This window comes from Paraburkholderia caffeinilytica, from assembly GCF_046030355.1.
GTDB classification, from domain to species: domain Bacteria; phylum Pseudomonadota; class Gammaproteobacteria; order Burkholderiales; family Burkholderiaceae; genus Paraburkholderia; species Paraburkholderia caffeinilytica_B.
On record NZ_JAQQCQ010000018.1, the window covers coordinates 55,972 to 111,354 of the forward strand.

General features: G+C 62.7%; 58 protein-coding genes, 1 tRNA gene, 1 pseudogene and 1 riboswitch (1 of these 61 only partly in view). Of the genes and pseudogenes, 48 read left to right on the forward strand and 12 right to left on the reverse strand.

The genetic code is table 11. The features are described 5' to 3' along the window. From PQQ95_RS24805 to PQQ95_RS24820, 4 genes and pseudogenes are all read left to right on the forward strand, one after another. Nucleotides 1–149, forward strand: the 3' end of a protein-coding gene (locus PQQ95_RS24805; RefSeq protein WP_408441817.1) for a type IV pilus secretin PilQ. 1,474 nt of this gene lie to the left of the window's left edge; only the last 149 of its 1,623 coding nucleotides appear in the window; the start codon falls outside the window, past its left edge; its stop codon occupies nt 147–149. 107 nt (nt 150–256) lie between these two features. After that, entirely contained in the window at nt 257–808 is a 552-nt protein-coding gene (locus PQQ95_RS24810; protein WP_408441820.1) for a shikimate kinase, read from the forward strand. 8 nt (nt 809–816) lie between these two features. Continuing rightward, nucleotides 817–1,893 carry a 3-dehydroquinate synthase gene (aroB, locus tag PQQ95_RS24815; RefSeq protein WP_459251994.1) on the forward strand — a complete coding sequence of 359 codons (1,077 nt, stop codon included), beginning with the start codon at nt 817–819 and terminating at the stop codon, nt 1,891–1,893. 139 nt (nt 1,894–2,032) lie between these two features. Next, nucleotides 2,033–3,172, forward strand: a pseudogene (locus PQQ95_RS24820) (deoxyguanosinetriphosphate triphosphohydrolase); the annotation flags it as partial. Between the two features lie 246 nt (nt 3,173–3,418). Here the strand turns inward: PQQ95_RS24820 and PQQ95_RS24825 are convergent. After that, a complete protein-coding gene (locus tag PQQ95_RS24825; protein ID WP_408441826.1) occupies nt 3,419–3,799 on the reverse strand; it encodes an ElaB/YgaM/YqjD family protein in 381 nt (126 codons plus the stop codon). Between the two features lie 328 nt (nt 3,800–4,127). Then, entirely contained in the window at nt 4,128–4,853 is a 726-nt protein-coding gene (locus tag PQQ95_RS24830) for an OmpW/AlkL family protein (RefSeq protein WP_408441829.1), read from the reverse strand. Between the two features lie 186 nt (nt 4,854–5,039). Here PQQ95_RS24830 and PQQ95_RS24835 point away from each other — a divergent pair, with 186 nt between their 5' ends. The 3 genes from PQQ95_RS24835 to PQQ95_RS24845 all read left to right on the forward strand — a co-directional run bounded on the left by PQQ95_RS24835 (nt 5,040) and on the right by PQQ95_RS24845 (nt 12,344). Further along, nucleotides 5,040–5,747, forward strand: a complete 708-nt coding sequence (locus PQQ95_RS24835) for a transposase (protein WP_408441832.1) — start codon at nt 5,040–5,042, stop codon at nt 5,745–5,747. Nucleotides 5,748–6,044: 297 nt separating this feature from the next. Beyond that, the gene (locus PQQ95_RS24840) at nt 6,045–10,748 is read left to right on the forward strand and encodes a glutamate synthase-related protein (protein WP_408441835.1); all 4,704 of its coding nucleotides are present in this window, start codon (nt 6,045–6,047) and stop codon (nt 10,746–10,748) included. 126 nt (nt 10,749–10,874) lie between these two features. Then, on the forward strand, nt 10,875–12,344 hold the full coding sequence (locus PQQ95_RS24845) for a glutamate synthase subunit beta (protein WP_408441838.1): 1,470 nt from the start codon (nt 10,875–10,877) through the stop codon (nt 12,342–12,344). Nucleotides 12,345–12,561: 217 nt separating this feature from the next. On the opposite strand, the gene PQQ95_RS24850 is transcribed toward PQQ95_RS24845, so the two are convergent. After that, on the reverse strand, nt 12,562–13,827 hold the full coding sequence (locus tag PQQ95_RS24850; protein ID WP_408441840.1) for a D-amino acid dehydrogenase: 1,266 nt from the start codon (nt 13,825–13,827) through the stop codon (nt 12,562–12,564). Between the two features lie 17 nt (nt 13,828–13,844). Beyond that, nucleotides 13,845–15,104, reverse strand: a complete 1,260-nt coding sequence (locus PQQ95_RS24855) for an MFS transporter (protein WP_408441843.1) — start codon at nt 15,102–15,104, stop codon at nt 13,845–13,847. Between the two features lie 237 nt (nt 15,105–15,341). Between PQQ95_RS24855 and PQQ95_RS24860 the strand changes: the two genes are divergently transcribed. Continuing rightward, the gene (locus tag PQQ95_RS24860) at nt 15,342–16,268 is read left to right on the forward strand and encodes a tyrosine-protein phosphatase (RefSeq protein ID WP_408441845.1); all 927 of its coding nucleotides are present in this window, start codon (nt 15,342–15,344) and stop codon (nt 16,266–16,268) included. Between the two features lie 60 nt (nt 16,269–16,328). On the opposite strand, the gene PQQ95_RS24865 is transcribed toward PQQ95_RS24860, so the two are convergent. Both PQQ95_RS24865 and PQQ95_RS24870 read right to left on the reverse strand, forming a co-directional pair. Further along, nucleotides 16,329–17,600 (reverse strand): ATP-binding protein, encoded by a 1,272-nt coding sequence (locus PQQ95_RS24865; RefSeq protein WP_408441847.1) that lies wholly within the window; start codon nt 17,598–17,600, stop codon nt 16,329–16,331. Next, the gene (locus tag PQQ95_RS24870) at nt 17,597–18,337 is read right to left on the reverse strand and encodes a response regulator (protein WP_115781190.1); all 741 of its coding nucleotides are present in this window, start codon (nt 18,335–18,337) and stop codon (nt 17,597–17,599) included. Before PQQ95_RS24870 ends, PQQ95_RS24865 begins: the two co-directional genes overlap by 4 nt. A gap of 440 nt (nt 18,338–18,777) precedes the next feature. Between PQQ95_RS24870 and PQQ95_RS24875 the strand changes: the two genes are divergently transcribed. The 4 genes from PQQ95_RS24875 (at nt 18,778) to PQQ95_RS24890 (ending at nt 20,689) form a co-directional block, all read left to right on the forward strand. Then, nucleotides 18,778–18,960 (forward strand): hypothetical protein, encoded by a 183-nt coding sequence (locus PQQ95_RS24875; RefSeq protein WP_408441850.1) that lies wholly within the window; start codon nt 18,778–18,780, stop codon nt 18,958–18,960. Nucleotides 18,961–19,005: 45 nt separating this feature from the next. Next, entirely contained in the window at nt 19,006–19,173 is a 168-nt protein-coding gene (locus PQQ95_RS24880; protein WP_408442058.1) for a DUF6726 family protein, read from the forward strand. Between the two features lie 3 nt (nt 19,174–19,176). Continuing rightward, nucleotides 19,177–19,890 (forward strand): hypothetical protein, encoded by a 714-nt coding sequence (locus PQQ95_RS24885; RefSeq protein WP_408441853.1) that lies wholly within the window; start codon nt 19,177–19,179, stop codon nt 19,888–19,890. 127 nt (nt 19,891–20,017) lie between these two features. Continuing rightward, nucleotides 20,018–20,689 carry a flagellar basal body L-ring protein FlgH gene (locus PQQ95_RS24890; protein WP_408441856.1) on the forward strand — a complete coding sequence of 224 codons (672 nt, stop codon included), beginning with the start codon at nt 20,018–20,020 and terminating at the stop codon, nt 20,687–20,689. 99 nt (nt 20,690–20,788) lie between these two features. On the opposite strand, the gene PQQ95_RS24895 is transcribed toward PQQ95_RS24890, so the two are convergent. The 5 genes from PQQ95_RS24895 to PQQ95_RS24915 all read right to left on the reverse strand — a co-directional run bounded on the left by PQQ95_RS24895 (nt 20,789) and on the right by PQQ95_RS24915 (nt 25,693). After that, nucleotides 20,789–21,529, reverse strand: a complete 741-nt coding sequence (locus PQQ95_RS24895) for a response regulator (protein ID WP_408441859.1) — start codon at nt 21,527–21,529, stop codon at nt 20,789–20,791. 92 nt (nt 21,530–21,621) lie between these two features. After that, nucleotides 21,622–22,263: a hypothetical protein gene (locus PQQ95_RS24900; RefSeq protein ID WP_408441862.1), complete on the reverse strand. Its 642-nt coding sequence runs from the start codon at nt 22,261–22,263 to the stop codon at nt 21,622–21,624. An 89-nt stretch (nt 22,264–22,352) separates the two neighbouring features. Then, complete coding sequence (locus PQQ95_RS24905; RefSeq protein WP_408441865.1) at nt 22,353–22,814, reverse strand: hypothetical protein; 462 nt, start codon at nt 22,812–22,814, stop codon at nt 22,353–22,355. Between the two features lie 285 nt (nt 22,815–23,099). Beyond that, nucleotides 23,100–23,909, reverse strand: coding sequence for an SDR family NAD(P)-dependent oxidoreductase (locus PQQ95_RS24910; protein WP_408442060.1), 810 nt, complete (start codon nt 23,907–23,909; stop codon nt 23,100–23,102). Between the two features lie 32 nt (nt 23,910–23,941). Continuing rightward, entirely contained in the window at nt 23,942–25,693 is a 1,752-nt protein-coding gene (locus PQQ95_RS24915; RefSeq protein ID WP_408441867.1) for an ABC transporter ATP-binding protein/permease, read from the reverse strand. A gap of 360 nt (nt 25,694–26,053) precedes the next feature. Beyond that, a riboswitch (TPP riboswitch) is annotated at nt 26,054–26,177 on the forward strand. Between the two features lie 228 nt (nt 26,178–26,405). Between PQQ95_RS24915 and PQQ95_RS24920 the strand changes: the two genes are divergently transcribed. The 29 genes from PQQ95_RS24920 to tatC all read left to right on the forward strand — a co-directional run bounded on the left by PQQ95_RS24920 (nt 26,406) and on the right by tatC (nt 48,772). Then, nucleotides 26,406–27,536, forward strand: a complete 1,131-nt coding sequence (locus tag PQQ95_RS24920; RefSeq protein ID WP_408441870.1) for an FAD-dependent oxidoreductase — start codon at nt 26,406–26,408, stop codon at nt 27,534–27,536. Between the two features lie 91 nt (nt 27,537–27,627). Further along, a complete protein-coding gene (gene thiS, locus PQQ95_RS24925) occupies nt 27,628–27,825 on the forward strand; it encodes a sulfur carrier protein ThiS (protein WP_028199627.1) in 198 nt (65 codons plus the stop codon). A gap of 38 nt (nt 27,826–27,863) precedes the next feature. Beyond that, nucleotides 27,864–28,679 (forward strand): thiazole synthase, encoded by an 816-nt coding sequence (locus PQQ95_RS24930; protein WP_408441873.1) that lies wholly within the window; start codon nt 27,864–27,866, stop codon nt 28,677–28,679. Then, entirely contained in the window at nt 28,676–29,779 is a 1,104-nt protein-coding gene (gene thiE, locus PQQ95_RS24935; RefSeq protein ID WP_408441875.1) for a thiamine phosphate synthase, read from the forward strand. The genes PQQ95_RS24930 and thiE overlap by 4 nt, the downstream gene beginning before the upstream one ends. A 94-nt stretch (nt 29,780–29,873) precedes the next feature. Beyond that, complete coding sequence (locus PQQ95_RS24940) at nt 29,874–30,695, forward strand: ABC transporter ATP-binding protein (protein WP_408441878.1); 822 nt, start codon at nt 29,874–29,876, stop codon at nt 30,693–30,695. Continuing rightward, entirely contained in the window at nt 30,692–31,459 is a 768-nt protein-coding gene (gene mlaE / locus PQQ95_RS24945; RefSeq protein WP_201079580.1) for a lipid asymmetry maintenance ABC transporter permease subunit MlaE, read from the forward strand. Before PQQ95_RS24940 ends, mlaE begins: the two co-directional genes overlap by 4 nt. Before the next feature lie 91 nt (nt 31,460–31,550). Beyond that, nucleotides 31,551–32,108, forward strand: coding sequence for an outer membrane lipid asymmetry maintenance protein MlaD (gene mlaD, locus PQQ95_RS24950; protein ID WP_408441881.1), 558 nt, complete (start codon nt 31,551–31,553; stop codon nt 32,106–32,108). An 11-nt stretch (nt 32,109–32,119) separates the two neighbouring features. After that, nucleotides 32,120–33,130 carry an MlaA family lipoprotein gene (locus PQQ95_RS24955; protein WP_408441884.1) on the forward strand — a complete coding sequence of 337 codons (1,011 nt, stop codon included), beginning with the start codon at nt 32,120–32,122 and terminating at the stop codon, nt 33,128–33,130. 118 nt (nt 33,131–33,248) lie between these two features. Beyond that, nucleotides 33,249–33,881 (forward strand): MlaC/ttg2D family ABC transporter substrate-binding protein, encoded by a 633-nt coding sequence (locus PQQ95_RS24960; protein ID WP_408441885.1) that lies wholly within the window; start codon nt 33,249–33,251, stop codon nt 33,879–33,881. Beyond that, complete coding sequence (locus tag PQQ95_RS24965) at nt 33,878–34,180, forward strand: STAS domain-containing protein (RefSeq protein WP_408441888.1); 303 nt, start codon at nt 33,878–33,880, stop codon at nt 34,178–34,180. Before PQQ95_RS24960 ends, PQQ95_RS24965 begins: the two co-directional genes overlap by 4 nt. A gap of 214 nt (nt 34,181–34,394) precedes the next feature. Beyond that, nucleotides 34,395–35,327 (forward strand): ABC transporter ATP-binding protein, encoded by a 933-nt coding sequence (locus tag PQQ95_RS24970; RefSeq protein WP_408441890.1) that lies wholly within the window; start codon nt 34,395–34,397, stop codon nt 35,325–35,327. Next, complete coding sequence (locus tag PQQ95_RS24975; RefSeq protein WP_115781174.1) at nt 35,324–36,088, forward strand: ABC transporter permease; 765 nt, start codon at nt 35,324–35,326, stop codon at nt 36,086–36,088. Before PQQ95_RS24970 ends, PQQ95_RS24975 begins: the two co-directional genes overlap by 4 nt. A gap of 15 nt (nt 36,089–36,103) precedes the next feature. After that, a complete protein-coding gene (locus tag PQQ95_RS24980) occupies nt 36,104–36,343 on the forward strand; it encodes a BolA family protein (RefSeq protein ID WP_054036615.1) in 240 nt (79 codons plus the stop codon). A 111-nt stretch (nt 36,344–36,454) separates the two neighbouring features. After that, complete coding sequence (gene murA / locus PQQ95_RS24985) at nt 36,455–37,717, forward strand: UDP-N-acetylglucosamine 1-carboxyvinyltransferase (protein ID WP_408442063.1); 1,263 nt, start codon at nt 36,455–36,457, stop codon at nt 37,715–37,717. Continuing rightward, complete coding sequence (hisG, locus tag PQQ95_RS24990) at nt 37,714–38,412, forward strand: ATP phosphoribosyltransferase (protein ID WP_115781172.1); 699 nt, start codon at nt 37,714–37,716, stop codon at nt 38,410–38,412. Before murA ends, hisG begins: the two co-directional genes overlap by 4 nt. 61 nt (nt 38,413–38,473) lie before the next feature. Next, entirely contained in the window at nt 38,474–39,796 is a 1,323-nt protein-coding gene (gene hisD / locus PQQ95_RS24995; protein ID WP_408441893.1) for a histidinol dehydrogenase, read from the forward strand. 192 nt (nt 39,797–39,988) lie between these two features. Further along, nucleotides 39,989–41,059 carry a histidinol-phosphate transaminase gene (gene hisC, locus PQQ95_RS25000; RefSeq protein ID WP_408441896.1) on the forward strand — a complete coding sequence of 357 codons (1,071 nt, stop codon included), beginning with the start codon at nt 39,989–39,991 and terminating at the stop codon, nt 41,057–41,059. A gap of 114 nt (nt 41,060–41,173) precedes the next feature. Next, nucleotides 41,174–41,761: an imidazoleglycerol-phosphate dehydratase HisB gene (hisB, locus tag PQQ95_RS25005; RefSeq protein WP_054036619.1), complete on the forward strand. Its 588-nt coding sequence runs from the start codon at nt 41,174–41,176 to the stop codon at nt 41,759–41,761. A 111-nt stretch (nt 41,762–41,872) separates the two neighbouring features. Beyond that, the gene (locus PQQ95_RS25010) at nt 41,873–42,493 is read left to right on the forward strand and encodes a MarC family protein (protein WP_408441898.1); all 621 of its coding nucleotides are present in this window, start codon (nt 41,873–41,875) and stop codon (nt 42,491–42,493) included. Then, nucleotides 42,490–43,131 (forward strand): imidazole glycerol phosphate synthase subunit HisH, encoded by a 642-nt coding sequence (hisH, locus tag PQQ95_RS25015; RefSeq protein WP_408441900.1) that lies wholly within the window; start codon nt 42,490–42,492, stop codon nt 43,129–43,131. Before PQQ95_RS25010 ends, hisH begins: the two co-directional genes overlap by 4 nt. A gap of 223 nt (nt 43,132–43,354) precedes the next feature. Continuing rightward, the gene (gene hisA, locus PQQ95_RS25020) at nt 43,355–44,107 is read left to right on the forward strand and encodes a 1-(5-phosphoribosyl)-5-[(5-phosphoribosylamino)methylideneamino]imidazole-4-carboxamide isomerase (protein WP_370711585.1); all 753 of its coding nucleotides are present in this window, start codon (nt 43,355–43,357) and stop codon (nt 44,105–44,107) included. A 216-nt stretch (nt 44,108–44,323) separates the two neighbouring features. Beyond that, nucleotides 44,324–45,097, forward strand: coding sequence for an imidazole glycerol phosphate synthase subunit HisF (hisF, locus tag PQQ95_RS25025; RefSeq protein WP_408441903.1), 774 nt, complete (start codon nt 44,324–44,326; stop codon nt 45,095–45,097). A 1-nt stretch (nt 45,098) separates the two neighbouring features. After that, complete coding sequence (gene hisI, locus PQQ95_RS25030; protein WP_408441906.1) at nt 45,099–45,509, forward strand: phosphoribosyl-AMP cyclohydrolase; 411 nt, start codon at nt 45,099–45,101, stop codon at nt 45,507–45,509. Beyond that, on the forward strand, nt 45,506–45,898 hold the full coding sequence (locus PQQ95_RS25035) for a phosphoribosyl-ATP diphosphatase (RefSeq protein ID WP_408441908.1): 393 nt from the start codon (nt 45,506–45,508) through the stop codon (nt 45,896–45,898). Before hisI ends, PQQ95_RS25035 begins: the two co-directional genes overlap by 4 nt. 106 nt (nt 45,899–46,004) lie before the next feature. After that, the gene (locus PQQ95_RS25040) at nt 46,005–46,400 is read left to right on the forward strand and encodes a DUF4870 family protein (protein ID WP_063497496.1); all 396 of its coding nucleotides are present in this window, start codon (nt 46,005–46,007) and stop codon (nt 46,398–46,400) included. A gap of 82 nt (nt 46,401–46,482) precedes the next feature. Then, nucleotides 46,483–46,848: a histidine triad nucleotide-binding protein gene (locus PQQ95_RS25045; protein WP_408441911.1), complete on the forward strand. Its 366-nt coding sequence runs from the start codon at nt 46,483–46,485 to the stop codon at nt 46,846–46,848. Nucleotides 46,849–47,157: 309 nt separating this feature from the next. Continuing rightward, entirely contained in the window at nt 47,158–47,397 is a 240-nt protein-coding gene (gene tatA / locus PQQ95_RS25050) for a Sec-independent protein translocase subunit TatA (protein WP_028199650.1), read from the forward strand. A gap of 39 nt (nt 47,398–47,436) precedes the next feature. After that, entirely contained in the window at nt 47,437–47,955 is a 519-nt protein-coding gene (gene tatB, locus PQQ95_RS25055; RefSeq protein WP_408441914.1) for a Sec-independent protein translocase protein TatB, read from the forward strand. Between the two features lie 34 nt (nt 47,956–47,989). Then, on the forward strand, nt 47,990–48,772 hold the full coding sequence (tatC, locus tag PQQ95_RS25060) for a twin-arginine translocase subunit TatC (protein ID WP_408441916.1): 783 nt from the start codon (nt 47,990–47,992) through the stop codon (nt 48,770–48,772). Between the two features lie 87 nt (nt 48,773–48,859). Here tatC and PQQ95_RS25065 read toward each other — a convergent pair whose 3' ends face one another. After that, entirely contained in the window at nt 48,860–50,083 is a 1,224-nt protein-coding gene (locus PQQ95_RS25065) for a Do family serine endopeptidase (RefSeq protein ID WP_408441919.1), read from the reverse strand. A gap of 19 nt (nt 50,084–50,102) precedes the next feature. On the opposite strand from PQQ95_RS25065, the gene PQQ95_RS25070 reads away from it, so the two are divergent. The 7 genes from PQQ95_RS25070 to PQQ95_RS25100 all read left to right on the forward strand — a co-directional run bounded on the left by PQQ95_RS25070 (nt 50,103) and on the right by PQQ95_RS25100 (nt 55,249). Beyond that, a complete protein-coding gene (locus tag PQQ95_RS25070) occupies nt 50,103–50,849 on the forward strand; it encodes a Nif3-like dinuclear metal center hexameric protein (RefSeq protein WP_408441922.1) in 747 nt (248 codons plus the stop codon). Nucleotides 50,850–51,070: 221 nt separating this feature from the next. Next, complete coding sequence (petA, locus tag PQQ95_RS25075) at nt 51,071–51,691, forward strand: ubiquinol-cytochrome c reductase iron-sulfur subunit (protein WP_120289276.1); 621 nt, start codon at nt 51,071–51,073, stop codon at nt 51,689–51,691. Then, nucleotides 51,691–53,070 carry a cytochrome b gene (locus PQQ95_RS25080; protein WP_408441925.1) on the forward strand — a complete coding sequence of 460 codons (1,380 nt, stop codon included), beginning with the start codon at nt 51,691–51,693 and terminating at the stop codon, nt 53,068–53,070. The genes petA and PQQ95_RS25080 overlap by 1 nt, the downstream gene beginning before the upstream one ends. A 22-nt stretch (nt 53,071–53,092) precedes the next feature. Next, on the forward strand, nt 53,093–53,848 hold the full coding sequence (locus PQQ95_RS25085) for a cytochrome c1 (protein ID WP_408441928.1): 756 nt from the start codon (nt 53,093–53,095) through the stop codon (nt 53,846–53,848). A gap of 95 nt (nt 53,849–53,943) precedes the next feature. Beyond that, nucleotides 53,944–54,555, forward strand: coding sequence for a glutathione S-transferase N-terminal domain-containing protein (locus tag PQQ95_RS25090; protein ID WP_006052302.1), 612 nt, complete (start codon nt 53,944–53,946; stop codon nt 54,553–54,555). A 74-nt stretch (nt 54,556–54,629) separates the two neighbouring features. Further along, on the forward strand, nt 54,630–55,154 hold the full coding sequence (locus tag PQQ95_RS25095) for a ClpXP protease specificity-enhancing factor (protein ID WP_408441931.1): 525 nt from the start codon (nt 54,630–54,632) through the stop codon (nt 55,152–55,154). A gap of 19 nt (nt 55,155–55,173) precedes the next feature. Next, a tRNA-Thr gene (locus PQQ95_RS25100) sits at nt 55,174–55,249 on the forward strand. The last annotated feature ends 134 nt before the right edge of the window (nt 55,250–55,383 follow it).

Sequence of the window (55,383 nt, forward strand, 5' to 3'; positions counted from 1 at the left end):
ACGCGACCGACGACCGGGACGATGTGACGCGAGTGCCAGTCCTGGGCAAAATACCGGTTTTAGGCGCGCTTTTCCGCCATCGGGCCCATCGGGACCAGCGCAGTGAACTGGCAGTTTTCATCACGCCGCGCGTCGTTCAGACAAATTAGGGGCACGCTGCCGTCGCCATCCAGCGGCGGCCTGCAGGCTCGACAAGGCAGCCGCTTTGCCAGTAAGCTGCGGCACGAACCATACCGGATTAGCCAGAGGGACACCGTTGCAAGCGCGGGACGCACACGCCAATGTATTTTTTGTAGGGCTCATGGGGGCAGGCAAAACCACCGTGGGCCGGGCCATTGCACGCCGTCTCGATCGCCCGTTCTTCGATTCCGACCATGAAATCGAGGCGCGTACGGGCGCGCGCATTCCGGTGATCTTCGAGCTGGAAGGTGAAGCGGGCTTTCGCGAGCGCGAGGCGCACGTGATTTCCGACCTGACCGGGCGCGACAATATCGTGCTGGCCACAGGCGGCGGCGCGGTGCTGCGGCCGGAAAACCGCGAAGCGCTGCAAAATCGGGGCGTCGTGATCTATTTGCGCGCCAATCCGCACGATCTGTGGCTGCGCACCCGGCGCGACAAGAATCGCCCGCTTTTGCAGACTGAAGACCCTAAAGCGCGCCTCGAGGCGCTCTACGAAGTACGCGATCCGCTATACCGGGAATGCGCGCACTTCGTGATCGAAACTGGCCGGCCTTCGGTCAACGGACTCGTCAACATGGTTCTGATGCAGCTCGAGATGGCCGGCGTCGCCAAACATCCTGCGTCATAATGGACCGTATGATTACCGTCAATGTCGAACTGGGCGAGCGCGCCTACCCCATCCATATCGGTGCCGATCTGATCGGCCAGACCGCGTTGTTCGCGCCGCATATTGTCGGCAGTTCGGTCACGATCGTCACGAACACCACAGTCGACCCGCTGTACGGCGACAAGCTGCGCGCCGCGCTGGCGCCGCTCGGCAAGCAGGTCTCCACGGTCGTTTTGCCGGACGGCGAAGCGTATAAGAACCTCGAAACGCTGAACCTGATTTTCGACGCGCTGCTGGGCTCGCGCGCCGACCGCAAGACCACGCTGATCGCCTTGGGTGGTGGCGTGATCGGCGACATGACGGGGTTTGCCGCGGCCTGCTACATGCGCGGCGTGCCGTTCATTCAGGTGCCGACTACCTTGCTGTCGCAGGTGGATTCGTCGGTGGGCGGCAAGACGGGCATCAATCACCCGCTCGGCAAGAACATGATCGGCGCGTTCTACCAGCCGCAGGCCGTGATCGCCGACATTGGCGCGCTGCGCACGCTGCCGGCGCGCGAACTGGCAGCAGGCGTCGCTGAAGTGATCAAGACCGGCGCGATTGCCGACGCCGGTTTCTTCAGCTGGATCGAAGCGAACGTCGAGGCGCTCAATCGCTGCGAGCCCGCAGCGCTGGCCGAGGCGGTCAAGCGTTCGTGCGAGATCAAGGCGTCGGTCGTGGCGCAGGACGAGCGCGAAGGCGGCCTGCGCGCGATCCTCAATTTCGGCCACACCTTCGGCCATGCGATCGAAGCCGGTCTTGGCTACGGCGAATGGCTGCACGGCGAGGCGGTCGGCTGCGGGATGGTGATGGCGGCGGACCTGTCCGTGCGCATGGGTTATCTCGACGAAGCGGCGCGCAAGCGTCTGGTCGACGTGATCGTTGCCGCGCATCTGCCTACCCGGGCGCCTGCGCTCGGCGAATCGCGATATGTCGAACTCATGCGGGTCGACAAGAAGGCCGAAGCCGGCGCGATCAAATTCATTCTGCTGAAGCGTTTCGGTGAGACGCTGATCACCCAGGCGCCCGACGCCGAGGTGCACGCCACGCTGGCCGCCGCCGTCTGAATCGACCCGGCAAGCCTTCGCAGCAAAGCATCACGCACCAGCGTCACGAGGCGCCGCCCATGTTTCGGAGAATCCGGTGACTGACAGGCGCAGCGACGATGTAAAGCATGACCCGGCAGGCACGCCCGTGAGCGGCGTGCCGTCGCAGGAAGCACTCGAAGCGCATCTCGCGCCATATGCGGCCCATTCCGCTCAATCGCGTGGCCGCCGCTATCCCGAAGCCGCGCCTAGCGCGCGCACCGAATTTCAGCGCGATCGCGACCGCATTGTCCATTCGACGGCGTTCCGCAGGCTCGAATACAAAACTCAGGTATTCGTGAATCACGAGGGCGATCTGTTTCGCACGCGACTCACGCATAGCCTGGAAGTCGCGCAGATCGCCCGTTCGGTGGCCCGCAATCTGCGCGTCAATGAAGATCTCGTCGAAGCCATTTCGCTTGCGCACGATCTCGGTCACACGCCGTTCGGCCATGCCGGCCAGGATGCATTGAACGAATGTATGCGGGAGCATGGCGGCTTCGAGCACAATCTGCAAAGCCTCGCGGTGGTCGATGATCTGGAGGAGCATTACGGCGCGTTCAATGGCCTGAATCTCTGTTTCGAAACGCGGGAAGGCATTCTCAAGCATTGCTCGCGCGAGAATGCGCGGCGGCTTGGCGCGCTCGGCGAGCGGTTTCTGGAGGGGCGGCAGCCTTCCATCGAAGCGCAGATCGCCAATGTCGCCGATGAGATCGCGTACAACAATCACGACGTCGACGACGGCTTGCGCTCAGGCTTGCTCACGGTGGAGCAGCTTGCCGAAGTGGAGTTGTGGCAGACGCACTACGTGGCGGCGCGCGGCGACTTCCCGCAGATCGAAGGGCGCCGGCTGATTCACGAGACGGTGCGCCGCATCATCAACACGCTGATCGTCGACCTGATCGATACGACTTCGCTCAATCTTGCAAGGCATGCGCCAGTTTCACTGGACGCAGTACGCGCCGCACCGCCGCTGGTCGCCCATAGCGAAGCCATTGCCGCGCAGGCGGCGGCGCTCAAGCGGTTTCTGTTCAAGAACCTGTACCGCCACTATCGCGTGATGCGCATGGCCAACAAGGCGCGTCGCGTGGTGGCCGGTCTGTTCGGTGCATTCACCGAAGATCCGCGGCTGTTGCCGCCCAGCTATCAAGCTACGGACGCGTCGCAGCAACCACGCCTGATCGCCCATTACATCGCGGGCATGACGGATCGATACGCCGTGAAGGAGTATCAGCGGCTGTTCGTGATCGACGACAACTGAATGGGCTAGGGTCGGCGGGTGTGCGCGCAAAGATTCCGCCAGCAGCTAACCGCTACTGGTGAACTTTGGCCCACAAATCAGAGCCGTTGAACGTAGCCGCCCGCGAAAACCCAGGCGACATCTACGCGCAGACATCGGCGCCACAATCCGACGCCAGAGCAATTGCATCTCTGCAATCAAAGCCGCCCAGGTGGCGGCCCCGTCTCGCGGCCTATTGCAACACCCGCAACACCCGCAACACCCAGCCTAACGTAGCCGCGACGCGAACAGCGCGCCCGCGATCAGCGCAACGCCGCCGACAATCGCAATCGTCTGCCAGGGATTTTCATGCACGTAGTCGTCGGCGTCGGCGATCGCCACTTCCGCGCGTTCGCGCATCGCTTCACGGGTGTCGTTCAGGCGCTCGCGCGCGGCATCGAGCTGTTTGCGCAGTTTGCTGCGCAACGCTACCGCGTCGGCCTGGGTGCCGTCCGCCAGGGTGGATTCGAGTTCCGACATCAGTGTGCGCAGTTCGCCTGCGATATCTTCGGCCGCATGGCGGCTGTGGCGAGCGATACGCCGCGCACGGCGGCTCGTGGTGGTCCAGGATTCGCCGAGGGCGTCTCGCGTGTTTGGAAGTGTTGTCATGGTCGCTCCGTCGATGAGGGTGAAAAGGTCCGCGCAGACACATGTTGCCACGCGGGAAACACCACGAGATTGCAACTTCAGTGCCAAACCCGCAGCCCCTACGCGTCGTAGCGCGGGGCTCGCATTCCTCAGCAGATATTGCACGACCGGACCCGGTTGCTGGTCAAATTTACAAACGCTCACGCCTGCCCGCCAAGTGGACTCTCCATACCGCAAACGGCCCCCGACGCGCACAAAATGAAAAACGCCGTCATTGGATAGATGACAGCGTTGTCCAAGCCACGAAAATTCGACTACCCTAACTAAACGGCCCCAATTTCGTTGCGCGTTAGAAACGGTAACCGATGTTGACGTAGGAAACGATCGGGTTCAGCTTGATCTTGGTTTGCGATTGCACATTCAGCGTGCCGACCGGTGTGTTTGCAGCGGTGTTCAACTTGGCGGTCGTGCTGAGCGGCAGGTACGAAATCGAGACGCCGGCGAACCAGTGCTGGTTGAACGCATAGGTGAAACCCGCATTAAATACCGGCTCCCACGAACTATCCGTACTGACGCTGGTCGGACCATGCAGAACGTTTGCTTCAAATACGCCATTGGTGATCTTTGCGTCGGTGAACCAGATGCGGCTCACACCAATGCCGAGATACGGGCGGAACGTAGCAGTCGGAGCGTTGAAGTAGTACTTGAACAGCAGAGTCGGGCTCCACTGTTTTGCCTGACCCAGCTTGCCGAATTGGGCGAGGCTGCCCGAGCCTTCCAGGTCGAACGAAGGCGGGACGCCAATCACGAACTCGGTTGCGATGTGATCTGTGACGAAGTAGCCAGCAGTGAAACCGAGCGTATCGGCTGAACTGAGTGATGCGCCGGTATTGGCTTCGGTGATGTTGGTCGGGCTGCCGCCTATGCTTGTCACCTTCAACGGGTCGCTGCTCGATTGAGGTGCAAGATGGAACCAGCCTGTCGTGACGAAAAAGCTTCCGGCCGATTGCGCGTGCGCTGCTGTTGTCATGCAGGCTAGTGCGGCGATCCCCGTTACGGCCTGTTTTAATTTCATATGTGCTCCTCCAAAAAGGCCCGCTCATTATGACTACAACGTTTGAAACAAACCATACGCGGCGGTTAGAGCTTTCTCCCTAGGCTCCGCGCGGTTTCTGGCTTAGCCGCGCTGCGCCGAACCTTGAGCGCAGGCGGTTCTTCGGACCTTCGGGTATGTACCAACGCGACTATTGGATACTCCAGCATGGCACGGCTTGCACGTCTCTATGTCCCTGACCAGCCGCAGCACGTCATCCTCCGCGGACTCGATCAGCAGCCCGCTTTCGTCGATGACCAGGACTACGAGCTTTTCATCGACTGCCTGAAAGCGGCTTCACGCGACCATCACTTGTCCATCCACGCGTATGCGTTGATGCCGGGCTCAGTCCAACTGCTCGTCACGCCCACTGAGGAGTCGAGCCTGCCGAAGGCAATGCAGGCGGTGGGGCGCCGCTACGTTGCGCATTTCAACCGGCGCTATGCGCGCCGCGGCACGCTGTGGGAGGGCCGCTACCGTGCCACGGTGATCGAAGGCGAGCGCTATTTCCTGCTGGCGAGCCGCGTTGTCGAGATGTCGCCGGTGCGCGGCGGGCTGGTGAGCGCGCCGGAGGACTACCGCTGGTCGAGCTACCGGCACCACATCGGTCTGACGCTAGACAGCCTGATTACCGACCACCCGCTGTACTGGTCGCTCGGCAACACGCCGTTCGAACGGCAGCGCGCTTATCGGGAATTGTGCGAGCAGCCGCTCGATGAACGCGAAGCCAGCCAGCTTCAGCAGGCCACCTTGAAAGGCTGGGTTTTGGGTAGCGACACGTACCGCGAATGGGCGGCACGGGCCGCCAACCGGCGCGTTTCCCCGCTGCCGCGCGGGCGGCCACGTAAAGTGCGCGAAACGCCGCAGACGCAATAAAGCGTTTCAGATCAAAGGGCTGCACCGGAACGGCATCTTCGCATGCCGTTTTCTTTTGCACCTTTTTGATGTGGCACCAATAAAAAATGACCGCAATGCACCAAACTGATAATTGGGGTTCAATGATTACGTTTTATTTGCTATTCCATTGATTCGTCGCGTATATTCCGAATTCCGGCACTTTTTGGCACGCGTAGCATTCAAGCGTACTGAGTCGCCGACGCGGTTGCGGTGCGAACTGCGGCAATAGAAAAATGGTTTTAACGGCCTGTCCGGCCCCTCACAGACGGTGTCCCCATGAACGACCACCAGCAACCGACTCACCCGGTTCCCGCCGCGCAAGGTCTGTACGACCCGCAAAACGAACATGACGCCTGCGGCGTCGGCTTCGTCGCTCATATCAAGGGCAAGAAAAGCCACGAGATCATCGAGCAAGGCCTGAAGATTCTCGAGAACCTCGACCACCGGGGCGCCGTCGGCGCCGATCCGCTGATGGGCGACGGCGCGGGCATCCTGATCCAGATTCCGGACGGTTTCTACCGTGAGGAAATGGCCAGGCAGGGCGTCGTGCTGCCGCCGAGCGGCGAGTACGGCGTGGGCATGGTCTTCCTGCCGAAGGAACATGCGTCGCGTCTCGCCTGCGAACAGGAACTGGAACGCACGGTGAAGGCCGAAGGCCAGGTTGTGCTGGGCTGGCGCGACGTGCCGGTCGACCACACCATGCCGATTTCGCCCACCGTCAAGGCGAGCGAGCCGCTGATCCGCCAGATCTTCATTGGCCGCGGCAAGGACATCATGGTGACCGACGCGCTCGAGCGGAAGCTGTACGTGATCCGCAAGACCGCGAGCCACCGCATCCAGGCGCTCAAGCTCAAGCACGGCAAGGAATACTTCGTGCCGTCGTGCTCGGCGCGCACGGTGGTCTACAAGGGCCTGCTGCTGGCCGGCCAGGTCGGCGTGTACTACCGCGACCTGCAGGACGAGCGCACGGTGTCGGCATTGGCGCTGGTGCACCAACGTTTCTCGACCAACACGTTCCCGGCGTGGGAACTGGCTCACCCGTACCGCATGATCGCCCACAACGGCGAAATCAACACGGTGAAGGGCAACGTCAACTGGCTGAACGCCCGTACCGGCGCGATCGCCTCGCACGTGCTCGGCGACGATCTGCCGAAGCTGTGGCCGCTCATCTACCCGGGTCAATCCGACACGGCATCGTTCGACAACTGTCTCGAACTGCTGGTAATGGCCGGCTATCCGCTCGTCCACGCCGTGATGATGATGATCCCGGAAGCGTGGGAACAGCACACGCTGATGGACGACAACCGCCGCGCGTTCTACGAATATCACGCCGCGATGATGGAGCCGTGGGACGGCCCCGCCGCGATCGCCTTCACCGACGGCCGTCAGATCGGCGCCACGCTCGACCGTAACGGTCTGCGTCCGGCGCGCTACATCGTCACGGACGACGACCTGGTCATCATGGCGTCGGAAGCCGGCACGCTGCCTATCCCCGAGTCGAAGATCGTCAAGAAGTGGCGTCTGCAGCCGGGCAAGATGTTCCTGATCGACATGGAGCACGGCCGTATCATCGACGACAAGGAACTGAAGGACAACCTCGCCAACGCCAAGCCGTACAAGAGCTGGATCGACGCGGTGCGCATCAAGCTCGACGAAATCGAGCCGAAGGCCGAAGACGTCGTCACGGAACGGCGCGAGCCCGCTGCCTTGCTGGATCGCCAGCAGGCGTTCGGCTACACGCAGGAAGACCTCAAGTTCCTGATGGCGCCGATGGCGCAAGCCGGTGAAGAAGCCGTCGGTTCAATGGGCAACGACTCGCCGCTGGCCGTCATGTCCAACAAGAACAAGACGCTCTATCACTACTTCAAGCAGTTGTTCGCGCAAGTCACGAACCCGCCGATCGACCCGATCCGTGAAAACATGGTGATGTCGCTGGTGTCGTTCGTCGGCCCGAAGCCGAACCTGCTGGACACGAACAACATCAACCCGCCGATGCGTCTCGAAGTGTCGCAGCCGGTGCTCGACTTCAAGGACATCGCGAAGATCCGCGCGATCGATCAGTACACGGGCGGCAAATTCAGTTCGTATGAACTGAACATCTGCTATCCGGTGGCCTGGGGCAAGGAAGGTATCGAAGCGCGTCTGGCGTCGCTGTGCGCGGAAGCCGTCGATGCGGTCAGGTCCGGCTACAACATGCTGATCGTGTCGGACCGCAAGACCGACCGCGACAACGTCGCGATTCCGGCGCTGCTGGCTACGGCCGCAATCCACACGCACCTCGTGCAACACGGTCTGCGCACGAGCGCGGGCCTCGTCGTGGAAACCGGCTCGGCGCGCGAAACGCACCACTTCGCGTTGCTCGCGGGTTACGGCGCGGAAGCCGTGCACCCGTACCTCGCAATGGAAACGCTCGGCCAGCTCGCGGCGGGCCTGAAGGGTGACCTGTCGGCGGAAAAGGCGGTCTACAACTTCACCAAGGCAGTCGGCAAGGGCCTGATGAAGGTCATGTCGAAGATGGGCATCTCGACCTACATGTCGTACACCGGCGCGCAGATTTTTGAAGCGGTGGGTCTGGCTGAAGGCCTGGTGTCGAAGTACTTCAATGGCACTTCGTCGAAGGTCGGCGGGATCGGCCTGTTCGACGTCGCGGAAGAAGCGATCCGTCTGCATCGTGACGCATTCGGCGACAACCCGGTGCTCGCGAACATGCTCGACGCGGGCGGCGAGTACGCCTACCGCGTGCGCGGCGAAGAACACATGTGGACGCCGGATGCGATCGCGAAGCTGCAGCACTCGGCGCGCAGCAACTCGTATCAGACGTACAAGGAATACGCGCATCTGATCAACGACCAGACCAAGCGCCACATGACGTTCCGCGGCCTATTCGAATTCAAGTTCGATCCGACCAAGGCGATTCCGCTCGACGAAGTGGAATCGGCGAAAGATATCGTCAAGCGTTTCGCCACCGGCGCCATGTCGCTGGGCTCGATCTCGACCGAAGCCCACGCCACGCTGGCTGTCGCGATGAACCGCATCGGCGGCAAGTCGAACACCGGTGAAGGCGGCGAGGACGTGAACCGTTACCGCAACGAACTGCGCGGCATTCCGATCAAGAATGGCGACACGATGAAGTCCGTGATCGGCGATGAAGTGATCGTCGACATTCCGCTGAAGGAAGGCGATTCGCTGCGCTCGAAGATCAAGCAGGTGGCGTCGGGCCGTTTCGGCGTGACGGCGGAGTATCTCGCGTCGGCCGATCAGATCCAGATCAAGATGGCGCAAGGCGCGAAGCCGGGCGAAGGTGGTCAGTTGCCGGGTCACAAGGTGTCGGAGTACATCGGCAAGCTGCGTTACTCCGTGCCGGGCGTCGGCCTGATTTCGCCGCCGCCGCACCATGACATCTACTCGATCGAAGATCTGGCGCAGCTGATTCACGACCTGAAGAACGCCAACTCGGCGGCCAGCGTGTCGGTGAAGCTGGTGTCGGAGTCGGGCGTCGGGACGGTTGCCGCGGGTGTCGCCAAGGCGAAGGCCGATCACGTCGTGATCGCCGGGCATGACGGCGGCACGGGTGCATCGCCGCTGTCGTCGGTGAAGCATGCCGGCACGCCGTGGGAACTGGGTCTGGCGGAAACGCAACAGACGCTGGTGCTCAACCAGTTGCGCGGCCGTATCCGCGTGCAGGCCGACGGTCAGATGAAGACCGGCCGCGACGTCGTGATCGGCGCGCTGCTCGGCGCGGACGAATTCGGTTTCGCGACGGCGCCGCTCGTCGTCGAAGGCTGCATCATGATGCGCAAGTGCCACCTGAACACCTGCCCGGTCGGCGTCGCGACGCAAGATCCGGTGCTGCGTGCGAAGTTCCAGGGTCAGCCGGAACACGTCGTCAACTTCTTCTTCTTCGTTGCGGAAGAAGCGCGCGAAATCATGGCGCAACTGGGCATCCGCAAGTTCGAGGACCTGATTGGCCACGCCGAATTGCTCGATATGAAGAAGGGCGTCGAACACTGGAAGGCGAAGGGTCTCGACTTCTCGCGCGTGTTCTATCAGCCGCAGGTGTCGGCTGACGTCGCACGCAAGCACGTCGACGTGCAGGACCACGGTCTCGACCGCGCACTGGATCACGTGCTGATCGAGAAGGCGAAGGCCGCCATCGAGAAGGGCGAGCATGTCTCGTTCATCCAGCCGGTGCGCAACGTCAACCGTACGGTCGGCGCGATGCTGTCCGGCACGATCGCGAAGAAGTACGGTCACGACGGCCTGCCTGACGACACGATTCACATCCAGTTGAAGGGCACCGCGGGCCAGAGTTTCGGCGCGTTCCTCGCGCGAGGCGTGACGCTGGATCTGGTCGGCGACGGTAACGACTATGTCGGCAAGGGCCTCTCGGGCGGCCGCATCATCATCCGTCCGACCAACGATTTCCGCGGCAAGTCGGAAGAAAACATCATCTGCGGCAACACGGTGATGTACGGCGCAATCGAAGGCGAAGCATTCTTCCGCGGCGTCGCCGGCGAGCGTTTCTGCGTGCGTAACTCCGGCGCGACGGCGGTTGTCGAAGGCACGGGCGACCACGGTTGCGAATACATGACGGGCGGCACGGTGATCGTGCTCGGCGAAACGGGCCGTAACTTCGCGGCGGGCATGTCGGGCGGTATCGCTTACGTGTACGACCCGGACAGCACGTTCGCGGGCAAGTGCAACAAGTCGATGGTCGCGCTCGATCCGGTTCTGCAACAGGCAGAGCAGGAACGTACGGTCGACAAGGGCCTGTGGCACAGCGGCACAACCGACGAAGCCCTGCTCAAGGGTCTCATCGAACGTCACTTCCAGTTCACGGGTTCGCCGCGTGCAAAGGCGCTGCTCGAAAACTGGGACGCGTCGCGCCGTCAGTTCGTGAAGGTGTTCCCGACCGAATACAAGCGCGCACTGGGCGAGATGGCAGCGAAGAAGGCGAACAAGGAAGTCCTCGCCGCTTAACTGACTGACCCGCCAGCGGCTCGACCCGCAGACGTCACACTTAGCCGTACCCGCCGCTCGACTATCGGATTTTCGACGCGGCGGGTGTAGATCACCTCACCTGATACAGATAGAGAAGAGAACCACATGGGCAAGGCAACCGGTTTTCTCGAGTTCGAGCGCCGCCACGAGGCGTACGAAGCTCCGCTCACGCGTGTGAAGCACTACAAGGAATTCGTTGCGGCACTGACCGACGACGAAGCGAAGATTCAAGGCGCACGTTGCATGGACTGCGGCATTCCGTTCTGCAACAACGGCTGCCCGGTGAACAACATCATCCCGGACTTCAACGACCTGGTGTTCCATCAGGACTGGAAGACCGCGATCGAAGTGCTGCACTCCACGAACAACTTCCCCGAGTTCACGGGCCGCATCTGCCCGGCGCCGTGCGAAGCAGCCTGTACGCTCGGCATCAACGACGACGCGGTCGGCATCAAGTCGATCGAACACGCGATCATCGACAAAGCGTGGGCCGAAGGTTGGGTCGCGCCGTTGCCGCCGAAGCACAAGACCGGCAAGAAGGTCGCCGTGGTCGGATCCGGCCCTGCCGGTTTGGCCGTCGCGCAGCAACTCGCGCGCGCGGGGCACGATGTCACCGTGTTCGAAAAGAACGACCGGATCGGCGGCTTGCTGCGTTACGGCATCCCTGACTTCAAGCTGGAAAAGTGGCTGATCGACCGCCGCATGCGCCAGATGGAAGCCGAAGGCGTGACGTTCCGCGCCAACGTGTTCGTCGGCCGTGCGGATTCGCTGCCGGAATACATTGGCAACACCGCGAAGGAAACCATCACGCCGGCCGAACTGAAAGAACAGTTCGACGCGGTCGTGATCGCCGGCGGTTCGGAAACGCCGCGCGATCTGCCGGTGCCGGGCCGTGAGCTGGAAGGCATCCATTACGCGATGGAATTCCTGCCGCAGCAGAACAAGGTCAATGCCGGCGACAAGATCGCGAACCAGCTGCTCGCCAAGGGCAAGCATGTGGTCGTGATCGGCGGCGGCGATACGGGTTCGGACTGCGTCGGTACGTCGAACCGTCATGGCGCAAAGAGCGTCACGCAATTCGAACTGCTGCCGCAACCGCCGGAAGAAGAGAACAAGCCGCTCGTGTGGCCGTACTGGCCGATCAAGTTGCGCACGTCGTCGTCGCATGACGAAGGCTGCTCGCGTGATTGGGCGGTTGCCACCAAGCGTCTGGAAGGCAAGAACGGCAAGGTCGAGAAGCTGATCGCCGCGCGCGTCGAATGGAAGGACGGCAAGATGCAGGAAGTGCCGAACTCGGAATTCGAAATGAAGGCCGATCTGGTGCTGCTGGCCATGGGCTTCACGCAACCGGTCTCGCCGGTCCTCGAAGCGTTCGGCGTCGACAAGGACAATCGCGGCAACGTGCGTGCTTCGACCGAAGGCGACAAAGCGTATTACACGTCGGTGGACAAGGTCTTCACCGCGGGCGACATGCGTCGTGGCCAGTCGCTGGTGGTGTGGGCGATCCGCGAAGGCCGTCAGTGTGCACGGTCGGTCGACGCGTTCCTGATGGGTCATTCGGAGCTGCCGCGCTAACGTAACGTCTCCAGCCGGTTTCCGCTTGATAGCGGGGAAGCCGGCCAATGCTTGCAGGACTAGGTGGAGACGACAAAGCGGTACATAAACCGTACCCCATAGCGGTAAAAAACAAAGCCGGGCACCTGAGAGGGTGACCCGGCTTTTCTTTTTTGCGCCGCCCGGCGCGTCGCCTGGCGTTCGTTGAAGCGTCCCGCTTGCGCGTCCGGGCGCGCGGTTATTTCCGATAGCGGCTCAACGTCAGCCCGTCGAGGTCGATCTCCGGCTTATGCTGCGTAATCAGATCCGCGACCACTCGGCCCGATCCCATCGACATCGCCCAGCCCGTCGAGCCGTGCCCGAGATTCAGCCAGAGATTGTCCACGCCGGATGGGCCGAGCAACGGCGCGCCATCGGGCGTCATCGGCCGGCGGCCCACCCAGAAATGCGCGGAGGTCGGATTGGCCGCGTGCGGAAACCAGTCGCTGAGCACTTTCATCAGCGTCTGCAAGGCCTGCTCACGCAAGGTCGTCTGGCGATTGCCGAGTTCCGCAGTGCCGGCCACGCGCAGGTTGTTGCCGAAGCGCGTGATCGCCGTCTTCAGCGACTCGTCCATCAGTGCTGCATGCGGGGCCTTTTCGTCGTCCGTGACGGGCAGCGTCGCCGAATAGCCTTTGACCGGGTAGAGCGGCACTTTCACACCGAGCGGTGCGAGCAGCGCCGCACTGTCGACACCCAACGCCACCACGACCGCATCCGCCTGCAACGTCTCGCTGCCGCGCTCGCTCTCCACATGCGCCGCGCGAACCGTACCGCCTCGCACGTCGAGCGCGCTCACCCGCGTATCGAAGCAGAAGTGCACGCCGTTGCGCTCGCAGATCGCACGCAATTCGCGGGTGAAGCGTGCGCAATCGCCGGCTTCGTCGTCGGGGAGATAGAGACCCGCAAGCGGCGTCTGACGCGCCCAGCGCAAACCCGGTTCGATCTCGACGCACTGCGCCGCGCTGACTTCACGATGCGCTATGCCCGCGTCGCGCAGGACCGCCAGCGCCGGTTGTGCAAGTTCCACGTCATACTCGCTGCGGAACAATTGCAGATAGCCTTGGCTACGGCCATAGTCGAACGGATGACGGCCGCGGAATTCGTGCAGGCACTCGCGGCTGTAATAAGCGATGCGTTGCATGCGCTGCTTGTTGACGCGAAAGCGTTCGAGATCGCATTCACGCAGCCAGCGCGCGATCCAGCGCCATTGAGCCGGATCGAAGGTGGGCCGGAAGATCAGCGGCGAAGCCGGCTTGAACAGATATTTGAGGATCTTCGCCGGCATGCCGGGCGCGGCCCACGGCGTGACATAGCCGGGGGCGATCACACCGGCGTTGCCGAAGCTGGTGGAGAGCGCGACATCCGGCTCGCGCTCGATCACGATGACGTCACAGCCTCGCTGGCGCAGATAAAACGCGGTGGCGACGCCAATGACGCCGCCGCCCAGAACGATCGTTTTCATGGTTGTGTGCAGCGATTTCAGGCGGTAGGGCGGGTTGCGCCGAGCACTTTGCCCTTGGTTTCCGGCAGACACACGGCGGCGACGATCACCAGCAGATAGCCCGAACCGGCGACGATACCCATCGCCTTAACAAGCGTCATGGTTTGCGACAGTGTACCCACCAGGATCGGAAAGAACGAGCCGAGACCGCGACCCAGGTTGTAGCAGAAGCCCTGCCCCGAGCCACGGATCGCATTCGGATAGAGCTCCGACAGATACGCACCGACGCCCGCGAAAATCCCTTGCACGACAATGCCGAGCGGGAAGCCGAGCGCGAGCATCATGCCGTCGGTGATCGGCAGCATGGTGTAGACCATGCCGAGCACGAACGAGCCGATCGCGAACAGCACGAACGACGCGCGCCGGCCGATCTTGTCGCACAGAATCGCGCCGACGATATAACCGGTGAACGAGCCGACGATCAGCACGATCAGATAGCCGCTGGTGTTGAACACCGACAGATGGCGCACGGTTTTCAGATAGGTCGGCAGCCAGGTGGTGATCGCGTAATAGCCGCCCAGCATGCCGGTGCAGAGCACGCTGCCTAACAGGGTCGTTTTGAGGTGGGGGAAGGAGAAGATCTGCAGGAAGTGCGAGGTATCGAAACCGCTTTCGCGGGCGCGCCGGGTTTCGAGAAAAATGTCCGGATCACTGACATTGCGGCGGATGTAGAAGATCCAAAGCGCGGGCAGCAGGCCGATCCAGAAACAGGCGCGCCATGCGACCTGTTCCGGCAACAACGCGAAGAACGCCCAATAGATGATTGCCGCCGCGGCCCAGCCGAACGACCAGCTGCTCTGTACGGTCCCGACGGCTTTTGCGCGATGCTGAGGTGAACGGATGGTCTCGGCCATCATGATCGTCACGACCGACCATTCACCGCCGAAGCCGATGCCTTGCAGCGTGCGGGTGGTGAGCAGTTGCCAGAACGAATGGGTGAAGCCAGACAGGCAGGTGAAAATCGCGAAGGTGGCGATGGTCCACTGAAGAACACGCACGCGTCCGTATCGGTCGGCGAGAATGCCGGCCAGCCAGCCGCCGATCGCCGACGAAATCAGCGAACTGGTCGCGATCATGCCGGCTTCGCTTTTGGTCATGCCCCACGTCGCGATCAGCGTCGGGATCAGGAACGAGTAGATCATGAAGTCGAAGGCATCGACTGCATAGCCGCCGAAGCCAGCGTAGAGGGTGCGGCGTTCGCGCTGGGTCAGTTCGGTGAACCATTGGAGAGAGGGCATGTGTTTTTGTGGTCTCCAGGCGGTTTTTGCCTTCAGGCGGCTTGATCGGGGGTTTTTTGTATTCTAAGGGGGCGAGGTGTTGTGCGGCCAGTTGTGGTCAAAAATGGCGATGCGGTCAGCAACGCCATTCCGGATCCTTACCAACTACTACCCTGTAACCCAAAAATTATTTCCCGCCGTTAAACTGCGCCGGCAGCACTCAAGCTGCGACGGTCTTCCTCACGCCCGCGCCCCTTAATGCACGCAACCGCAAAAATCTGCTCGCTATCCCGCCGCTCCGCGAGCACGCCTTTGCGGGCCGATCAATCGCGCCGCGCGTTCCTGAAATCTTCAGCGAGCGTATTGCTGCTCGCCGGCATGAGCAGTTCGCTGCTGTCGGCTTGTGGGGGCGGAAATCTGAACGCCGATCTGCCGGAAACGCCGCGATTGGCCTCCGTGAGTAACTTCCGCGACGTGGCGGGCGCCGCGGCCGGCTATCCCACTGTCGACGGCAAGCAGATGCGCCGTGGCGCCTTCTATCGCGCAAACACGCTGACCCTCAGCGCAGCCGACGCGGCCGCCCTCGACAAACTTGGCATCGCCTCGGTCTACGATCTGCGCACGCCCGGCGAAATCACGCGCACCGCGGATATCCTGCCGGCCGGCGCGACATCGCAAGCCCTTGATGTGCTGGGTATCAGCGATTTCGTCACGCCCACATTCGATACGGCAGGCGCGGCCGTCGCGTTCATGGAAGCCCAGGCGCGCGCCTATGTCACCGGCGCAGCCCAGCGCGTCGGCTACGGCGAACTCCTCACGCGGCTTGCCAATGGCGCCGGTGCGCAACTGTTTCATTCCAACGCGGGTAAGGATCGCGCCGGTTGGGTCGCGGCGCTCCTGCTCAGCATCGCCAACGTGCCGCTCGACGTCATCATGCAGGACTATCTGCTGAGCAACGACTATCTGGCCCAGTCGATTGCGGCGCGGACCGCCACGTTGCGTGCGCAGGAGGGCGACGCGGTCGCCACGATCGAGTCGCCCTTGTTCAGCGTTCAGGAGAATTATCTGCAAGCAGGATTCGATCAGGTGCAGGCGAGCTACGGCACGATGGCGAGCTATTTGACGCAGGGCCTCGGCGTGTCTCAAGCGACGATCGATACGTTGCACGACCGCCTGGTCACGTGATCCGCGCTCGCCGTGCACGGTGTTGCGCACAACACGCCGCTTTACTCTTCTCTCTAATCCTCACGCGTGCGCCGATCCAACCGGCAATTCGATCCGTACTTCCAGCCCGCCTTGCGCGTGATTGCGCACATGACAGCGCCCGCCGCGATCGTGCGCGAGACGCGCGACAATCGCGAGGCCCAGGCCGCAATGACCTTCGCCGCCACGTGCGGCGTCGAGCCGGACGAACGGTTTCATCGCCGCGGCGATGCAGTCGTCGGGAATGCCTGGCCCGTGGTCGCGCACGCTGATCACCCAATGCCGGTCATCGCGTTCCGTGACGATATCCACCGGCGGCGAGCCGTGCTCGAGCGCGTTGTCGACGAGGTTCGTGACCAACCGGTCGAGCAATGTGCGCGGCAGCGTAAATGACGAACCTGCGCGCAGATCGAGTGTGAACAGCGGCGTCTCGGTGCTGTCGCTGGCGGAAAACTGTTCCTGCAGGAACTCATCGACCTCGACCGGCGGCCCTGCGTCGGCGGACTGGCCGGCAAATTCCAGAAACTGCTGGACGATGTTGGTCAGCGAGTCGACGTCGCGAATCAGCCCGGCCCGCTCGTTTTCCGCCACCAGCACGCTCGCGCGCAACTTGAGCCGCGTGAGCGGCGCTTTCAGATCGTGCGCGACGCCGGCCAGCATCACCGCCTGGTCGTCACCGGCCTCGTTCAGGCGCCGCATCATGTCGTTGAAGGAGCCGATCAGATCGCGCAGTTCACGCGGGCCTTGCACAGTCACGGGTTCCGGCCGGCCGCCCGAGCCGAACGCGCGGGCGGCGTCGGCCACGCGTGAGAGCGGCCGCTGCATCTGCCAGACCGCGAACAGCGACAGGATCAGTGCAGCCAGCAGCATCGAGATGGATTCGATGAGAAAGCGCGGGCGCGGCGGCACGTCGACCGGCACGACGACCCAGTTCGACTTGCCGGGAAACAGCACCCATAGCTGCGGCGGGCGCAGGTCGTCGACGGCGATCTGGGTGCCCGGCGGCAGGTTCTCGCGCAGATGCCGGCTCAACTCGACCAACGGATGCATGGTCGGCGCGTGCAGATGAACGCTCGACGGCATATTCCAGGTGGGCACGAGATGCACGCGCATGGCGGGGGCGAGCGCGGCGCCTTTCATCGGCTCGCCGTTGACGGCCTGCAGCACCAGCAGAATGCCGCGCGCGAAGCCGTCGATTTCGTGGCGCGGCGGCTGCATCACCACCAGCACGAACCACCCGGCCTGAATCGCGAACAACACCGCCGTCGACAGCAACGCCATTCTGCCGAACAGCGTGTTCAGCGGGTTTTTCATGCGCTGGAGGCGGCCTCGTCAGCGAACGGCGTGCCGTCGGCGTCGGGCACGAACACGTAGCCTTTACCGCGCACCGTCTGCACGTAGCAGGGATTGGACGGGTCGTCTTCGATCACGCGGCGCAGGCGCCAGATCGGCACGTCGAGGCTGCGGTCGCGGAAAGCGAGGTTGTCGCGATGCACGAGATCGTGGATCAGCACACGCGACAGCACCTTGTACGGATTGTTGACGAAGATCTTGAGTAGCGCGAACTCGCTGTCGCGCAGTGGCAGCTTCGAATCGTCGCGCGACAGCGAGCGCGTCGCGAAGTCGAGTTCGAATGGGCCGAAGCGATACGGCTTGCGGGCTTCCGGCGCGCTCGTGGTGGACGGCCCACGGCGGCGCAGCACGGTATGGATGCGTGCGAGCAGTTCGCGCGGGTCGAACGGTTTGGTCAGGTAATCATCCGCGCCGAGCGAAAGCCCGACGATGCGGTCGGCCACCGTCCCGCGCGCCGTCACGAAGATCACCGGAATGTCGTCGCCGGCGGCGCGCAGCGCAGTGAGCGCGCGTAGGCCGTCGGTGTTCGGCATCATGATGTCGAGCACGACGACCGACGGCCGTTCACGTTCGAGCCGGCGTTGCAGATGGGTGCCGTCGTGCAGCACCGAAGCGTCGAAGCCGTTCGTCTGCAGAAACTTGCAAAGCAGATCGCGTACGACCGGGTCGTCGTCGACGATAAGGACCTGTGGATTCATGGCGAAATTCTAGACTGGCACGCGCGGCGCGCGACCGACTGTTTTCTTACCAATGCTTACTCAAACCCGCGCCGTGTCCGCCGGTTTGGGCGTCAGGCACGTCACCAGAGGCTCACGGCATATTTCACGGCGCCCTATTCGGCGATGCATGCGTAATGCGCTGACCCATGTTGCCGACGTGCAGCGCGGCGTGGACGTCATTTTGCGCCGGTCAAATTCCTCCGATGAAAGAATCTGTGTGCGATTGCTACTGATGGCAACGGGTCGAAACGCGTCGTAAGAACCGTCGAAAAGCGTGCGTTGCTTCGTGCATCGGCGTCGCGTGTCCGGCGAGATGATTCGTCGTGCAGTACGTTGCGCCGCATGTCGAAATCAGCCTAACGCCTTGGGCCCACGACAGGTGGCGTGAAATCGAAACCTAGCGTCACGCGAGGCTCATCATGACCGTTCATAGCAATCTCAGTTCAACCCGCTTTTCTTCGCTCGCGCCGATGCGGCCGGCGGGAAAACCCGCAACACCCACCAACTCTTCGGCGATGCCGCAGACGCAGGAGCCTGCCAACGAGGCGGTTCCGTCGCTGCCGTCGGGGCTTGTCGGGCATAACGTCAACACGACTGCCTGACGCACCGGGGCTCATGTGTCGACCTCAAGCATTCCTGCACGTTTCATCCGAGTCGCTGCGGGGTTGACGCTCGGCGCGGCGCTGCTGCCCCTCGGCGGCTGTGCCGTCGCCGCGCTGCCGTGCCGGCTGACGGCGGCCACGCTGAAAATCGTCCCGGTCGTCGGCCATGCCGCGGCTACTCCGTTCGACATGTGTTCATCCGCCATCGACTGAATCATGACACTCCAACGGATTGCCTGCGCCTTGGTGCTGCTGGGCGGCATGGTCTCGATGCTCGCTGACGCGCAGCCTGTTGCGCGCGGAGCGAATGCGGCCAGCGCCGCGTCGAGGAGCGCTTCCGCTGACGCACGCCGGCGCTCGCAGGACACGCCGTTTGCGTTTCGCGGCATAGCGCTCGGTATCACGCTCGACGAATTCCGCGCGGGTTCGACCGTACGCGCGACGCCGTTGGGCAGCGTGCCGGTCTGCGAGACGGATGTGCAGGCGGGCGCGCTCGGCATGCGGCTGAAATCGCACGAGAGTCTGACGGTGGCTTGCCGCTGGGCACATCGTGCGGACGACGGCTGGGCGGTGTCGCAAGCCGTCGTCGACGGCGCACCGGCACTGGAGCATGTGTTGCGCTTTGCGCGTGTCGACGGACAGAGCGCGTTGCGTCTATACGAGATTTCTTTTGTGATCGACGAAATCACCGCGGAAGATTTGCGTGACGCGCTCGCGGACCGTTATGGCACGCCGCGGCTGGTGACGCAAAGCGTGTCGGCGTCGAGCGCGATGCCGGTCTACGAGTGGGAAAACGCGATGAGTTCGATCACGTTGTGTTTTTTGCCAGGCACCCGCAACGGCACGCTCACCTATCTGCTGAAAGGCTCGGACGCATGGGTGAAATCGGTCGTGCGGCAATGGCAGGCAAGCGGTGCCGAGGCAGGGTGATGCGCTGCCTCGGCCATCGTTCTGTTTGCGGGCTCATATACGGCTTCGCTCGCGTCGCAGAGCAAAGCGTCCGCAACGCGCCCGCTGAGTCCGTTTTCTATCCGGCCGATCCGGCCAGGGAGCATGCATGACTGCGCTACGTTTCACTGTCGCGCTCGGCGCGGCGGCCTGTCTCGCGGCGTGCGGGAGCGGCCAGCAGCCATCAATCGTGGAAACGCCGATGTCGCCGCCGCTCGCGTCGGCGCCGCTGAACGTCAACACGCAGGGGGCGATCTATCAGGCCGGCGCGCCTCTGCTGCTCTACGAAACGCCGCGTGCGCAGCATATCGGCGACGTGCTCACGATCCGCTTGTCGGAGTCGTACAGCGGCAACACCAGCGCGACCGCCGCCGCGAATCGTTCGAGCAGCATCACCGCGACCGCCGCCGATCAGTCGACCAACGCCGCCGCGCGGCTTGCGAGACTGTTCAACGTCGGCTCGGCCAGTACCGATTACAAAGGGCAGGGCAGTCTCTCCGATATCAGCGGCATGACCGGCACGCTGGCCGTGACCGTGATCGGGACGATGTCGACCGGCAATCTGGTGGTGTCGGGCGAAAAATTGATCGCGATGAGCGGCAACCGCGACCGCTTGCGCCTGTCGGGCATCGTCAATCCGAAGGATATCGAGGCCGGCAATTATGTGGCGTCGAGCAAGGTCGCGAATGCGCGCATCGAGCAGGCCGGCGTGGGGATGGTGTCCGACTCCACGACGATGGGCTGGCTGCAGAGAATGTTTCTGAGCGTGCTGACGTTCTGAAGTCGATGCGGCGCGCGAGAGATACGCAACACGCGACATGCGGCGAAGGTTTTCTTAAGTCCGCGGCCCGGCTTTGTTTGCGATCTCGTCAGGTAAGCATTACGCAAGCGGCGGTGCGCTGCGTTCCGCTGCGCCGATTTCACCGTCCGGTACGAACACGTAGCCACGTCCCCAGACGGTTTGCACATAGCGGGGCTCCGACGGATCCACTTCGATCAGCCGCCGCAAACGCCAGATGGAGACGTCAAGGCTGCGATTGCGATGCACCTCGCTATTGCCGTGCAGTTTTTCCAGCAACTGCGCGCGTGTGAGGACGCTCATCGCGTGCGTGACGAACACCTTGAGGATCGCGAATTCGCTCGAACGTAGCGGAATCCGCTCACCGTCGCGGCGCAATTCGCGCGCCGGAAAATTCACCTCGAAACGACCGAAACGATAGGGCGCACGATGCTCCGGCGCGCTCGGCGCAATCGAGCCGCGGCGGCGCAACACGGTGCGAATCCGCGCGACCAGTTCGCTGGGTTCGAATGGCTTGCCGAGATAGTCGTCGGCGCCGAGTTCGAGGCCGATCACGCGGTCGATCGGATCGGCACGCGCGGTAAGCAGGATCACCGGAATGTCGTCGCCGGCCACGCGCAAGGCGCGCAGCGCGCTGATGCCGTCGAGCTCCGGCATCATGATGTCGAGCACGATCAGCGCGGGACGCTCGTCCTGCAAGGCGCGTTGCAGCGCCATGCCGTGTTCGAGCGTGGACACCTTGAAGCCGCGCCCCAGCAGATATTCGCTGACGAGCTCACGTACGACGGGGTCGTCGTCGACGACCAGAATGGATGGGTTCATCCAGGTCATCTTAGTGATCCCCGCGGGCGGCGCAAAGCGCGAAACGCTTTCGAATCCTTTCCCGTGTAAGAGAACGCAAGCAGACGATGAACCTAGTTTGCCAGCGACGTCTGCATGGTTTGCATCGGCTGCCTGGCGAGATCAGTTTGATTGACCACCATCTTGTCGATCAAACCATTGAGCTTGGTCGAGGCGGTGGAGAAGCGGTCAGTGTTGAGGCCACCCGTCTGGTAACGCGCGGTGACGAGAATGTGCCCGTGCTGGATCAGCGTCAGATCGATGATCGACAGATACTGGATCGTTTCGTCGCTGAACGAACGGCGGCCGTAATCGATCGCGGCGTTGTAGACGAGGCGCGCCTCGCATCCGGCGGGCGAGGTGCCCGGATTGTAGACGTCCGAACGAATGCCGCGCCGGTCGAGCGCAAGTTGCAGCGCCGGCACGAAGTCGCCGACCGACACGGTCTGATTCACTTCGATGCAGACGTTATGCACGTCCGCTGGACGGCCGTTGACGAAGGTTGGCGATGAGTAGTTCGCCGCGATTGCGTAGCCTGCCTGAATCACGGAGCCGGTGGCGTCGGCTGCCGAGATCAGTGTCCACGCGCAGCCGTTCAGACCGAGTGCGAGCGTGGCCGAGGCGGCGAGCCATGTACAAGGCCGCCGCAACATGACCCACGCGGCCATGGGGGCCCGCGTGAAAGCGTAAGCGCGCAAGCTCGGCGTAGAGGTCATGATGCGGTGCCTGGTGGCGGTGAGGAAGTGCGGCGAATGGCAACGGGTCCCGGCGGATTGCAGCGGATCGTGGCAAGAACGGCCCACGCTCAGCGCGTGACGCGCAGGCGCAATTCGTTCTGCCCTTGAATGCTGGCCGTCACGTTCACTCGGCGATCTTCGGTAGTCACTATGAAATGCTGACGCGTCGGCGTGTTGACGTCGTGTACGACGTTCGGAAAGCAGGCAGCGATATCGGCGCCGAATTCTTCGAGCGGATCGCTGACGACGCCGTCGGCTTGCCAGTGCGCGCGCCAGTGGCAATCGTAAGTATGCGTGTTGGCGCGGCAGTCGTCCGCAGTTGATACACCCGGCAGTTGCGCGGAAGGTTGCGCGTGCAGTTGCTTGAAGTCGGGGGCATCGACGATGTGTTTGAGCGCGGGGCAGACGTCCGCCGGCTCATTGGGCTGGGTGGCTTCTGCGGCGTACGCGGTGCTCGTGAGCAGCAGGGCTGCGCCGAGAGCAAGCGCTGCGCGCCGGGTCAAAGGATGGGAGCGGCGATCGAATGACATGTGCGGAGAGTCCAGTAGCAGTGAGTGGCAGGGCGGGCTGCGCATGGTACGGCCCGCACGACTATCGTCGCTGCTGCAGGGGATTTTCAAAGCACGGAACAGCTTGCCCGCTTCGCAAATGCTTTCGAACTCTTCTCGCGTGTTTCCGGATGTTGCGGCGGGTGAGCCGGTCGCGCGGGGGAATGGAACTGTGTTGCGTGTCTACGGGCGGCGCGCGGAACGTTGCGCGAATGTGTGCGCGTTGCCTCGCCGTGCGGAAGATTCCACTGACGGGCGGTATGTCGCCTAGCCGAGCGTGAGGCCGCCGTCGATATGAATCACCTGGCCGGTGATGTGACGCGCTTCGTCAGAGAGCAGAAACGCGATCAGCGCGGCGATATCCGCGGGCTCGGCGACGTGACCGAGCGGCGTCGCTTCGGCGGCGCGAGTCCACACCGATGCATTATCGGCACTTGGCCCGCGATCTTTACGGGTATAGCCGGGCGCCACACAATTGACCGTCACGCCGTGCGGCGCAAGTTCAGCGGCTGCGGTTTTAGCCAGCGATTCGAGTGCCGCTTTCGCCGCAGCAGTCGCGGCGAACGGTGCATCCGCGCGATAGCGATGCGCGACGAACGAACTGAGTGCAACCACGCGGCCCCGCTTCGAGGTTTCCAGGGCTGGCGTCGCACGCTTGACGAGTGCGGCGAACGCGGCCGGCATGGCGGCGAAGGCGGCGCTGAACGCATCGGCGTCGAGTGCGTTCAGCGTTTGCCGTTGCGCGTGACCGGCATTCGCGACCAGTTGATCAAGCGCGCCGAAGCTTGCGAGCGTTTGATGAACGACGTGTTCGGCGGCGCCGCGTTCGGCCAGATCGCCGAACACTGTCGCGCAGCGTGCGCCGTTCGTACTGCAATCGGCTGCGACTTGCGCAAGACGCTGGCGCGCTTCGTCGTCGGCGCCGCGTGCGTGCAGCATCAACGCGGTACGCGGCGCGGCGATGCGTCGGGCCAGCGCCGCGCCGATGCCGGAGCCCGCGCCGGTGATCAGGACGACCCGATCGAGCTCGGCACCGCTCATGCCAGTCGTGCTGCTCGCGGCGCCGGTGCTGTTCATGTCGCTCATGCCGCTCACGTTGCTCATGCTGTTCACGCGGCGATCGGTTCGCCCGAGCGCTCGACGTCGAGCGTGTCGCCATGGAACGCCGCCAGCGATTCGCGATGCGCGACGCTGACGATCGCCGCCTTCGGCAGCCGCTCGGTGAACAGGCGATAGAGGCGTGCTTCGTTTTCCGCATCGAGCGCGCTGGTCGCTTCGTCGAGGAACAGGTAGTCGGGCTTGTGCAGCAGCACGCGGGCGCCGGCGAGACGCTGTTGTTCGCCCGGCGAGAGAATGCGCGTCCAGTGTCCCGATTCCTGCAGGCGATCGGCGTACTCCGACAGATGGCAGGTGACGAGCGCTTCGCGGCATTCTTCGTCGGTGTAGGTGTCCGCGGAGGATGGATAGCTGAGCGCGGCTTTCAGCGTGCCGATCGGCATGTAGCTGACCTGCGGGATGAACATCATGCGCGCGTTGACCGGTGCGTCGATCGAGCCGTCGCCGAACGGCCACAAGCCGGCGAGCGCGCGCATCAGCGTGCTCTTGCCGGAACCGGACGGACCCCGCACCAGCCAGCGCGAACCCGGCTTGATCGCGATATCGCGGATGCGCGACAACGGGTTGCCGTTCGGCAGCGCAAGCTGGAGGCCTGCGGTGGAGAGCTTGTCTTCGTCGACGAAATGCAGATTGATGCCGCCATGCGCGGTAGCGGGCGACACCGATTCCTTCAGGCGCGGCGCATGCACGATGCGCTTGAATTCACGCAACCGGTTCACGGTGGCGCGCCATTCGACCAGCGTGCCGTAACTGTTGATGAACCACGAAAACGAATCGCTGACGGTGCCGAACGCGCTTGAGATCTGCATCAGCACGCCGAACGAGAAAGCGCCCGCGAAGTAGCGCGGCGCGGCGACAACGATCGGAAAGATGATCGCGATCTGACCGTAGAAGCTCAGCACGAAGGTGAGCCGCTTGGTGTACTTCATCACCTGCCACCAGTTGTCGCGGATGCGGCCGAACAGGGTGTGCGCGTTCGTCTTCTCCGTTTCCATGCCGTTGTAGAAGGCGATCTGTTCGGCGTTTTCACGCAGCCGGATCAGGCCGAAACGGAAATCCGCCTCGACCTTCTGTGCCTGGTAGTTGATCGGCACGAGCGGGTGGCCGACCTTCTGGATGACTAGCGAGCCGACCACTGCATAGAGCGCCGCGGCCCACACCATGTAGCCCGGAATCTGTATCGGCATGCCGCCGAGCGAAATGGTCAGCGCGCCGGCCAGCGACCACAGGATCGTGATGAACGAGACCAGCGTGACGACTGTGGAAAGCAGATCGAGCGTCAGCGAGAGCGTGGTGGTGGCGAACGATTGCAGGTCGTCGCTGATCCGCTGGTCGGGGTTGTCTGCGAGCCGGTCACGCTCGATCCGGTAGAAGGCGCTGTCGCGCAGCCATTCGTTGAGATAACGCGTGGTCAGCCACTGCCGCCAGCGGAACCCGAGCATCTGGCGCAGATAGCGGCCGTACACCGCAAGGATGATGTAGCCGAACGCGAGGCCGGAAAACACCATCAGCAGATGGGGGAAGTCATGAATGTTCTTGGTTTGCAGCGCGTTGTAGAAGTCGGCGCTCCAGCGGTTCAGGCGCACGTTGATCCACACGACGAGCAGATTCATCACGATGATCGCGATGAGCAGCCCCCAGGCCGTTTTTCGTTCTTCGGACACCCAGTAAGGTTTGATCAGGCTCCAGGCGGAGACTTTTTCGTCCGGTGGCAGCGCGGGGCTGGAAGCGGTATTCGGTGTCATGAGCATCCTGATGAAGTGCTGGCCCCTCTGGGCTGGCCCATGTCGGGCCGGCCCCACGGCGGGTTTGCGGTGCGTGCCCCGGGCGTCGTGCTCGACGAACGCAGGTCCGGCTGAGCGTCCGATTCTGGCGCGAAGCCCTTAAGCGAAAATTAATTTCCGCTCGGAGGTCCCGCCTCGATGCTGCCGGTGCGTGGGTGGCCAGACCTGTCACCTGCGCGCCAACGGCATCCGGTCCTGGCATTGTGCCAGAGCGCCGCAGTCGGCCGTATTGATGAATCGAAAGAGGGTGCCGGATCAGCGGCGCGCGACGGCGTGGCCCGCTGGTTTGCGGCCGCCGCGCCTTTTATGGTCTAATGACCTTCGACGAAACAGGGGTGCTTTGCCCACAGGCTGCATGATTTTCATGCAGCGGCGGCGAGGCTGAGAGAGACCCTTTGCACCCGATCCGGGTAATACCGGCGCGGGAAGTTTCCGGAAGCAGCCAGTCTTCCATTCCCCGCCGGGCGGCGTCCGTCATTGGACGCGCGTATTGCCCGGCCGGCCTCACCCGCCGGTTTCGTCCTGGGTACGTGCGTTTTTTGCCGTACGGAAAGGACTCGATGACCGCCTATTCTTCAGACATGTGTTTTGCTCTTCGCCACGCTTTCGCCGGTTATGCCGGCATGCCGTGCGGCTTTGGCCTTGCTTGCCCTTGTGACCCGGAGTGCGCGCGATGAATCGTTCTGTCCAACCCGATTTCGCCGTGCTCGGCGGTGGGCTGTGCGGGCGCCTCGTCGCGTGGCGCCTGGCCGGTGAAGGGCATCGCGTCGCGCTCTATGAGCGCGGCGATGCCGCGGGTACGCAAGCCGCGGCCTGGGTCGCCGCCGCGATGCTGGCGCCGCTGGCCGAAGCCGCCAGCGCTGAACTGCTGATCACACGTCTCGGCGCGAGTTCGCTCGACACCTGGCCGCGAGTGCTGGCCGAATTGCCCGAACCGGTGTTCTTCCAGCGCAACGGCACGCTGGTCGTTTGGCATCACGCCGACCGCACCGAAGCGCCGTTGTTCGAACGCCGGGTGCGCTCGAACGCGCCTGCTGAACTGCTCGACGGCGGTTTCGTGACGCTGGCGGGCGCTCAGGTCGGCGCCGCCGAGCCCGCGTTGGCAGGCCGCTTCAACCAAGGGTGGCTGTTGCCGCGCGAAGGCCAGCTGGATAACCGCCAGGTGTTGACCGCGCTCGCCGCAGGGCTCGCCCAGCGCGGCGTCGAAACGCACTGGAACACGCCGGTCGACGATCACGCGTTGCCGCCTGCCCGCGTCACGATCGACTGCCGGGGGCTGGGCGCGAAACCCGTGCTGCCCACGCTGCGTGGTATCCGCGGCGAAGTTGCCCGCGTGCATGCGCCGGGTATCAAGCTGACGCGGCCGGTGCGTCTGCTGCATCCGCGTTACCCGCTCTATATCGCGCCGAAGCCGGACGATCTCTACGTGATCGGCGCAACTGAGGTGGAAGGCGAGGACATGTCGCCGGTTAGCGTGCGCTCGGCGCTCGAACTGCTGAGCGCGGCGTTTTCCGTGCATCCCGGCTTCGGCGAGGCACGCATCCTCGAACTGAATTCGCAGTGCCGCCCGACTTTGCCGGACCACCGTCCGGCCTTGCTGTGGGATGGCGCGCAGACGCTGCGCGTGAACGGCCTGTACCGGCACGGCTACATGATCGTGCCCGAAGTCGCCGACGAAGCCGTGCGCTTCGCCGCGGCGTTGCTCGACGGCCGCATCGGCGACGCCGATGCTTTCGCCGACTGGCAAAGTGCCGCGCGCTGGAGCGAGCTGTTTCAACTGGACGCCACGCGGGAGCCGGCATGAGCGTTGCGCGCGTGCTGGCGAAATAACCGCGAGCAAAACAAAAACGCGCGCTGCGCCGCTGCCCCACTCGACTGAACCGTATTCGAACACCATGGACATTCATATCAATCAGAAGCCGTTGTCGTTGCCCGAAGGCGCGACTGTCGCCGATGCGCTCGCCGCGTTCGGCGCGCGTCCGCCCTTCGCGGTCGCGCTGAACGGCGATTTCGTCGCACGTACCCAGCACGCGGCGCGCGCGCTGCAGCCGGGCGACAAGCTCGATGTCGTGCAACCCGTGGCCGGCGGCTAAGCCCGCGCCGCGTATTGCCGGAGACCAGGACTATGCAAATGACTTCCCTCCACACCGCCGACGCGCTCACGCTCTACGGCGAAACCTTCGCGAGCCGCGTGCTGCTCGGCACCTCGCGCTATCCGTCGCTGCAATCGCTGTCTGATTCGATCGATGCGGCAAAGCCTGGCATGGTGACCGTCGCGCTGCGCCGGCAGATGAACGAAGGCGGCGCCGAAGCCGGTTTCTTCGATCTGCTCAAGAGCCATGGCGTGCCGCTGTTGCCGAACACGGCCGGTTGCCTGACCGTCGGCGAAGCGGTGACGACCGCCCATATGGCGCGCGAAATCTTCGAAACCGAATGGATCAAGCTCGAACTGATCGGCGACGACTACACGCTGCAGCCTGATCCCGTCGGCTTGATCGAAGCGGCTGCGCAACTGATCAAGGACGGCTTCAAAGTGCTGCCGTATTGCACGGAAGATCTGGTGATCGGACGCCGTCTGCTCGACGCGGGCTGCGAAGCGCTGATGCCGTGGGGCGCGCCGATCGGCACCGGCAAGGGCGTGATCAATCCGTACGGCCTGCGTGTATTGCGCGAACGCCTGCCGGATGTGCCGCTGATCGTCGACGCGGGCCTCGGCGTGCCGTCGCATGCGGCGCAAGTGATGGAGTGGGGCTTCGACGGCGTGCTGCTGAACACCGCCGTGTCGCAGGCGACCCACCCCGACGCAATGGCGCGCGCCTTCGCGCTGGGCGTCGAAGCCGGCCGCCAGGCTTTTCTGGCGGGGCCGATGGCCGAGCGCGAAAGCGCGCACGCGAGCACGCCGGTGGTCGGCATGCCGTTCTGGCATCAAGACGGGAGCGCCGCATGACGCAAACTTTGCCTTTGACTGGCCGCGACCTCTTCTGGCCGCCTGCCGACGAACTCACCGAAGCCGCCGAGCGGATCCGCGTCCGCCTGGGCGAGTGGCCGCCTACGCACGCGCCGTGGCGCATCTGCCTGACCGCGCCGGACGAGCCGAACGGCGGGGATCTGATCATCGTCGCCGACGCGCAGCAGCATGGCGAGCAGGTGGCGCGCTGGCAGGTAGCGGGCGCCGGCGTGATCGTCGCCGCCGAGAATGCGGCGACGCTCCATCTGGGAGGCGAGAAATACAGTCTGGAAGGTCATCTGGCGGAAGACTGGATTCCCGCGCTGGCGGCGTTCCTGGACTGCGGCTTCGATCCGCACGACGCGCTGGTGCTGGCGTTGGCCTGGCGCGACGGCGACGAAACCCGCGCGGACGACGCTTTTCCGGCAGATATCGAGCACTTCCCCCGCCTCGCCGGCCTGCCGGCCGCGCCGGCGCAAGCGTTCGCGCGTTGCCCCGACCGGCTCGGTCTGTACCCCGTGCTGCCGACGGCGGAGTGGGTTGAACGCGTGGTGGGTTTGGGCGTGAAAACGGTCCAGCTACGCCGCAAATCGGCCGAACCCGCCGACGAGCTGAAGCGCGAAATCGCCCGCTGTGTCGCCGCGGGCCGTGAGCACGACGCTCAGGTTTTCATCAACGATCACTGGCAGGCCGCGCTGGAAGCGGGCGCTTACGGCGTTCACCTCGGCCAGGAAGACGTGCATACCGCCGATCTGCCGGCGCTTGCCGCCGCCGGCATCCGCCTTGGTCTGTCAACGCACGGTTTCTACGAGATTCTGAAGGCACTGCACTTCCGGCCAAGCTACATTGCGTTGGGCGCGGTGTTCCCGACCACCACCAAGGTCATGCCGACCGCGCCGCAGGGCCTCAAGCGTCTCGCACGCTATGTTCGCCTGCTCGACGGCGTCGTGCCGCTGGTGGCGATCGGCGGGATCGATCTGCAGGTGCTGCCCGACGTGCTGGCCACCGGCGTGGGCTGCGCGGCCGTGGTGCGCGCCGTGACCGAGGCCGCCGATCCGGCTGTCGCGGTTTCTGCGCTGCAACATGCGTTTACGCAATAATCGTCAAGTTCAGTAAAGGGACAGGGCGCCTCACGGCAGCATTTCCATGATGGCCCTATAATTCGGCCTTCCGTGTAAAAGGACTGTCAGTTTCGTGTCTTCCTCCCCCGAGCCCTTACTCGAGCTGCGCGACGTCGACTTCGGTTATGGCGACCGGCTCGTCCTGTCGAACCTGAATCTGCGCTTCAAGCGCGGCCAGGTCGTCGCGGTCATGGGCGGCTCGGGTTGCGGCAAAACCACAGTGCTGCGTCTGATTGGCGGTCTGGTGCGCGCGCAGCGCGGCCAGATCCTGTTTCAGGGCCAGGACATCGGCGCGCAAACGCGCGACGGCCTCTACGCGCTGCGCCGCAAGATGGGCATGCTGTTCCAGTTCGGCGCGCTGTTCACCGACATGTCGGTGTTCGAAAACGTTGCTTTCGCCCTGCGCGAGCACACCGATCTTCCCGAAGAACTGATCCGCGACCTCGTGTTGATGAAGCTCAACGCGGTTGGGTTGCGCGGCGCGCGAGACCTGGCGCCGTCGGAGATTTCGGGCGGCATGGCGCGGCGTGTGGCGCTGGCCCGGGCGATTGCGCTCGACCCCGAGCTGATGATGTACGACGAGCCGTTCGCCGGTCTCGATCCGATCTCGCTCGGCATCACCGCGAACCTGATTCGCGCGCTGAATCAGGCACTTGGCGCAACGTCGATCCTGGTCACGCACGACGTGCCGGAATCGTTCGCGATTGCCGACTACGTCTATTTCCTTGCCAACGGCGGGGTGCATGCCGAAGGCACGCCGGCCGAGCTGCGCGCGTCGACCGATCCGACGGTGCGCCAGTTCATCGACGGCGCGCCTGATGGTCCGTTCAAATTCCACTATCCCAGCCAGACACCGCTCGCGGCGGACTTCGGCATCGGCGGAGGTCAGTCATGATCAGTGCGCTTGGTCGCTCGGTGATCGGCGGGCTGGGCACGGCCGGTTACGCCACACGATTCTTCTTCCGGTTGCTGCTCGAGTTTTTCCCGCTGTTGCGGCGGCCGCGGCTTGTCACGAAGCAGATCCACTTCGTAGGTAACTATTCGCTGGTGATCATCGCCGTGTCGGGGCTGTTCGTCGGCTTCGTGCTCGGCTTGCAGGGTTATTACACGCTGAACCGTTACGGTTCCGAACAGGCGTTGGGGTTGCTGGTCGCCCTTTCGCTGGTGCGCGAACTCGGGCCGGTGGTCACGGCCCTGCTGTTCGCGGGGCGCGCCGGCACCTCGCTGACGGCCGAGATCGGCTTGATGAAGGCGGGTGAACAATTGACCGCAATGGAAATGATGGCGGTGGACCCGGTCAAGGTCGTGGTCGCGCCGCGCCTGTGGGCGGGCATCATTTCCATGCCGATCCTGGCTGCGATTTTCAGTGCGGTCGGCGTGTTCGGCGGTTATGTCGTGGGTGTGCTGCTGATCGGCGTCGATTCGGGCGCGTTCTGGTCGCAGATGCAAGGCGGCGTCGATGTCTGGCGCGATGTCGGCGCCGGGGTCATCAAGAGCGTGGTGTTCGGCCTCGCGGTGACCTTTGTGGCGCTGTTTCAGGGCTACGAAGCCAAGCCGACGCCGGAAGGCGTGTCGCGTGCCACGACCAAGACGGTCGTGTACGCATCGCTTGCGGTGCTCGGCCTCGATTTTCTGCTGACTGCACTGATGTTCAGCTAACACTGCGCTGCACGTTTCCGCTTCGCGGGCGCGCCTCGGGTTGCGCGTGCCGGGAGCGGGAGCAGCGTGGCGGATTCACTTTGGGATGACGATGAAAAAGACTGCTCTCGACTTCTGGGTCGGCCTGTTCGTGGTGTTGGGTTTCGTGGCGTTGCTGTTTCTCGCGCTGAAGGCCGGCAACATGAGCTCGTTGTCGTTTCAGGCAACGTACCCAGTCAAGCTCAAATTCGACAATATCGGCGGACTGAAGGCGCGCGCACCGGTGAAGAGCGCGGGCGTGACGGTCGGCCGGGTCGATTCGATCGGCTTTGACAGCAATGCGTATCAGGCTGTCGTCACGATCGATATCGACAAGCAATACCCGTTTCCGAAAGACACGTCGGCCAAGATTCTGACCTCGGGTCTGCTCGGCGAGCAATACATCGGGCTCGAACCCGGTGGCGACAGCGAGATGCTTAAAGCGGGTGACACGATCTCGATGACACAATCGGCGATCGTGCTGGAAAACCTGATCGGACAATTCCTGTATAGCAAGGCCGCGGACTCGGGCGCATCCAAGCCGGGCTCGGGCTCGGCGGCGCCTGCGGCCGCTCCCGCCACGGCACCTGCGGCGCCGACTTTGCCCGCCTCCGGCGCGGCCGGTCAATAAGGAGAATAAAAATGCAGACCCTACGCAAACGGGGCGTGCGCACCGTCCAGACGGCGGCGTTCGCGCTGGCGGCCGTTACGCTCGCCGGCTGCACGACCGTGCAAACGCCGACCAAGGGCGATCCGCTCGAAGGCTTGAACCGCACGATCTTCACTGTCAATGACAAGCTCGACCAATACGCGCTGAAGCCGGTCGCGAAGGGCTATGTCTGGGCGACGCCGCAGCCGGTGCGCGACAGCGTCACCAACTTCTTCTCGAACATCGGCGACGTCTACATCGCGGCGAACAATCTGCTGCAGTTGAAGATCACCGATGGCGTCGAAGACATCATGCGGATTGTGATCAACACCACGTTCGGCGTCGGCGGTCTGTTCGACGTGGCGACGCTCGCCAAACTGCCCAAGCATGACAACGACCTCGGCCTCACGCTCGGTCACTACGGCGTGCCGGCGGGTCCGTACCTCGTGCTGCCGCTGTTCGGGCCGAGCACGGTGCGCGACGCGGTCGGCTCGATCGGTAATTACTATGTGAATCCGCTCAGCTACATTCATCCGGATGGTCTGAGCTGGGCGCTGTACGGCCTGAACGTGGTCAACACGCGTGCGAATCTGCTGAACGCGAGCGACGTGCTGGAAGGCGCCGCACTGGATAAGTATTCGTTCGTGCGTAACGCGTATCTGCAGCGCCGCCAGTATTTGCTGTCGGACGGTAAGCAGTCGGAGGCGTTGCCGAACTACGGCGATGAAGCGCCGCTGCCGAAGTACGACGACGTCGATGACGGCGCCGCTGGCGCTGCGGGCACGCAAGGTGCTGCCGCGAAGGCGGCGACCCCGCCGCAAGCAGCTTCGGCAACTGGCGCAACCACGGGCGCAACCGGCACGGCTGCCGCACCTGAGGCCGCCTCCGGCAGTGCTGAATCGCCACCGCTCGATCTGAACGGCGGTCCGGAAACGACACAGATTCCGGCCGGCCAACTGGTTCCGCCGTCGCGTTTCAACTTCCCGTCATTCAAATTGCGTTGATCGTGCGGCCGTAACACCTCGATACGACTCTCGCAGTTTGCGCATGGATTGCTGCTGAACTCGCGTGCTAATGTCGGCTCAAACGGTTGCACTATTTTTAAGGCAAGCAAGGTTCGATATGAAAAAACTATTCCTGATTCCGTTGTTCGCTGCGCTGTTCTCTTTTGCCAGCGCCGGTGCATCGGCGCAAACGGTGGACTCCAATTCGCCGGACGGCCTGATCAAGACGGTCACCCAGCAGGTGATCGACGCCGTGCGCGCCGACAAGTCGATTCAGCAGGGCGATATTTCGCACATCACCCAGCTCGTCAACGAAAAGATCCTGCCGTACACCGATTTCCGCCGCACCACACAACTGGCGATGGGCCGCAACTGGCGCACCGCGACGCCGGAGCAGCAAAGCGCCGTGGTCGAGCAGTTCAAGATGCTGCTGATCCGTACGTATTCGGGCGCGTTGGCGCAAGTGCGCGACCAGCAGATCCAGTACAAGCCGTTCCGCATGAACCCGGACGACACCGACACGGTGGTGCGTTCGGTGGTGATGAACAACGGCTCGCCGATCGAACTCGACTACCGTCTGTACAAGACGGCGAACGGCTGGCGCGTCTATGACATCAACGTGCTCGGCGCGTGGCTGATTCAGGCGTATCAGCAACAGTTCAACGAGCAGATCCAGCAGAAGGGTGTGGACGGACTGATCCAGTTCCTCACGCAGCGCAACCAGCAACTGGCCGCGGGCAAGCAGTCGTGAGCGAGGTGCTGAACGCCGTCGCAAGCCGCTTCGAAAGTGGCGCGACACTGACCCACGAAAGCGCGAAAGCCGTGCTCGAGGCGGGTTTGCAGCGCATCGCTGCCGGCGCGAACGGCGTGGATTGCGCGCCGCTCGCGCAATTCGACTCGTCCGCGCTTGCCGTCCTGCTCGCGTGGGAGCGTGCCGCCCAGGCACGTGGCATCGCGTTCGAGATCGTCAACCTGCCGGCTGGTCTCGCCAGTCTTGCGCAAGCCTACGGCGTCGATACACTCCTGTGTCGGCCGGAGTTAGCGCTTTAGCGCTTACGCCGGCCCCATGCTGCTTGCAGCGCGCGCGACATTGACGCTCCTATAGCGTCACTTCCAATCGCCCCGGCCGAGCCGGGGCAGCTGATTTTTGCCCTATAATCAAACGTTTTTTGGGGCATATAACCGGCCCCAATTTCGTCCCTTCCAGCATTTTTGCGCCCCCTCAGGGCTCCTTTAGGCGCCGCGACGCACGCGGCCCACAGTCATGTCAGCCATAGAAATTCGTAACGTCAAGAAGCGCTACAAGGATTTGCAGGCGCTCAAGGGCGTCAGCCTCACGGTGGAAGAAGGCGAGTTCTTCGGACTGCTCGGTCCGAACGGCGCGGGCAAGACAACGCTCATCAGCATACTCGCCGGCCTCGCGCGCGCCGATGAAGGCAGCATCGCGGTCCGCGGCCATGACGTGGTCAGCGATTTCCGCGACGCACGCCGCGCGCTCGGCGTGGTGCCGCAAGAACTCGTGTTCGATCCGTTCTTTACCGTGCGCGAAACCTTGCGCATCCAGTCCGGCTACTACGGGCTGCGCAATAACGACGCGTGGATCGACGAGATCATGGCCAATCTCGACCTTACCGATAAAGCCGACGCCAACATGCGCGCGCTCTCGGGCGGCATGAAGCGCCGTGTGCTCGTGGCGCAGGCGCTGGTGCACCGGCCGCCGGTGATCGTGCTGGATGAACCGACTGCTGGCGTCGACGTCGAGTTGCGGCAAACCTTGTGGAAATTCATCTCGCGCCTGAATCGCGAAGGGCACACGATCGTACTGACCACGCACTATCTGGAAGAAGCCGAATCGCTGTGCGACCGCATCGCGATGCTGCGGCGCGGTGAGGTCGTCGCGCTCGAGCGCACCAGCACCCTGCTGCAGCGCTTCGCCGGCATGCAGTTGTTCCTGCGCTTCGCACAAGGCGTGCTGCCGGCGGAGTTGCGTCCTCTCGAAGTGGACAGCGGCACGGGCAACGGCAATGGCCGCCAGCATCTGCTGCGTCTCGCGAGCTATGACGACGTCGAGCGGATTCTCGCGCAGTGCCGCGCAGCGGGTTGTACATTCGAAGAAATCGAGGTTCGCAAAGCCGACCTCGAAGATGTGTTCGTTCAGGTAATGAACGGTCCGGAAGTGATCGAGGGGCTTGCATGAGCGGCTACAGTGGTTTCAGCACGCTGTTTTACAAGGAAATCCTGCGGTTCTGGAAGGTGGCGTTCCAGACCGTGCTGGCACCGGTCATCACCGCGCTACTGTATCTGACGATTTTTGGCCACGCGTTGCGCGGTCACGTTCAGGTGTACCCGGGCGTCGAATACACGAGTTTCCTGATTCCCGGCCTCGTGATGATGAGCGTGTTGCAGAACGCCTTCGCGAATAGCTCGTCCTCGCTGATCCAGTCGAAGATCACCGGCAACCTGGTGTTCGTGCTGCTGCCGCCGCTCTCGCACTACGAGATGTTCGGCGCGTATGTGCTCGCGGCCGTGGCCCGTGGTCTGGCGGTCGGCTTCGGCGTGTTTATCGTGACGATCTGGTTCGTGCCGGTCAGCTTCAGCGCGCCGCTTTATATCATCGCATTCGCGATTTTCGGTGCGGCGATTCTTGGCACGCTGGGTTTGATCGCCGGTATCTGGGCCGAAAAGTTCGATCAGCTTGCCGCGTTTCAAAACTTTCTGATTATGCCGCTCACGTTCCTCTCGGGCGTGTTCTACTCGACGCACACGCTGCCACCGGTGTGGCGCGAAGTGTCGCGGCTCAATCCCTTTTTCTACATGATCGACGGCTTTCGCTACGGTTTCTTCGGGATGTCGGATATCAATCCGCTCGCGAGCCTTGCGATCGTTGCCGGTTTCTTCGTGGTGCTGGCCGTGGTGGCGATGCGCATGCTCGCCTCCGGCTACAAACTGCGCCACTGATCAGGAGCATCTCTCATGTTGCCGACTCCCGAACAGGTCAAGCAATACATCGCGGCTGGGCTCGCTTGCCAGCATCTCGAAGTCGAAGGCGACGGTCAGCATTTCTTTGCGACCATCGTTGCCGAGAGCTTTGAAGGCAAGCGTCTGATCCAGCGCCATCAACTCGTGTACGCGGCGCTCGGCGACCGCATGCGCGAAGAAATCCACGCGCTCAGCATGAAAACGCTGACGCCCGCCGAATGGCAGAACGCGTAATCTGGAAATTTAGTGCGAATTACTCAAGAAGGGCGCGACGCCGGTAGCGGCGCGTCGAACACAGTCAAAGCAAGCCCGGCTGAAGTCCGGGTCGATCAGGAACTGACAGGCATGGATAAACTCGTCATTGAAGGTGGCTACCCGCTGTCGGGCGAAGTCGTCGTCTCAGGTGCCAAGAACGCGGCGTTGCCGATCCTGTGCGCGAGTCTGCTCAGCGCGGAACCGGTGCATCTGGAGAACGTGCCCGACTTGCAGGACGTGCGCACAATGCTCAAGCTGCTCGGCCAGATGGGCGTGCAGATCGAGAGCGGCGCGGGGCGTGTGTCGCTGGACGCGTCGAAGGTCGATAACCTCGTCGCGCCGTATGAGCTGGTGAAGACCATGCGTGCGTCGATCCTCGTGCTCGGCCCGCTGGTCGCGCGCTTCGGTCACGCTCGCGTGTCGCTGCCGGGCGGCTGCGCCATCGGCGCGCGTCCGGTGGATCAGCACATCAAGGGTCTGCAGGCCATGGGCGCCGAGATCACGATCGAGCACGGCTTTATCGAAGCGCGTGCGAAGCGTCTGAAGGGCGCGCGCATCGTGACTGACATGATCACCGTGACGGGCACCGAAAACCTGCTGATGGCCGCGGTGCTGGCCGAAGGCGAGACGGTTATCGAGAACGCCGCGCGTGAGCCGGAAGTCGGCGACCTCGCGCATCTGCTGGTCTCGATGGGCGCAAAGATCGAAGGCATCGGCACGGATCGTCTGGTGATCCAGGGCGTCGACACGCTGCATGGCGCAAAGCACACGGTGATTCCGGATCGTATCGAAGCCGGTACGTTCCTGTGTGCGGTCGCGGCCGCAGGCGGCGATGTGACGCTGCGCAAGGTCCGTCCGCTGATTCTCGAAGCCGTCACCGAAAAGCTGCGCGAAGCCGGCGTCACAATCGAAGAAGGCGACGACTGGATGCGCGTGCGCATGGACAAGCGTCCGAGCGCGGTGAGCTTCCGCACGTCCGAATATCCGGCGTTCCCGACCGACATGCAGGCGCAGTTCATGGCGCTCAACACGCTCGCGGACGGTACTTCGCAGGTTGTCGAGACGATTTTCGAGAACCGCTACATGCACGTGCAGGAATTGAACCGCCTCGGCGCGAACATCACGATCGACGGCAACACCGCGCTCGTGACCGGCGTCGAGAAGCTGTCCGGCGCGAAGGTGATGGCGACCGACCTGCGGGCGTCGGCGAGCCTCGTGATCGCCGCGCTGCGTGCTGAAGGCGAAACGCTGATCGACCGCATCTATCACCTGGATCGGGGTTACGACCGGATGGAGGCCAAGCTCAACGCCATCGGCGCCAAGGTGCGCCGCATCGCCGGGAGCCAGGCATGAGTTCGATGCCGCAAACGTCGTCTTCGCCGGCTGTGAGCGCGCCGCTCACGCTGGCCTTGTCGAAAGGGCGTATCTTTGAAGAGACGCTGCCGCTGCTCGCCGCAGCCGGCATTGAAGTCGCCGAAGATCCGGAAACCTCGCGCAAGCTGATCCTGCCCACGACCGACGCGAACCTGCGTGTGATCATCGTGCGCGCCACGGACGTGCCGACCTACGTCGAATACGGCGCGGCCGACTTCGGCGTGGCCGGCAAGGACGTGCTGCTCGAACACGGCGGCAGCGGGCTGTACCAGCCGGTCGACCTGGATATCGCGCGTTGCCGCATGTCGGTCGCGGTGGCGGCCGGTTTCGACTACGCGAACGCGGTGCGCCAGGGCGCACGCCTGCGCGTGGCGACCAAGTATGTGGAAACCGCGCGTGAGCATTTTGCCGCCAAGGGCGTGCACGTCGACCTGATCAAGCTGTACGGTTCGATGGAACTGGCGCCGCTGGTCGGTCTCGCCGATGCGATCGTCGATCTGGTGAGCTCGGGCAATACCTTGCGCGCCAACAATCTTGTCGAGGTGGAAGAGATCATGCAGATTTCGTCGCGCCTCGTTGTGAACCAGGCGGCGCTGAAGCTCAAACGCGCCGCGCTGCGGCCGATCCTCGACGCATTCGAACGCGCGTCGAAAGCCGGCACTGCGGCAGCCTGAACAGTTTGACCACGCGCGTGGTCGAACTTTTAACGCGCGCCTTACCGAAACGGATACCCGTATGTCTATCAAGATTCGCAAACTCGATTCCAGCGCGCCCGATTTTCAGAAATCGCTGCGCGCGGTGCTCGCGTTCGAGGCGAGCGAAGACGAAGCAATCGAGCGCTCGGTCGCGCAGATTCTGAACGATGTGAAGGCACGTGGCGACGCTGCGGTGCTCGAGTACACGAACCGCTTCGACCGTGTCGAGGCGAAGAGCGTCGCGGCGCTCGAATTGCCGATGTCCGAACTGGAAGCGGCGCTTGAAGGTCTCGAGCCGAAGCGCCGCGCGGCGCTCGAAGCGGCGGCGGCGCGCGTGCGCGGCTACCACGAGAAGCAGAAGATCGAATGCGGCAGCCATAGCTGGCAGTACACAGAAGCCGACGGCACCGTGCTCGGCCAGAAGGTCACGCCGCTCGACCGCGCGGGTATCTATGTGCCGGGCGGCAAGGCGGCGTATCCGTCGTCGGTGCTGATGAACGCGATTCCGGCGCGCGTGGCCGGCGTGCGCGAGATCGTCATGGTCGTGCCCACGCCGGACGGCGTGAAGAATCCGCTGGTGCTGGCGGCTGCATTGCTGGGCGGCGTGGATCGCGTGTTCACGATCGGCGGCGCGCAGGCGGTGGGCGCATTGGCCTACGGCACGGAAACGGTGCCCGCGGTCGACAAGATCTGCGGCCCGGGCAACGCGTATGTCGCGTCGGCCAAGCGCCGCGTGTTCGGCACCGTGGGGATCGACATGATCGCCGGGCCGTCGGAAATTCTGGTGCTGTGCGACGGCACGACGGACCCGCGCTGGATCGCAATGGACCTGTTCTCGCAGGCCGAGCACGACGAACTCGCGCAATCCATCCTGCTGTGTCCGGACGATGCATTCATCGCCCGCGTGCGCGACGCGATCAATGAATTGCTGCCGACCATGCCGCGCCAGGACGTGATCCGTGCGTCGCTCGAAGGCCGCGGGGCGCTGATCAAAGTGCGCGATATGGCCGAAGCCTGCGCGATCGCCAACGACATCGCGCCGGAACACCTCGAAATCTCCGCGCTGGAGCCGCATCAATGGGGCCAACTGATCCGCCATGCCGGTGCGATCTTCCTCGGCCGCTACACCAGCGAAAGCCTCGGCGACTACTGCGCGGGGCCGAACCACGTGCTGCCTACGTCTCGTACCGCACGGTTCTCGTCACCTTTGGGCGTCTATGATTTCTTCAAGCGTTCGAGCGTGATCGAAGTCAGCGCGGAAGGCGCGCAGACGCTCGGTGAGATCGCCGCCGAACTCGCCTACGGCGAAGGCCTGCAGGCGCATGCCCGCAGCGCCGAATACCGGATGCGTCAGAACGGCTGAAGGTGGGGCACAAGCGCCTGAATGCGGCAAATCCGGTGGTGGCGCAAGCGGGCGCGAACTGATGCCCGCGGACTTCATCGACGGATTTCACGCGGTTCCCCGTTAAGTAACCACAATACAGACCAACCTGGAGCGGCCGCCGTGCCGCCGATGCCAGGCCGGATTCTTCCTTGCGGCCCGGTCCGCTGACTTATGACGACACCTCAAGACATCATCCGCCGCGACGTGCTCGCGATGACGAGCTATCCGGTTCCGGACGCCACGGGCTATATCAAGCTCGACGCGATGGAAAATCCGTTTCCGTTGCCGCCGGTGCTCGCCGCGCATCTGGGCGAGCATCTGGCCGGCGTCGCGCTCAACCGTTACCCCGCGCCGCGCCCGGAAGCGCTGATCGAAAAGATCAAGCGCGTGATGGGCGTACCCGCCGGTTGCGACGTGCTGCTCGGCAACGGTTCGGATGAAATCATCAGCATGGTGTCGGTGGCGTGCGCGAAGCCGGGCGCCAAAGTGCTCGCGCCGATGCCGGGTTTCGTCATGTATCAGATGTCGGCGAAGCTCGCGAATCTGGACTTCATCGGCGTGCCACTGAAGTCCGATTTCACGCTCGACACCGAAGCCATGCTGGCGGCGATCGCCGAGCATGAACCGGCGATCGTCTATCTGGCCTATCCGAACAACCCGACCGGCACGCTGTACGACGACGCGGACATGGAGCGCATCATCGCCGCGGCGAACAAAAGCCTGGTGGTGATCGACGAGGCGTATCAGCCGTTTGCGCAGCAAAGCTGGCTGCCGCGCGCCGACGCGTTCGACAACGTCGTCGTGATGCGTACCGTGTCCAAGCTTGGTCTGGCCGGCATCCGCCTGGGTTATCTGGTCGGCAAGCCCGCGTGGCTCACCGAATTCGACAAGGTGCGGCCGCCCTACAACACCAACGTGCTGACGCAAGCCGCCGCTGATTTCCTGCTCGACCACGTCGACGTACTCGACACTCAGGCCGCGCAATTGCGCGAAGAACGCACGAAACTCGCGCATGCCGTGGCCCAATTGCCGGGCGCCGAAGTGTTCCCGAGCGCCGGCAACTTCCTGCTGGTGCGGGTGCCGGATGCATCCGTTATGTTCGAAACGCTGCTGGCAGCACGGGTTTTGATCAAAAACGTGAGTAAAATGCACCCATTGCTGGCCAATTGTGTGCGTTTGACGGTCGGATCGCCCGAAGAAAACGCCCAGTTGATTGCCGGACTGAAACTCGTGCTGCACTGAACGGCGTGCCGAATGGCCGCATGAGCGCTTTTCCCTCCGGCGAAAAGCGCGCGCGGCCCGCCGTGTTCCCATCCCACACTACTAATGCTTTCTAGCTAGATTCGAGGAATTACCATGCGCCTTGCGGAAGTCGTTCGCAACACCAGCGAAACGCAGATCCGTGTGAAGATCAATCTGGACGGCACCGGTCAGCAGAAGCTGGCCACCGGCGTGCCGTTTCTTGATCACATGCTCGACCAGATCGCACGGCACGGATTGTTCGATCTCGACATCGAAGCGCATGGCGACCTCGAAATCGACGATCACCACACGGTTGAAGACGTCGGCATCACGCTCGGCCAGGCCGTCGCGAAGGCAATCGGCGACCGCAAGGGCATCCGCCGCTATGGTCATTCTTACGTGCCGCTCGACGAAGCGCTGTCGCGCGTCGTGATCGATTTTTCCGGCCGTCCGGGCCTCGAATTCCATGTGCCGTTCACGCGCGCGCGCATCGGCACGTTCGACGTCGATCTCTCCATCGAATTTTTCCGCGGTTTCGTGAATCACGCCGGCGTCACGCTGCATATCGACAACCTGCGCGGCCTGAACGCCCATCATCAGATGGAAACGGTGTTCAAGGCGTTCGGGCGTGCCTTGCGCATGGCCGTCGAGATGGACGAACGCGCGGCGGGGCAGATTCCGTCGACCAAGGGCAGCCTTTAAGCGCCTATTTATCCGCTCGCTGAGTGGCTCATTGACTGCGACTGTCGGGCTCATTGGGCGGTTGGTGGATTTAGAACCTGGACCGGCGCGCTTGCGCGTGCCCGGTGTGCGATGGACATTCTGAAGTCGTTTATTTCACTGCTGGCGCTGATCAATCCGGTTGGCGCCATCCCGTTTTTCATGAGCCTGACGGCAAATCAGAGCGACGTGGAGCGGCGCAGAACTATCCGGATCGCGGCGATTTCGGTGTTTTGCGTGATCGCGGTGACGACGCTGCTCGGCCAGCAGATCATCAGTTTCTTCGGTATTTCGGTCGGATCGCTCGAAGTGGGCGGCGGGATCATCATGCTGCTGATGGCGATCAACATGCTGAACGCGCAGATCGGTAACAGCCGTTCGACGCCCGAAGAGCGCCATGAAGCCGAGCAGAAGGACAACATTGCGGTCGTGCCGCTGGCGATCCCGCTGCTGACCGGCCCGGGCGCGATCAGCACCACGATCATTTACGCGGCCGGCTCGACGCATTGGTACGACCGGTTGAGCCTCGTGGCGATCGGCGCGGTGTTGGCGGCGATCTGCTTTTTTTCGCTGCGTCTCGCCGCACCGATTGCCCGTTGGGTAGGTCGCACGGGTATCAACATCGGCACGCGGCTCATGGGTTTGATGTTATCGGCGCTGGCGGTGGAATTCATCGTCGATGGATTGAAGGCATTGCTGCCTAATTTGAAATGAAAACTTCGATAGCGATTGTGGATTACGGAATGGGTAACCTGCGTTCGGTTGCCCAGGCGCTGCGCAAAGCAGCACCGGAAGCGGACGTGGCGATCGTCGACCAGCCCGAAGCAATCCGTTCGGCCGACCGCGTGGTGCTGCCCGGCCAGGGTGCCATGCCCGACTGCATGCGCAGTCTGGCCGAATCCGGCCTGCAGGAAGCGGTCATCGAGGCCTCGCGCACCAAGCCGCTGATGGGCGTGTGCGTCGGCGAGCAGATGCTGTTCGACTGGAGCGCCGAGGGCGATACGCCGGGCTTGGGCCTGTTGCCCGGCAAGGTGCTGCGCTTCGACCTGGAAGGTCAGGTGCAGGACGATGGATCGCGCTTCAAGGTCCCGCAAATGGGCTGGAACCGCGTGCGCCAGGCGCAACCGCATCCGCTGTGGGACGGCGTGGCGGATAACGCGTTCTTCTACTTCGTGCACAGCTATTACGTCGTGCCGGACAACGCGGCCCATACCGCGGGCGAAACGGTGTACGGTGTGCCCTTTACCTCGGCGGTGGCGCGGGATAACATCTTCGCGACCCAATTCCACCCGGAAAAGAGCGCCGAAGCGGGGCTGCGCGTGTATCGCAACTTCGTGCACTGGAACCCGTGAGCGCCTTTCTTCATCCTGTTGTCCTACGCCGTTCCGCCATAAGCGGGGCGTCGGCTGTGCGCCACAACCGCAGCAAGACGATCTCGCTCTGTGCGTTCCAATATGGCGCTCCGCAAGGGCGTCGAAAGAGTTGTACTAAACTAGCGAAACGGCGTGATGGCGGGCTGGCTTGTCAGCCGCTGCCGCCGACCTTCAACCACCTCCCAGACAACACCCGATTGCTATGCTGCTGATTCCCGCCATCGACCTGAAAGATGGTCAGTGTGTACGCCTCAAACAGGGCGATATGGACCAGGCGACGATATTTTCCGAGGAACCGGCGGCGATGGCCCGGCATTGGGTCGATCGCGGCGCCCGCCGTCTGCACCTCGTCGACCTGAATGGCGCGTTCGCCGGCAAGCCGAAAAACGAAGACGCGATCCGCGCGATCATCGAAGAAGTGGGTGGCCAGATTCCCGTCCAGCTGGGCGGCGGCATCCGCGACCTGAACACGATCGAGCGTTATCTGGACGACGGTTTGTCGTACGTCATCATCGGCACGGCCGCGGTGAAGAATCCGGGCTTCCTGCAGGATGCGTGCACGGCTTTCGGCGGCCATATCATCGTCGGTCTGGATGCGAAAGACGGCAAGGTCGCAACCGACGGCTGGAGCAAGCTGACCGGTCATGAAGTGGCCGATCTGGCGCGCAAGTTCGAGGATTACGGCTGCGAGTCGATCATCTACACCGACATTGGCCGCGACGGCATGCTGCAAGGCATCAACATCGAAGCGACGGTGCGTCTCGCGCGCGCGGTGAAGATTCCGGTGATCGCGAGCGGCGGCTTGTCGAACCTCGCCGATATCGAATCGCTGTGCGAAGTCGAGGACGAGGGCATCGAGGGCGTGATTTGTGGCCGGGCGATCTACTCGGGCGATCTGGACTTCGCGGCTGCGCAGACCCTCGCCGACCGGCTGCGCGAATCGGACGACGCTTAAGATTTAAAGCTTGGGCGTCGCTCGCGATTGATTCGGAAACGACGCTTCAACGGAATCAAAGGCGGACGCAACGGCGTGCTCTGAAAGCGCGTCGAGCCGCAGGTGTCGCCGTTCTACACCTCGTGGCCTGACGCGGCGAGCCGCGCCGGCACTGTGCCGCTCGTTCAAGCTTGACGCGAGCGGCCTCATCAGCGGTATTGGCAGAATTGCAAGATCATGGCTCTAGCTAAACGCATCATCCCCTGTCTCGACGTCACGGCTGGCCGCGTGGTCAAGGGCGTCAACTTCGTCGAACTGCGCGACGCGGGCGATCCCGTCGAAATCGCGCGCCGCTACGATGATCAGGGCGCCGACGAACTGACCTTCCTCGACATCACCGCCACCTCCGACCAGCGCGATCTGATCCTGCCGATCATCGAAGCGGTCGCATCGCAAGTGTTCATTCCGCTGACGGTCGGCGGCGGCGTGCGCGCGGTCGAAGACGTGCGGCGTCTGCTCAACGCGGGCGCGGACAAGATCAGCATGAACTCCTCGGCGGTCGCGAATCCGCAACTCGTGCGCGACGCGACGGACAAATACGGCTCGCAATGCATCGTCGTCGCGATTGACGCGAAGCGCGTCTCCGCGGACGGCGAAGCGCCGCGCTGGGAAGTTTTCACGCATGGCGGACGCAAGGCCACCGGCCTCGAAGCCGTCGAATGGGCGCGCAAGATGGCCGAACTGGGCGCGGGCGAAATCCTGCTGACCAGTATGGACCGCGACGGCACCAAGAGCGGCTTCGATCTCGCGCTCACGCGCGCCGTGTCGGATGCCGTGTCGGTTCCGGTGATCGCCTCGGGTGGCGTCGGCTCGCTGCAGCATCTGGCCGACGGCATCAAGGACGGCCACGCGGATGCCGTGCTGGCAGCCAGCATCTTCCACTACGGCGAACACACGGTGGGCGAGGCCAAGCGCTTCATGGCCGATCAAGGCATTTCGGTGAGGTTGTAACGTGGTGAATTCCTCGGCAATAGAGTGGCTCGACAAGGTCAGATGGGACGCGAACGGCCTCGTGCCGGTGATCGCGCAGGAAGCCTCGACCAACGACGTGCTGATGTTCGCGTGGATGAACCGCGAAGCCCTGGCGAAAACCATTGAGTTGGGCCGCGCGGTGTATTTCTCGCGCTCGCGTCAGCGTCTGTGGTTCAAGGGCGAAGAGTCTGGTCACGTGCAGCATGTGCATGAAGTGCGGCTCGATTGCGATGAAGACGTTGTGCTGCTGAAGGTCGAGCAGGTGTCGGGCATCGCATGCCACACCGGCCGGCACTCGTGCTTTTTCCAGAAATTCGAAGGCACGGTTGAAGATGGCGACTGGATCGCCGTCGATCCCGTGTTGAAAGACCCCGAACACATCTACAAATGACGCAATCCACGCACTCCACGGAACCCGCTTCGTCCACCAAGGACACGCTGCTGCGCCTCGCGGCGATTATCGACAGCCGCAAGGGCGGGGACCCCGACGTCTCGTACGTGTCGCGCCTGTTTCACAAGGGCGATGACGCGATTCTGAAGAAGATCGGCGAAGAGGCCACCGAAGTCGTGCTGGCCGCCAAAGACACGCGACACGGCGGCGCACCGAAAGCGCTGGTCGGCGAAGTGGCGGACCTGTGGTTTCACTGTCTCGTGATGCTGTCGCACTTCGACCTGAGCCCGGCTGACGTGCTTGCCGAACTTGAGCGCCGTGAAGGCCTGTCGGGCATCGAGGAAAAGGCGCTGCGCAAGAGCCGCGAGCGCGAGCAGAACGGCGACTGATTGTCGCTGCCTTGTCGTTACCTTGTCAGCCGCGGCTTGAAGTGGCGAACGTCGGCACCCACATTGCACTGAACGCATCGGATCGCATCCTCGGGAGGACGCAAGCATGGAACAGTCGCAGGGAAATTATCCGCCACCGGTCTACCGCAACGCGATCGAGCCAGAGCGCGAACGCAGTCTGCGCACACTCACGCACGTGCTGTACGCGCTGTATGCAGTTCATTGGCTGACGGGTGGTCTGACGATTCTGATCGCGATCATCATCAACTACGTGAAGCGGCCCGATGTGGTGGGCACGCCTTACGAAGCGCACTTCGAATGGCAGATCCGGTCGTTCTGGATGGCCTTGCTGGGTTATGCGATCGGCGGCGTGCTGCTGTTCGTGGTGATCGGCATTCCGGTTCTGTGGGCCGTCAGTATCTGGATGTTGTACCGTATTATCAAAGGCTGGCTGTATCTGTACGATAACAAGCCGCTCGCGAATCCGCGTGGCTGGTTTTGAGTCGAGTCCGGTTGCGGCCGGGCGAGACATGAACTGTGCCGTACTTCGCTTCGCGCTCTAGCCATACTGTGTCAGGAATACGATGAGCCACGACCCGAACTGTCTTTTCTGCAAGATCGCCGCCGGCGAGATTCCGTCGACCAAAGTCCATGACGACGAGGAGTTTGTTGCCTTCCGCGACATCCGTCCGGCCGCTGAAACGCACGTGCTGGTGATTCCCCGCAAACACATCGCCACGCTGTCGAATTGCACCGAAAGCGACGCACCGCTGCTTGGTAGAATGCTTGTTCTGGTGGCGCGGCTGGCCGATCAGTTGGGTGTGGCGTACACCGGTGGCGAGACGGGTTTTCGCACCGTAATCAATACGGGGCCGGGTGGCGGGCAAGAGGTGTATCACCTGCATGCCCACATTCTCGCGGGGCCGCGTCCGTGGCAGCGAATGGGCTGATTGAGCAGGCTGACTGAGCGGGCTGACTGAAGAGACTGACAGCGCGGGCCGACTGAGCAGGCTCACAAAAAATCACGGGCCGTGGGCGTGCGGTGAGTTTTGGCCGTCGACAATAGCGCGGCCGTTGTTTTTTACTGCACTGTAATGACGCCGACGCGATCGTCGGGTCAGAATGCCACACCGTGTCGCGGGTTGAACCTGAACAGCTCGCGGCAACGTATAGATGGAGCGTACGCGCTTCGATTCACGCCGTAAGGCGCACGAGTTTTGCCGCATCGAGATGCGGTGTCGGGGTTAAGGAGAGTAGTCATGGGTTCGTTGAGCATTTGGCATTGGCTGATCGTGTTGCTGATCGTGGCACTCGTATTTGGCACGAAGAAGCTGCGCAATATCGGTACCGATCTGGGCGGCGCGGTGAAGGGCTTCAAGGAAGGCATGAAGGAAGCCGAAACGCCCGCAGGTGAAGCGCAACAGCGCGAACTGCCGCGCAACGGCACCGTGGATGTGGATGCGAAGGAAAAGACGCCGCGTTCCGGCGATTACCGCTAAGCCGCGGCCCAACCGCGTTACTGACGGACATTTCACTTCATGCTGGACCTCGGTCTAACCAAGATGGCGCTGATCGGCGTCGTCGCGCTGGTCGTACTCGGGCCTGAACGCCTGCCACGCGTCGCCCGTACGGCCGGCGCGTTGTTCGGTCGCGCGCAGCGGTATATCAACGACGTGAAGGCTGAAGTTACCCGCGAAATCGAACTCGACGAATTGCGTCGCATGAAGACCGAGTTCGAAGCGGCGGCGAGCAACGTCGAAACCAGCGTTCAGGACAATCTGCGCAAGCACGAAACCGAACTGAACGACGCGTGGAATAGCGGCACGTCGGTGTCGCCGAGCATTGCCGGCGGCGCGCTCGAAGATGCCGGCAATCCGCCGTGGCAGACCAGCACGCCACCGTCAGGCCCCAAACGCAAGAACTGGCGCGTCAAGCAGACGGCGATGCCCACCTGGTACAAGCGCGCCACCACGCGCCGCACGCGCGTGCAGTCGGGCGCTGCGCGCGTGGCGCGGCATACGCCGGCCACCATGCGTCGTCCGACGCGGTTCTTCTGATGATCAGAACGACAATCTCTAACCGAGGGCCGGTGTGAGCGACCCCCAGCAAACCCAGGACGAAGGCACTGAAGAGACCTTCATTTCCCACCTCGTTGAATTGCGCGACCGTATCATTCGCGCCGGCCTGGCCGTCATCGTGGTGTTTGTCGGACTCGTGTATTGGGCGCCGGATATCTTCCGGCTGCTGGCGCGGCCCTTGATGCAGAATCTGCCGAAGGACGGCAAGATGATCGTCACGGACGTGACCGGCTCGTTCTTCGTGCCGATGAAGGTGACCATGCTGGTCGCCTTCGTGATCGCGCTGCCGATCGTGCTGTACCAGATCTGGGCGTTCGTTGCGCCAGGTTTGTATCAGCATGAGAAGAAGCTGGTCGGGCCGCTGGTGGGCAGCAGCTACACGCTGTTCCTGTGCGGCATGGCGTTCGCGTACTTCGTGGTGTTTCCGACCATCTTCCGCGTGATGGCGCACTACAACGCGCCGCTCGGCGCGGAGATGACCACCGACATCGACAACTACCTCAGCTTCGTGCTGACCATGTTCCTCGCGTTCGGGGTGACGTTCGAGGTGCCGATTGTCGTGGTGCTGCTGGTTCGCATGAACGTGCTGACCATCAAGAAGCTCAAGGAAATCCGTCCGTATGTGATCGTGGGCGCATTTGTGATTTCGGCGGTGGTGACGCCGCCGGATGTGTTCTCGCAGCTGATTCTGGCGATTCCGCTGATCGTGCTGTACGAGGCGGGCATCATTGCGGCGCGGTTGATTGTCGGCAAGCAGAAACCGGTGGTTGCGGACGACAGTCCACCTGCGGGTTGAACGCCGCAGGGGCAAAAAAAGGGCAGTCCATTACGGATTGCCCTTTTTGTTTGTGCGGTGCCGCCAGCGGCTGTTATCTATCTCTTCTCAACCGCCGTCGTCGTCCTGCTGATCGCCGCCGCCGTTGTCTTCAACCGGTTGCTTCGGCGGAGGTGGCCGCTTGCCGATGGTCACGTCCAGATCCATCTCGCGGCTCTTGCGCACCAGATGGACCTTCGTCGCCGTGCCCGGCTTGATCTGCGCGATCACGTTCAGGAGGCGCGTGGTGTCGGTGATTTCCTGGCCGTTCACGCTGACCAGGATGTCGCCCGGCTTGATGCCTGCACGGTCGGCCGGTCCATTCTTCAGCACGCCCGCGACGATCGCGCCCGACTTCTGCTCGAGCCCGAACGATTCGGCGATTTCCGGCGTTACATCCTGCGGTTCCACGCCGATCCAGCCGCGCGTAACCGAGCCCGTTGTGATGATGCTTTCCAGCACGCTGCGCGCGGTCGAGACAGGAATCGCAAAGCCGATGCCGAGCGAGCCGCCCGAGCGCGAATAGATGGCGGTATTGATGCCGAGCAGATTGCCGTTCACATCGACCAGCGCACCGCCCGAATTACCCGGGTTGATGGGCGCGTCAGTCTGAATGAAGTTTTCGAACGTGTTGATGCCGAGGTGATTGCGCCCGAGTGCGCTGACAATCCCCATGGTCACCGTCTGGCCGACGCCGAATGGATTGCCGATCGCCAGCACCACGTCGCCCACGCGCGTCTGGTCCATGCGGCCGAGCGTGATGGTGGGCAGGTTGGTCATATTGACCTTCAGCACGGCCAGATCGGTCTCAGGATCGACGCCGATCACCTTCGCATTGGTGGTGCGGCCATCGGCGAGTGCGATTTCGATCTGATCGGCGCCGTCCACGACGTGCTGGTTCGTTAGAATGTAACCTTCCGAACTCACTATCACCCCTGAGCCGAGATTCGACGCGGGTTGTTCCTGCTGCTTGCCTTTGTTCTTGTCGCCGAAGAAGTAACGGAACAGCGGATCTTTGGCGCGCGGATCGGGCGGCAGTGAGCCATCCTTACTGGAGAATACGTTGACGACCGCGGGCATGGCTTTTTGCGCGGCGTCTGCGTAGGACGCCTGTGCCGGGCCGGTACCGATGCCTGGCGCCACTTCCCGAAGAGCGACGATCGGTTCGGCGAGTTGCTTGCCGAATTGCCCTTGACGCTGGAGCCACTGCGGTTTGAGGGTCGCAATGATGAACATCAGCGCCAACAGCACGGTCACCGCTTGGGCAAAGAACAGCCAAAAGCGTCTAAGCATCTGAAGACTAGAGGTTTATATGGATCGGATCGAACTTGAATTGTACTTGAACAATCTTCTTGAAACCGCGCGCTTCAAGGACTATTGCCCCAATGGATTGCAGGTGGAGGGGCGCCGCCGCGTCAACAAACTCGCGACGGGCGTGACGGCTTCCGTGGCCTTTCTCGAGGCTGCGCTCGACTGGGGCGCGGACGCGGTGCTGGTCCATCACGGCTACTTCTGGCGCAACGAGGCGCCGCAGATCACCGGGCGCAAACATGCGCGGCTCAAGCTGCTGATCGCCAACGACCTGAACCTGTTCGCCTACCACCTGCCGCTCGACGACCATCCCGAGTTCGGCAACAACGCGCAAATCGGCGCGAAGATGGGCTGGATCAGCGACGCGCGCTTCGGCGAGAACGATCTCGGCTGGCTCGCCACGTTTCCGATGCCGATCACGCTCGCGCACTTCACCGCGCAAGTCGAGCAGACGCTCGGGCGCACGCCGCTCGTATTCGGCGACCCGGATCGCGAACTGCGCCGCGTGGGCTGGTGCACGGGCGCCGCGCAAGGCATGTTCGACGCCGCGATCAATGCCGGCGCCGACGTCTACCTGACCGGCGAAGTGTCGGAGTCGGTGATGCATACCTCGGCGGAAAGCGGCGTGGCGTTCCTCGCGGCCGGCCATCACGCCACCGAGCGCTTCGGCGTGCAGGCGGTGGGCAAGCATCTCTCCGAGCAGTTCGATATCGAACACGTATTTATCGATATCCCCAATCCCGTCTGAATTGAAATTCGGCATTAGAGAAGAAAAAGGCACGAATAACGCAGAGGGCACTTAAAAGGAGGTGCGAAAAAGTTTGCGATCCGTACGGAGAAACCCTGAGTTATCAAGGGCTTCGCACGGTTTTTGGCAATGGGGCCTTGTAAATGCCGACTCCATTCGCGCAAACTAGCGGCGGTAGAAGCGACGTGAAGGAAAAATCCAACTCAGAAGTGGGGCGTGTAATGCGAGACAAGGAAGATGAACGCGTCGACGGCGGCCGCCGTACCTGGCTGATAGCGACGACCGTAGCAGGTGGCATAGGAGGCGTTGCCACTGTCGTACCCTTTGTTAGTTCGTTTGCACCATCTGAAAAGGCCAAGGCGGCAGGCGCCCCGGTCGAAGTCGATATCAGTGATCTCAAGCCCGGCGACATGAAAACCGTTGCCTGGCGCGGTAAGCCGGTGTGGATCATCAACCGCACCGACAGGATGCTCGCCGATGTCCAGAAAGCCGATAACGAAGTAGCGGATCCTCACACCAAGAATCCTTTTTCGATGCCGTTGCCGGAGTACTGCAACAACGAATTCCGTTCACGCACCGATCACAAGAATCTTTTCGTCGCCGTCGCCGTGTGCACCCATCTGGGCTGTACGCCGACGCCGCGCTTCCAGGAGGGCGCGCAGCCCAATCTTCCAGACGACTGGCCAGGCGGCTTCCTGTGCCCGTGCCACGGCTCGACCTATGACATGGCCGGCCGCGTCTTCAAGAACAAACCTGCGCCGCAGAACCTCGACATCCCGCCCTACATGTTCACGTCGGCCACCGGCCTCGTGATCGGCAAGGACGAGAAAGGAGAAGCGTAATGGCGATCGAACACGAAGTAGAGACGACCGGGCTGGTCGGCTGGATCGACCGCCGCTTTCCGCTGACGTCCACGTGGAAGAAGCACGTTTCCGAGTATTACGCGCCGAAGAACTTCAACTTCTGGTACTTCTTCGGTTCGCTCGCGCTGCTGGTGCTGGTCAATCAGATCGTCACCGGCATCTTCCTCACGATGAACTACAAACCCGACGCGACGCTCGCGTTCTCGTCGGTCGAGTACATCATGCGCGAGGTGCCGTGGGGCTGGCTGATCCGCTATATGCACTCCACGGGTGCGTCGATGTTCTTCGTCGTCGTGTATCTGCACATGTTCCGCGGACTGATGTACGGCTCGTATCGCAAGCCGCGGGAGCTGGTGTGGATTTTCGGCTGCGCGATCTTTCTGTGCCTGATGGCCGAGGCGTTCTTCGGCTACCTGCTGCCGTGGGGCCAGATGTCGTTCTGGGGCGCGCAGGTGATCGTGAACCTGTTCTCGGCGATTCCGTTCATCGGACCGGATCTGTCGCTGTGGATTCGCGGCGATTACGTCGTCTCGGACGTCACGCTGAACCGCTTCTTCGCATTCCATGTGATCGCGATTCCGCTGGTGCTGATCGGCCTCGTGGTCGCGCACCTGGTGGCGCTGCATGAAGTGGGTTCGAACAACCCCGACGGCATCGAGATCAAGGCGAAGAAGGACCCGGACGGCATTCCGCTCGACGGCATTCCGTTCCATCCGTACTACTCCGTGCATGACTTCATGGGCGTGACGGTGTTCCTGATCATTTTCGCGGCGATCATTTTCTTCGCGCCGGAGATGGGCGGGTATTTCCTTGAAGCGAATAACTTCATTCCCGCCAATCCGCTGCAAACGCCGCAGGAAATTGCGCCGGTGTGGTACTTCACGGCGTTCTATGCGATGCTGCGCGCCACCACTGATCCATTCAAGATCGTGCTGATGATTATCATCGCGCTGCTCGGCCTGTTCGCGCTGGTGCGTGCTCGCGGCAAGTGGAAGCTCGGTTTGCCGGTGCTCGCCGTGCTGGTGGTTCTGGCCATGGCCTTCACCGAATCGAAGTTCTGGGGCGTGGTGGTGATGGGCGGCGCGGTGATTTCGCTGTTCTTCCTGCCGTGGCTCGATCGCTCGCCGGTGAAGTCGATTCGCTACCGGCCGTTTTTTCACAAGGTGTTCTACGGGATCTTCGTGCTCGCTTTCCTGACGTTGGGCTTCCTCGGCACTAAACCGCCGTCGCCCGCCTCGACGTTGATTGCCCAGATCTGCGCGCTGATCTACTTCGCGTTTTTCCTCGGTATGCCTGTCTGGACGCGGCTTGGCACGTTCAAGCAGCCGCCCGAGCGGGTGCGGTTCAAGCCCCACTAATCGCGAGCCCGGAGAACACGAAATGAAAAAACTGCTTTCGACGTGCGCGCTGATCGGCGCGACACTGCTCGCGGTGCTGGCTGGACCGGCGCACGCGGACGAGAATTTCCCTCTCGACCGCGCGCCTGATAACGCGGAGAATTTTGCTTCGTTGCAGCACGGCGCCCAATTGTTTGTAAACTATTGTCTGAATTGCCATAGCGCGAATCTGATGCGCTACAGCAGGCTGACCGATCTGGGCATTACGCCAGCCGAAATCCAGTCGAATCTGCTGTTCACCACGGATAAAGTCGGCAACACCATGACCGTGGCAATGCGCCCGGACGACGCGAAAGCGTGGTTCGGCGCGAGCCCGCCGGATTTGTCGGTGGAAGCGCGGGCGCGTGGCAAGGACTGGCTGTACACGTATCTGCGCAGCTTTTATCGCGACAATACGCGGCCAACCGGCTGGAACAATCTGGTGTATGAAAATGTGAGCATGCCTCACGTGCTGTGGCAGCTTCAGGGGCAACGTACCGCGAAATTCGGTGATGCCGTCGACGAAAAAACAGGCGAAACGGTGCACAAATTTGTCGGCTTCCAACAGGTCACGCCGGGGACGATGTCGCCGGTAGATTATGATTCTGCTGTGGCCGACCTCGTGTCGTACCTGTCATGGATGTCCGAACCGACGCAGAAAACCCGCAAACAGCTTGGCGTGTGGGTGCTGCTGTTCCTCGGCATTCTGAGCTTTTTCGCCTGGCGACTGAACGCCGCGTACTGGAAACATATCAAATAATCACGCCGTTACCCGGCGTGGGGCCGGCGCCAGGAAAAACCTGCTGAACGGTTTTTCCGCGCGCTGGCCTTTCAGCTTTTTGAGGAAACGTAAACATGATGGTTCTGTATTCCGGCACTACTTGCCCGTTCTCCCAGCGTTGCCGGCTGGTGTTGTTCGAAAAGGGCATGGACTTCGAGATCCGCGACGTCGACCTGTTTAACAAGCCGGAAGACATCGCCGTGATGAATCCGTATGGTCAGGTGCCGATTCTCGTCGAACGGGACCTGATTCTGTACGAATCGAACATCATCAACGAATACATCGACGAGCGCTTCCCGCACCCGCAACTGATGCCGGCCGATCCGGTTCAGCGCGCCCGCGCCCGTCTGTTCCTGCTGAACTTCGAAAAGGAACTGTTCGTTCACGTCGGCACGCTCGAAAACGAAAAGGGCAAGGCCGCTGAGAAGAATCACGAGAAGGCACGTCTCGCGATCCGCGATCGCCTGACGCAGCTCGCACCGATCTTCCTGAAGAACAAGTACATGCTCGGCGAAGAGTTCTCGATGCTGGACGTCGCGATCGCGCCATTGCTGTGGCGTCTGGATCACTATGGCATCGAACTGTCGAAGAATGCTGCACCGCTGATGAAGTACGCCGAGCGTATTTTCAGCCGCCCGGCTTATATCGAAGCGCTGACACCGTCGGAAAAGGTGATGCGTCGTTGAGTTTGGCTTTGGGGTGAGGGCGCCGCGTCTCGATTGTTTTCCGTGTGCGCCCCAACCCGGTAAGAGGACTGTTGATGCAAGAGATTTCCACTAAGCCTTATCTGCTGCGCGCGTTGTACGAGTGGTGCACGGATAACGGCTACACGCCGCATATTGCGGTCCGCGTCGACAATCAGACGCGCGTGCCGCGCCAGTTCGTGCGCGATAACGAGATCGTGTTGAACATCAGCTTCGAGGCGACCAGCCAGTTGCAGATGGGCAATGAATGGATCGAGTTCAGCGCGCGTTTTTCGGGCAAGTCGCACAAGATCGAAGTGCCGATCGCCAATATTCTCGCGATCTATGCGCGCGAAAATGGCCAGGGCATGGCGTTTCCGGTCGAGTCGGCGGGCGGCGAAGCACAGGATTCCGGCGCCGATGCGGAATCGGCGGACGAAGCCGCGTCGCCGGCCGCGCCCGTCAGCGTAGCGCCGCGCGCGGTCGAAGCGTCGCCTTCCGCTGCAGATGCTGCGAAAGCGGAAAGCGCGACGGAGGGTCCGCAGCCTGACGATGACGGATCAAAAGGTGGCGGAAGGGCTCGCCTCAAGATCGTGAAATGAAGTAGAATCACGGCCTCATGCCGGCTTAGCTCATCAGGTAGAGCGCTTGACTTGTAATCATGAGGTGGCGGGTTCGAGTCCTGCAGCCGGCACCAGTTGTACGAAAACGGGTTTCTGAAGAATTTCAGAAACCCGTTTTTTTATTGGGGGCGGGAATCAGAGGAACCGGATGGGCGTGCGTTCGGGAACCCTTGCCGCGCGGGGCAGAAGGCGTGAAGGCATGCTGCTC

What these genes read in the sequence shown, in the direction of transcription:
- aroB (WP_459251994.1), top strand. Translation starts at nt 817, where the DNA reads ATGATTACCGTCAATGTCGAACTGGGCGAGCGCGCCTACCCCATCCAT.
- PQQ95_RS24825 (WP_408441826.1), bottom strand. Translation starts at nt 3,799, where the DNA reads ATGACAACACTTCCAAACACGCGAGACGCCCTCGGCGAATCCTGGACC.
- PQQ95_RS24830 (WP_408441829.1), bottom strand. Translation starts at nt 4,853, where the DNA reads ATGAAATTAAAACAGGCCGTAACGGGGATCGCCGCACTAGCCTGCATG.
- PQQ95_RS24835 (WP_408441832.1), top strand. Translation starts at nt 5,040, where the DNA reads ATGGCACGGCTTGCACGTCTCTATGTCCCTGACCAGCCGCAGCACGTC.
- PQQ95_RS24840 (WP_408441835.1), top strand. Translation starts at nt 6,045, where the DNA reads ATGAACGACCACCAGCAACCGACTCACCCGGTTCCCGCCGCGCAAGGT.
- PQQ95_RS24845 (WP_408441838.1), top strand. Translation starts at nt 10,875, where the DNA reads ATGGGCAAGGCAACCGGTTTTCTCGAGTTCGAGCGCCGCCACGAGGCG.
- PQQ95_RS24850 (WP_408441840.1), bottom strand. Translation starts at nt 13,827, where the DNA reads ATGAAAACGATCGTTCTGGGCGGCGGCGTCATTGGCGTCGCCACCGCG.
- PQQ95_RS24855 (WP_408441843.1), bottom strand. Translation starts at nt 15,104, where the DNA reads ATGCCCTCTCTCCAATGGTTCACCGAACTGACCCAGCGCGAACGCCGC.
- PQQ95_RS24860 (WP_408441845.1), top strand. Translation starts at nt 15,342, where the DNA reads ATGCACGCAACCGCAAAAATCTGCTCGCTATCCCGCCGCTCCGCGAGC.
- PQQ95_RS24865 (WP_408441847.1), bottom strand. Translation starts at nt 17,600, where the DNA reads ATGAAAAACCCGCTGAACACGCTGTTCGGCAGAATGGCGTTGCTGTCG.
- PQQ95_RS24870 (WP_115781190.1), bottom strand. Translation starts at nt 18,337, where the DNA reads ATGAATCCACAGGTCCTTATCGTCGACGACGACCCGGTCGTACGCGAT.
- PQQ95_RS24875 (WP_408441850.1), top strand. Translation starts at nt 18,778, where the DNA reads ATGACCGTTCATAGCAATCTCAGTTCAACCCGCTTTTCTTCGCTCGCG.
- PQQ95_RS24885 (WP_408441853.1), top strand. Translation starts at nt 19,177, where the DNA reads ATGACACTCCAACGGATTGCCTGCGCCTTGGTGCTGCTGGGCGGCATG.
- PQQ95_RS24890 (WP_408441856.1), top strand. Translation starts at nt 20,018, where the DNA reads ATGACTGCGCTACGTTTCACTGTCGCGCTCGGCGCGGCGGCCTGTCTC.
- PQQ95_RS24895 (WP_408441859.1), bottom strand. Translation starts at nt 21,529, where the DNA reads ATGAACCCATCCATTCTGGTCGTCGACGACGACCCCGTCGTACGTGAG.
- PQQ95_RS24900 (WP_408441862.1), bottom strand. Translation starts at nt 22,263, where the DNA reads ATGACCTCTACGCCGAGCTTGCGCGCTTACGCTTTCACGCGGGCCCCC.
- PQQ95_RS24905 (WP_408441865.1), bottom strand. Translation starts at nt 22,814, where the DNA reads ATGTCATTCGATCGCCGCTCCCATCCTTTGACCCGGCGCGCAGCGCTT.
- PQQ95_RS24910 (WP_408442060.1), bottom strand. Translation starts at nt 23,909, where the DNA reads ATGAACAGCACCGGCGCCGCGAGCAGCACGACTGGCATGAGCGGTGCC.
- PQQ95_RS24915 (WP_408441867.1), bottom strand. Translation starts at nt 25,693, where the DNA reads ATGACACCGAATACCGCTTCCAGCCCCGCGCTGCCACCGGACGAAAAA.
- PQQ95_RS24920 (WP_408441870.1), top strand. Translation starts at nt 26,406, where the DNA reads ATGAATCGTTCTGTCCAACCCGATTTCGCCGTGCTCGGCGGTGGGCTG.
- thiS (WP_028199627.1), top strand. Translation starts at nt 27,628, where the DNA reads ATGGACATTCATATCAATCAGAAGCCGTTGTCGTTGCCCGAAGGCGCG.
- PQQ95_RS24930 (WP_408441873.1), top strand. Translation starts at nt 27,864, where the DNA reads ATGACTTCCCTCCACACCGCCGACGCGCTCACGCTCTACGGCGAAACC.
- thiE (WP_408441875.1), top strand. Translation starts at nt 28,676, where the DNA reads ATGACGCAAACTTTGCCTTTGACTGGCCGCGACCTCTTCTGGCCGCCT.
- mlaE (WP_201079580.1), top strand. Translation starts at nt 30,692, where the DNA reads ATGATCAGTGCGCTTGGTCGCTCGGTGATCGGCGGGCTGGGCACGGCC.
- mlaD (WP_408441881.1), top strand. Translation starts at nt 31,551, where the DNA reads ATGAAAAAGACTGCTCTCGACTTCTGGGTCGGCCTGTTCGTGGTGTTG.
- PQQ95_RS24955 (WP_408441884.1), top strand. Translation starts at nt 32,120, where the DNA reads ATGCAGACCCTACGCAAACGGGGCGTGCGCACCGTCCAGACGGCGGCG.
- PQQ95_RS24960 (WP_408441885.1), top strand. Translation starts at nt 33,249, where the DNA reads ATGAAAAAACTATTCCTGATTCCGTTGTTCGCTGCGCTGTTCTCTTTT.
- PQQ95_RS24970 (WP_408441890.1), top strand. Translation starts at nt 34,395, where the DNA reads ATGTCAGCCATAGAAATTCGTAACGTCAAGAAGCGCTACAAGGATTTG.
- PQQ95_RS24975 (WP_115781174.1), top strand. Translation starts at nt 35,324, where the DNA reads ATGAGCGGCTACAGTGGTTTCAGCACGCTGTTTTACAAGGAAATCCTG.
- PQQ95_RS24980 (WP_054036615.1), top strand. Translation starts at nt 36,104, where the DNA reads ATGTTGCCGACTCCCGAACAGGTCAAGCAATACATCGCGGCTGGGCTC.
- murA (WP_408442063.1), top strand. Translation starts at nt 36,455, where the DNA reads ATGGATAAACTCGTCATTGAAGGTGGCTACCCGCTGTCGGGCGAAGTC.
- hisG (WP_115781172.1), top strand. Translation starts at nt 37,714, where the DNA reads ATGAGTTCGATGCCGCAAACGTCGTCTTCGCCGGCTGTGAGCGCGCCG.
- hisD (WP_408441893.1), top strand. Translation starts at nt 38,474, where the DNA reads ATGTCTATCAAGATTCGCAAACTCGATTCCAGCGCGCCCGATTTTCAG.
- hisC (WP_408441896.1), top strand. Translation starts at nt 39,989, where the DNA reads ATGACGACACCTCAAGACATCATCCGCCGCGACGTGCTCGCGATGACG.
- hisB (WP_054036619.1), top strand. Translation starts at nt 41,174, where the DNA reads ATGCGCCTTGCGGAAGTCGTTCGCAACACCAGCGAAACGCAGATCCGT.
- PQQ95_RS25010 (WP_408441898.1), top strand. Translation starts at nt 41,873, where the DNA reads ATGGACATTCTGAAGTCGTTTATTTCACTGCTGGCGCTGATCAATCCG.
- hisH (WP_408441900.1), top strand. Translation starts at nt 42,490, where the DNA reads ATGAAAACTTCGATAGCGATTGTGGATTACGGAATGGGTAACCTGCGT.
- hisA (WP_370711585.1), top strand. Translation starts at nt 43,355, where the DNA reads ATGCTGCTGATTCCCGCCATCGACCTGAAAGATGGTCAGTGTGTACGC.
- hisF (WP_408441903.1), top strand. Translation starts at nt 44,324, where the DNA reads ATGGCTCTAGCTAAACGCATCATCCCCTGTCTCGACGTCACGGCTGGC.
- PQQ95_RS25035 (WP_408441908.1), top strand. Translation starts at nt 45,506, where the DNA reads ATGACGCAATCCACGCACTCCACGGAACCCGCTTCGTCCACCAAGGAC.
- PQQ95_RS25040 (WP_063497496.1), top strand. Translation starts at nt 46,005, where the DNA reads ATGGAACAGTCGCAGGGAAATTATCCGCCACCGGTCTACCGCAACGCG.
- PQQ95_RS25045 (WP_408441911.1), top strand. Translation starts at nt 46,483, where the DNA reads ATGAGCCACGACCCGAACTGTCTTTTCTGCAAGATCGCCGCCGGCGAG.
- tatA (WP_028199650.1), top strand. Translation starts at nt 47,158, where the DNA reads ATGGGTTCGTTGAGCATTTGGCATTGGCTGATCGTGTTGCTGATCGTG.
- tatB (WP_408441914.1), top strand. Translation starts at nt 47,437, where the DNA reads ATGCTGGACCTCGGTCTAACCAAGATGGCGCTGATCGGCGTCGTCGCG.
- PQQ95_RS25065 (WP_408441919.1), bottom strand. Translation starts at nt 50,083, where the DNA reads ATGCTTAGACGCTTTTGGCTGTTCTTTGCCCAAGCGGTGACCGTGCTG.
- PQQ95_RS25070 (WP_408441922.1), top strand. Translation starts at nt 50,103, where the DNA reads ATGGATCGGATCGAACTTGAATTGTACTTGAACAATCTTCTTGAAACC.
- petA (WP_120289276.1), top strand. Translation starts at nt 51,071, where the DNA reads ATGCGAGACAAGGAAGATGAACGCGTCGACGGCGGCCGCCGTACCTGG.
- PQQ95_RS25080 (WP_408441925.1), top strand. Translation starts at nt 51,691, where the DNA reads ATGGCGATCGAACACGAAGTAGAGACGACCGGGCTGGTCGGCTGGATC.
- PQQ95_RS25085 (WP_408441928.1), top strand. Translation starts at nt 53,093, where the DNA reads ATGAAAAAACTGCTTTCGACGTGCGCGCTGATCGGCGCGACACTGCTC.
- PQQ95_RS25090 (WP_006052302.1), top strand. Translation starts at nt 53,944, where the DNA reads ATGATGGTTCTGTATTCCGGCACTACTTGCCCGTTCTCCCAGCGTTGC.
- PQQ95_RS25095 (WP_408441931.1), top strand. Translation starts at nt 54,630, where the DNA reads ATGCAAGAGATTTCCACTAAGCCTTATCTGCTGCGCGCGTTGTACGAG.